At 47.9% G+C, this 56,855-nt stretch carries 64 protein-coding genes (1 of these 64 running past the window's edge); 31 read left to right on the top strand and 33 right to left on the bottom strand.

Annotated features, from left to right (window positions below):
* The 4 genes from L3N51_RS05960 to L3N51_RS05975 form a co-directional block, all read right to left on the bottom strand.
* A partial coding sequence (locus tag L3N51_RS05960) for a MerR family transcriptional regulator (protein ID WP_238026172.1) occupies positions 1 to 143 on the bottom strand: 143 nt, incomplete at its 3' end.
* A gap of 120 nt (positions 144 to 263) precedes the next feature.
* Positions 264 to 1,418 (bottom strand): UDP-sulfoquinovose synthase, encoded by a 1,155-nt coding sequence (gene agl3 / locus L3N51_RS05965; protein WP_238026079.1) that lies wholly within the window; start codon positions 1,416 to 1,418, stop codon positions 264 to 266.
* 60 nt (positions 1,419 to 1,478) lie between these two features.
* Positions 1,479 to 2,438 (bottom strand): zinc metalloprotease HtpX, encoded by a 960-nt coding sequence (gene htpX, locus L3N51_RS05970; RefSeq protein ID WP_238026173.1) that lies wholly within the window; start codon positions 2,436 to 2,438, stop codon positions 1,479 to 1,481.
* 56 nt (positions 2,439 to 2,494) lie between these two features.
* Entirely contained in the window at positions 2,495 to 3,922 is a 1,428-nt protein-coding gene (locus tag L3N51_RS05975; RefSeq protein ID WP_238026080.1) for a gamma-glutamyltransferase family protein, read from the bottom strand.
* 41 nt (positions 3,923 to 3,963) lie between these two features.
* Here L3N51_RS05975 and L3N51_RS05980 point away from each other — a divergent pair, with 41 nt between their 5' ends.
* The 3 genes from L3N51_RS05980 to L3N51_RS05990 are packed head-to-tail and all read left to right on the top strand — an operon-like array spanning position 3,964 to position 6,851.
* A complete protein-coding gene (locus L3N51_RS05980; protein ID WP_238026082.1) occupies positions 3,964 to 4,323 on the top strand; it encodes a hypothetical protein in 360 nt (119 codons plus the stop codon).
* Entirely contained in the window at positions 4,313 to 4,558 is a 246-nt protein-coding gene (locus L3N51_RS05985; RefSeq protein WP_238026083.1) for a MazG nucleotide pyrophosphohydrolase domain-containing protein, read from the top strand. The genes L3N51_RS05980 and L3N51_RS05985 overlap by 11 nt, the downstream gene beginning before the upstream one ends.
* Before the next feature lie 4 nt (positions 4,559 to 4,562).
* Complete coding sequence (locus tag L3N51_RS05990) at positions 4,563 to 6,851, top strand: tRNA(Met) cytidine acetyltransferase TmcA (protein WP_238026084.1); 2,289 nt, start codon at positions 4,563 to 4,565, stop codon at positions 6,849 to 6,851.
* A gap of 26 nt (positions 6,852 to 6,877) precedes the next feature.
* On the opposite strand, the gene L3N51_RS05995 is transcribed toward L3N51_RS05990, so the two are convergent.
* Both L3N51_RS05995 and L3N51_RS06000 read right to left on the bottom strand, forming a co-directional pair.
* On the bottom strand, positions 6,878 to 7,654 hold the full coding sequence (locus L3N51_RS05995; protein ID WP_238026085.1) for a cytochrome C oxidase assembly protein: 777 nt from the start codon (positions 7,652 to 7,654) through the stop codon (positions 6,878 to 6,880).
* Positions 7,655 to 7,796: 142 nt separating this feature from the next.
* On the bottom strand, positions 7,797 to 8,387 hold the full coding sequence (locus tag L3N51_RS06000; protein WP_238026086.1) for a ParA family protein: 591 nt from the start codon (positions 8,385 to 8,387) through the stop codon (positions 7,797 to 7,799).
* Positions 8,388 to 8,608: 221 nt separating this feature from the next.
* Here L3N51_RS06000 and L3N51_RS06005 point away from each other — a divergent pair, with 221 nt between their 5' ends.
* Positions 8,609 to 8,929 (top strand): hypothetical protein, encoded by a 321-nt coding sequence (locus L3N51_RS06005; RefSeq protein ID WP_238026087.1) that lies wholly within the window; start codon positions 8,609 to 8,611, stop codon positions 8,927 to 8,929.
* A gap of 189 nt (positions 8,930 to 9,118) precedes the next feature.
* Entirely contained in the window at positions 9,119 to 10,519 is a 1,401-nt protein-coding gene (locus L3N51_RS06010) for an APC family permease (RefSeq protein ID WP_238026088.1), read from the top strand.
* 2 nt (positions 10,520 to 10,521) lie between these two features.
* Here the strand turns inward: L3N51_RS06010 and L3N51_RS06015 are convergent, their stop codons facing one another.
* The 5 genes from L3N51_RS06015 to L3N51_RS06035 form a co-directional block, all read right to left on the bottom strand.
* Positions 10,522 to 11,289, bottom strand: a complete 768-nt coding sequence (locus L3N51_RS06015; protein WP_238026089.1) for an ABC transporter permease — start codon at positions 11,287 to 11,289, stop codon at positions 10,522 to 10,524.
* Complete coding sequence (locus tag L3N51_RS06020) at positions 11,286 to 12,239, bottom strand: ATP-binding cassette domain-containing protein (RefSeq protein WP_238026090.1); 954 nt, start codon at positions 12,237 to 12,239, stop codon at positions 11,286 to 11,288. The genes L3N51_RS06015 and L3N51_RS06020 overlap by 4 nt, the downstream gene beginning before the upstream one ends.
* A 40-nt stretch (positions 12,240 to 12,279) precedes the next feature.
* Positions 12,280 to 12,672 (bottom strand): universal stress protein, encoded by a 393-nt coding sequence (locus L3N51_RS06025; protein WP_238026092.1) that lies wholly within the window; start codon positions 12,670 to 12,672, stop codon positions 12,280 to 12,282.
* A gap of 64 nt (positions 12,673 to 12,736) precedes the next feature.
* Positions 12,737 to 14,056: an MFS transporter gene (locus L3N51_RS06030; protein WP_238026094.1), complete on the bottom strand. Its 1,320-nt coding sequence runs from the start codon at positions 14,054 to 14,056 to the stop codon at positions 12,737 to 12,739.
* A 49-nt stretch (positions 14,057 to 14,105) separates the two neighbouring features.
* The gene (locus L3N51_RS06035) at positions 14,106 to 15,281 is read right to left on the bottom strand and encodes an MFS transporter (RefSeq protein WP_238026096.1); all 1,176 of its coding nucleotides are present in this window, start codon (positions 15,279 to 15,281) and stop codon (positions 14,106 to 14,108) included.
* Positions 15,282 to 15,615: 334 nt separating this feature from the next.
* Here L3N51_RS06035 and L3N51_RS06040 point away from each other — a divergent pair, with 334 nt between their 5' ends.
* From L3N51_RS06040 to L3N51_RS06080, 9 genes are all read left to right on the top strand, one after another.
* On the top strand, positions 15,616 to 16,563 hold the full coding sequence (locus L3N51_RS06040; RefSeq protein ID WP_238026098.1) for a 2-hydroxyacid dehydrogenase: 948 nt from the start codon (positions 15,616 to 15,618) through the stop codon (positions 16,561 to 16,563).
* Entirely contained in the window at positions 16,547 to 18,727 is a 2,181-nt protein-coding gene (locus L3N51_RS06045) for a tRNA(Met) cytidine acetyltransferase TmcA (protein ID WP_238026100.1), read from the top strand. Before L3N51_RS06040 ends, L3N51_RS06045 begins: the two co-directional genes overlap by 17 nt.
* 76 nt (positions 18,728 to 18,803) lie before the next feature.
* Complete coding sequence (locus L3N51_RS06050) at positions 18,804 to 19,988, top strand: MFS transporter (protein WP_238026101.1); 1,185 nt, start codon at positions 18,804 to 18,806, stop codon at positions 19,986 to 19,988.
* 69 nt (positions 19,989 to 20,057) lie between these two features.
* Positions 20,058 to 20,426 carry a hypothetical protein gene (locus L3N51_RS06055; RefSeq protein ID WP_238026102.1) on the top strand — a complete coding sequence of 123 codons (369 nt, stop codon included), beginning with the start codon at positions 20,058 to 20,060 and terminating at the stop codon, positions 20,424 to 20,426.
* Between the two features lie 43 nt (positions 20,427 to 20,469).
* On the top strand, positions 20,470 to 20,856 hold the full coding sequence (locus L3N51_RS06060; protein WP_238026103.1) for a putative metallopeptidase: 387 nt from the start codon (positions 20,470 to 20,472) through the stop codon (positions 20,854 to 20,856).
* Between the two features lie 67 nt (positions 20,857 to 20,923).
* Positions 20,924 to 21,328: a hypothetical protein gene (locus L3N51_RS06065; protein ID WP_238026104.1), complete on the top strand. Its 405-nt coding sequence runs from the start codon at positions 20,924 to 20,926 to the stop codon at positions 21,326 to 21,328.
* Entirely contained in the window at positions 21,328 to 21,864 is a 537-nt protein-coding gene (locus L3N51_RS06070) for a hypothetical protein (protein WP_238026105.1), read from the top strand. Before L3N51_RS06065 ends, L3N51_RS06070 begins: the two co-directional genes overlap by 1 nt.
* 129 nt (positions 21,865 to 21,993) lie before the next feature.
* Positions 21,994 to 22,392 carry a DoxX family protein gene (locus L3N51_RS06075; protein ID WP_238026106.1) on the top strand — a complete coding sequence of 133 codons (399 nt, stop codon included), beginning with the start codon at positions 21,994 to 21,996 and terminating at the stop codon, positions 22,390 to 22,392.
* A 122-nt stretch (positions 22,393 to 22,514) separates the two neighbouring features.
* Positions 22,515 to 22,943, top strand: a complete 429-nt coding sequence (locus tag L3N51_RS06080) for a PaaI family thioesterase (RefSeq protein WP_238026107.1) — start codon at positions 22,515 to 22,517, stop codon at positions 22,941 to 22,943.
* On the opposite strand, the gene L3N51_RS06085 is transcribed toward L3N51_RS06080, so the two are convergent.
* Positions 22,940 to 23,227: a winged helix-turn-helix transcriptional regulator gene (locus L3N51_RS06085; protein ID WP_425597979.1), complete on the bottom strand. Its 288-nt coding sequence runs from the start codon at positions 23,225 to 23,227 to the stop codon at positions 22,940 to 22,942. The genes L3N51_RS06080 and L3N51_RS06085 overlap by 4 nt on opposite strands.
* A 113-nt stretch (positions 23,228 to 23,340) precedes the next feature.
* On the opposite strand from L3N51_RS06085, the gene L3N51_RS06090 reads away from it, so the two are divergent.
* Positions 23,341 to 23,547, top strand: a complete 207-nt coding sequence (locus L3N51_RS06090; RefSeq protein ID WP_238026110.1) for a CDGSH iron-sulfur domain-containing protein — start codon at positions 23,341 to 23,343, stop codon at positions 23,545 to 23,547.
* 4 nt (positions 23,548 to 23,551) lie between these two features.
* Here the strand turns inward: L3N51_RS06090 and L3N51_RS06095 are convergent, their stop codons facing one another.
* The 6 genes from L3N51_RS06095 to L3N51_RS06120 form a co-directional block, all read right to left on the bottom strand.
* Positions 23,552 to 25,375, bottom strand: coding sequence for an AMP-binding protein (locus L3N51_RS06095; protein ID WP_238026111.1), 1,824 nt, complete (start codon positions 25,373 to 25,375; stop codon positions 23,552 to 23,554).
* Entirely contained in the window at positions 25,372 to 25,797 is a 426-nt protein-coding gene (locus L3N51_RS06100; RefSeq protein ID WP_238026113.1) for a Zn-ribbon domain-containing OB-fold protein, read from the bottom strand. Before L3N51_RS06100 ends, L3N51_RS06095 begins: the two co-directional genes overlap by 4 nt.
* A complete protein-coding gene (locus tag L3N51_RS06105) occupies positions 25,798 to 26,295 on the bottom strand; it encodes a Zn-ribbon domain-containing OB-fold protein (protein ID WP_238026114.1) in 498 nt (165 codons plus the stop codon).
* 9 nt (positions 26,296 to 26,304) lie between these two features.
* Positions 26,305 to 27,480, bottom strand: coding sequence for a thiolase domain-containing protein (locus tag L3N51_RS06110; protein WP_238026115.1), 1,176 nt, complete (start codon positions 27,478 to 27,480; stop codon positions 26,305 to 26,307).
* A gap of 7 nt (positions 27,481 to 27,487) precedes the next feature.
* Positions 27,488 to 28,606: a thiolase domain-containing protein gene (locus L3N51_RS06115; RefSeq protein ID WP_238026116.1), complete on the bottom strand. Its 1,119-nt coding sequence runs from the start codon at positions 28,604 to 28,606 to the stop codon at positions 27,488 to 27,490.
* A 100-nt stretch (positions 28,607 to 28,706) separates the two neighbouring features.
* Positions 28,707 to 29,777, bottom strand: coding sequence for an acyl-CoA dehydrogenase family protein (locus tag L3N51_RS06120; protein ID WP_238026117.1), 1,071 nt, complete (start codon positions 29,775 to 29,777; stop codon positions 28,707 to 28,709).
* A 90-nt stretch (positions 29,778 to 29,867) separates the two neighbouring features.
* On the opposite strand from L3N51_RS06120, the gene L3N51_RS06125 reads away from it, so the two are divergent.
* From L3N51_RS06125 to L3N51_RS06140, 4 genes are read left to right on the top strand one after another with little or no spacing between them, the layout of a single operon-like run.
* A complete protein-coding gene (locus tag L3N51_RS06125) occupies positions 29,868 to 30,218 on the top strand; it encodes a PaaI family thioesterase (RefSeq protein ID WP_238026118.1) in 351 nt (116 codons plus the stop codon).
* Positions 30,219 to 30,274: 56 nt separating this feature from the next.
* Positions 30,275 to 30,847, top strand: a complete 573-nt coding sequence (locus L3N51_RS06130; protein ID WP_238026119.1) for a hypothetical protein — start codon at positions 30,275 to 30,277, stop codon at positions 30,845 to 30,847.
* A complete protein-coding gene (locus tag L3N51_RS06135; protein ID WP_238026120.1) occupies positions 30,844 to 31,500 on the top strand; it encodes a hypothetical protein in 657 nt (218 codons plus the stop codon). The genes L3N51_RS06130 and L3N51_RS06135 overlap by 4 nt, the downstream gene beginning before the upstream one ends.
* The gene (locus tag L3N51_RS06140; RefSeq protein WP_238026121.1) at positions 31,469 to 31,762 is read left to right on the top strand and encodes a winged helix-turn-helix domain-containing protein; all 294 of its coding nucleotides are present in this window, start codon (positions 31,469 to 31,471) and stop codon (positions 31,760 to 31,762) included. The genes L3N51_RS06135 and L3N51_RS06140 overlap by 32 nt, the downstream gene beginning before the upstream one ends.
* Here the strand turns inward: L3N51_RS06140 and L3N51_RS06145 are convergent.
* Positions 31,752 to 32,915, bottom strand: coding sequence for an acyl-CoA dehydrogenase family protein (locus tag L3N51_RS06145; RefSeq protein ID WP_238026122.1), 1,164 nt, complete (start codon positions 32,913 to 32,915; stop codon positions 31,752 to 31,754). The genes L3N51_RS06140 and L3N51_RS06145 overlap by 11 nt on opposite strands.
* Before the next feature lie 221 nt (positions 32,916 to 33,136).
* Here L3N51_RS06145 and L3N51_RS06150 point away from each other — a divergent pair, with 221 nt between their 5' ends.
* The 8 genes from L3N51_RS06150 (at position 33,137) to L3N51_RS06185 (ending at position 42,228) form a co-directional block, all read left to right on the top strand.
* Positions 33,137 to 34,390 (top strand): acetyl ornithine aminotransferase family protein, encoded by a 1,254-nt coding sequence (locus L3N51_RS06150; protein WP_238026123.1) that lies wholly within the window; start codon positions 33,137 to 33,139, stop codon positions 34,388 to 34,390.
* A 9-nt stretch (positions 34,391 to 34,399) separates the two neighbouring features.
* Positions 34,400 to 35,596, top strand: a complete 1,197-nt coding sequence (locus tag L3N51_RS06155; RefSeq protein WP_238026124.1) for an acyl-CoA dehydrogenase family protein — start codon at positions 34,400 to 34,402, stop codon at positions 35,594 to 35,596.
* Positions 35,593 to 37,848, top strand: a complete 2,256-nt coding sequence (locus tag L3N51_RS06160) for a xanthine dehydrogenase family protein molybdopterin-binding subunit (RefSeq protein ID WP_238026125.1) — start codon at positions 35,593 to 35,595, stop codon at positions 37,846 to 37,848. Before L3N51_RS06155 ends, L3N51_RS06160 begins: the two co-directional genes overlap by 4 nt.
* Positions 37,849 to 37,929: 81 nt before the next feature.
* A complete protein-coding gene (locus tag L3N51_RS06165; RefSeq protein WP_238026126.1) occupies positions 37,930 to 39,216 on the top strand; it encodes an MmgE/PrpD family protein in 1,287 nt (428 codons plus the stop codon).
* Entirely contained in the window at positions 39,203 to 40,027 is an 825-nt protein-coding gene (gene prpB / locus L3N51_RS06170) for a methylisocitrate lyase (protein ID WP_255776180.1), read from the top strand. The genes L3N51_RS06165 and prpB overlap by 14 nt, the downstream gene beginning before the upstream one ends.
* A 33-nt stretch (positions 40,028 to 40,060) precedes the next feature.
* The gene (locus tag L3N51_RS06175) at positions 40,061 to 40,486 is read left to right on the top strand and encodes a CBS domain-containing protein (RefSeq protein ID WP_238026127.1); all 426 of its coding nucleotides are present in this window, start codon (positions 40,061 to 40,063) and stop codon (positions 40,484 to 40,486) included.
* A 1-nt stretch (position 40,487) separates the two neighbouring features.
* On the top strand, positions 40,488 to 41,624 hold the full coding sequence (gene gltA / locus L3N51_RS06180) for a citrate synthase (protein ID WP_238026128.1): 1,137 nt from the start codon (positions 40,488 to 40,490) through the stop codon (positions 41,622 to 41,624).
* A gap of 49 nt (positions 41,625 to 41,673) precedes the next feature.
* Positions 41,674 to 42,228 carry a hypothetical protein gene (locus tag L3N51_RS06185; protein WP_238026129.1) on the top strand — a complete coding sequence of 185 codons (555 nt, stop codon included), beginning with the start codon at positions 41,674 to 41,676 and terminating at the stop codon, positions 42,226 to 42,228.
* A gap of 1 nt (position 42,229) precedes the next feature.
* Here the strand turns inward: L3N51_RS06185 and L3N51_RS06190 are convergent, their stop codons facing one another.
* From L3N51_RS06190 to L3N51_RS06215, 6 genes are all read right to left on the bottom strand, one after another.
* Positions 42,230 to 42,685 (bottom strand): hypothetical protein, encoded by a 456-nt coding sequence (locus L3N51_RS06190; RefSeq protein WP_238026130.1) that lies wholly within the window; start codon positions 42,683 to 42,685, stop codon positions 42,230 to 42,232.
* Positions 42,682 to 42,984 carry a hypothetical protein gene (locus tag L3N51_RS06195; RefSeq protein WP_238026177.1) on the bottom strand — a complete coding sequence of 101 codons (303 nt, stop codon included), beginning with the start codon at positions 42,982 to 42,984 and terminating at the stop codon, positions 42,682 to 42,684. The genes L3N51_RS06190 and L3N51_RS06195 overlap by 4 nt, the downstream gene beginning before the upstream one ends.
* 106 nt (positions 42,985 to 43,090) lie before the next feature.
* Complete coding sequence (locus L3N51_RS06200) at positions 43,091 to 43,492, bottom strand: hypothetical protein (protein WP_238026131.1); 402 nt, start codon at positions 43,490 to 43,492, stop codon at positions 43,091 to 43,093.
* A 43-nt stretch (positions 43,493 to 43,535) separates the two neighbouring features.
* Positions 43,536 to 43,949, bottom strand: coding sequence for a hypothetical protein (locus L3N51_RS06205; RefSeq protein WP_238026178.1), 414 nt, complete (start codon positions 43,947 to 43,949; stop codon positions 43,536 to 43,538).
* A gap of 77 nt (positions 43,950 to 44,026) precedes the next feature.
* Positions 44,027 to 44,212, bottom strand: a complete 186-nt coding sequence (locus L3N51_RS06210) for a hypothetical protein (protein WP_238026132.1) — start codon at positions 44,210 to 44,212, stop codon at positions 44,027 to 44,029.
* Positions 44,213 to 44,335: 123 nt separating this feature from the next.
* Entirely contained in the window at positions 44,336 to 45,310 is a 975-nt protein-coding gene (locus tag L3N51_RS06215; RefSeq protein WP_238026179.1) for a Rieske 2Fe-2S domain-containing protein, read from the bottom strand.
* A 334-nt stretch (positions 45,311 to 45,644) separates the two neighbouring features.
* Here L3N51_RS06215 and soxA point away from each other — a divergent pair, with 334 nt between their 5' ends.
* The 4 genes from soxA to L3N51_RS06235 are packed head-to-tail and all read left to right on the top strand — an operon-like array spanning position 45,645 to position 50,011.
* Positions 45,645 to 46,121 carry a proton pump complex quinol oxidase subunit SoxA gene (gene soxA, locus L3N51_RS06220; RefSeq protein WP_238026180.1) on the top strand — a complete coding sequence of 159 codons (477 nt, stop codon included), beginning with the start codon at positions 45,645 to 45,647 and terminating at the stop codon, positions 46,119 to 46,121.
* 51 nt (positions 46,122 to 46,172) lie between these two features.
* Entirely contained in the window at positions 46,173 to 47,765 is a 1,593-nt protein-coding gene (gene soxB, locus L3N51_RS06225) for a proton pump complex quinol oxidase subunit SoxB (protein ID WP_238026181.1), read from the top strand.
* Entirely contained in the window at positions 47,766 to 49,454 is a 1,689-nt protein-coding gene (soxC, locus tag L3N51_RS06230) for a proton pump complex cytochrome B SoxC (protein ID WP_238026133.1), read from the top strand.
* 50 nt (positions 49,455 to 49,504) lie between these two features.
* Positions 49,505 to 50,011, top strand: coding sequence for a DUF1404 domain-containing protein (locus L3N51_RS06235; protein ID WP_238026134.1), 507 nt, complete (start codon positions 49,505 to 49,507; stop codon positions 50,009 to 50,011).
* Here L3N51_RS06235 and L3N51_RS06240 read toward each other — a convergent pair.
* From L3N51_RS06240 to cutB, 8 genes are all read right to left on the bottom strand, one after another.
* Entirely contained in the window at positions 49,992 to 50,993 is a 1,002-nt protein-coding gene (locus L3N51_RS06240) for a hypothetical protein (protein WP_238026135.1), read from the bottom strand. The two genes, L3N51_RS06235 and L3N51_RS06240, sit on opposite strands and share 20 nt — an antisense overlap.
* A gap of 129 nt (positions 50,994 to 51,122) precedes the next feature.
* Positions 51,123 to 51,629 carry a DUF3501 family protein gene (locus L3N51_RS06245; protein ID WP_238026136.1) on the bottom strand — a complete coding sequence of 169 codons (507 nt, stop codon included), beginning with the start codon at positions 51,627 to 51,629 and terminating at the stop codon, positions 51,123 to 51,125.
* 34 nt (positions 51,630 to 51,663) lie between these two features.
* Entirely contained in the window at positions 51,664 to 52,863 is a 1,200-nt protein-coding gene (locus tag L3N51_RS06250) for a heterodisulfide reductase-related iron-sulfur binding cluster (RefSeq protein ID WP_238026137.1), read from the bottom strand.
* 1 nt (position 52,864) lies between these two features.
* Positions 52,865 to 53,296: a rubrerythrin family protein gene (locus L3N51_RS06255; RefSeq protein WP_238026138.1), complete on the bottom strand. Its 432-nt coding sequence runs from the start codon at positions 53,294 to 53,296 to the stop codon at positions 52,865 to 52,867.
* 88 nt (positions 53,297 to 53,384) lie between these two features.
* Positions 53,385 to 53,588 (bottom strand): hypothetical protein, encoded by a 204-nt coding sequence (locus tag L3N51_RS06260; protein WP_238026139.1) that lies wholly within the window; start codon positions 53,586 to 53,588, stop codon positions 53,385 to 53,387.
* Positions 53,589 to 53,830: 242 nt separating this feature from the next.
* A complete protein-coding gene (cutA, locus tag L3N51_RS06265; protein ID WP_238026140.1) occupies positions 53,831 to 56,062 on the bottom strand; it encodes a glyceraldehyde dehydrogenase subunit alpha in 2,232 nt (743 codons plus the stop codon).
* Positions 56,059 to 56,514, bottom strand: a complete 456-nt coding sequence (locus tag L3N51_RS06270) for a (2Fe-2S)-binding protein (RefSeq protein WP_238026182.1) — start codon at positions 56,512 to 56,514, stop codon at positions 56,059 to 56,061. The genes cutA and L3N51_RS06270 overlap by 4 nt, the downstream gene beginning before the upstream one ends.
* Positions 56,515 to 56,536: 22 nt before the next feature.
* Positions 56,537 to 56,855, bottom strand: the 3' portion of a protein-coding gene (gene cutB, locus L3N51_RS06275; protein ID WP_238026141.1) for a glyceraldehyde dehydrogenase subunit beta. The gene runs 524 nt beyond the window's last position; 319 of the gene's 843 nt are visible here — the last part of the coding sequence; its start codon lies beyond the right edge, outside the window — the gene reads right to left on this strand; its stop codon occupies positions 56,537 to 56,539.

Below are 56,855 nucleotides of genomic sequence, written 5' to 3' on the forward strand. Positions count from 1 at the left end.
GCCAATCTCTCAACGTCCTCCTCCCGAAATCTCATTTTCCCAGATGGCAATCTCTCTGGTTTTATGTACCCCTTTTTCACGTATTCCTGCAGCGTTCTGTATGAGATTCCCAGTCTCTGGCACACTTCCCTGGGCCTCAGCATTGTATTTGATTTGTATACAAAGTATTTAAACTGCGCGCTTTAACGGAAACAGTTTTCAACGGCGGATAGGGAATTCATTCTCCTAGCTACAGGTTCAGTATGAGTGAATCGATCTTTTCTTCATTTCCATACCGTCTTGGGCATTATGACGTGTTTAAAACCTTCAAGTCTCTCCTTGTAAGGCAAGAGGTCCTTTATCATAACCTTGGTCTCGTCCCGAATGTTTCTCTTGGGTTTAAATCCCAGAGATGGAAGGACCTTAACTTCAGGGTTATAGTAGTGTTCCTCCGCCTCCACTCTGGGATTCTTTACGTGAGTTATATCAACCTTTAACCCTAACTCTTCCGCAGCGTTCTTCACTATCTCGGCCAGTTGCCTCACGTTGTAAACTTCTGCAAACTGGTTAACAACCCTGTACTCGCCATCCTTGGGTGGATTTTCTATCAAGAGCCTCAATGCCTCCACGCTATCCTCTAGGGAGATGAAACCTCTAGTCTGTTTCCCCTTACCATAGGGTGTGAGGGGTAGACCTAGGACAGCCTCCACACAGTACCTGTTTATCACTGTTCCCCACGTCTCGTCGAAATCAAACCTGGTTCTCAGTTCCTCTTCCGTTATTTCCTCGGTCCTAGTTCCGTAAACAGGCCCCTGCATTATGTCGGTTACGGTAAGGTTGGAAAGCTTACCCTTAAAGAGAATCAGAAAGGTATCGAATATCTTGCTCCAGTGATAGTAGGAGCCACCCCACTTTGGAGTAGGGATAACATCCTCCTTCCCCTGAATGATAGCCTTCACGAATGCTGACTCGGGGATGTCAAAGTTTGGAGTACCGTACTCGCCCATAGTCCCCATCTTGAGAATGTGAATCGATGGGTCTACCTCGCTCACGGCGTAAAGGAGGCTCAGCGTCGATTTCAGGTTATTTTCAAGGGTGTACCAGGCATGCTCATAGTCCTTCATCGAGTATGGTGCCGATCTCTGCTCTGCAAAATGAACTATCACGTCCGGTTTGAAGTCCCTAATGGTCTCCTCGAGCAATACCTTGTCCTTCGCATCGCCCACTATAAACCTGATATCGGCACCTAATTTCCTCCTCACCGCTTCAACCCTTTCCTTTGGGGACGGTAAGGGGAACGCGGAATCGGACCCAACCTCAGCCGAGAATCTTCTTGTGGAGAGGTTGTCAATGCCCGCAACCTCATGCCCCTTGGCCACCAGTCTGAGAGCCAGGGCCCATCCTATGTAGCCGTCAATACCAAGGATTAAAGCCTTCATAAAAACCTATTTGAGGTTAGACTAAAAATTTTCTGACTAGAGACGAAATGAAAAAGAAACTCATTGGTACTTCAGTTTCTCCAGCATCTGTATCCTTTTGGCTGGATGGGGATGATCACTGAAGAAGTCAGCATACCAGGGCACCCTTTCAGTCTTCCAGTAGTTTATGAGTTCGTCCACGTTCCCGTACACCTCTTGAGGAGTTGTTGACGTAAAGAACAGCATCTTCATGACGTTATTCTTGTTTCTGTACCTCTCCACTGCTCTGGGATCCACAGCCAGGGTTATCTTGGCTAGAGCTCTCTCCAGGTTATCTGCACCACCTGGTACTGTCTTGGCTGAATTGAAATCGGCATAGGCCTCTCTCATCCTGTTTATGGCTAGGATGAAGAACTGGAAAATGAAGCTGACAACCAGAAGGCCTATCCCTATTGCCCAGGCGTAAAGGGATCCGTTCCTCTGTCCCCCTCCTCCACCAAGGAAACCGCTCCACATTAACGAGTATCCAATCCAGTACATTATGGCAGGGATGAGTCCTATGGCCAGGAGGAGCTCCACATCCTTGTGTTTCAGGTGACCAAGTTCATGACCTAGTACAGCCTTGATCTCATCAGGAGTGAGTACCCTCAAAAGGGGAAGAGTTATGGCAACCCTCTTCCCCGCTATGGGGCTTCCGTACGCGAAAGCGTTAGGGAACGGAACATCTGCGATATATACCTTAGGAGTACCAATCTTGTTGTAGAGTGCTACCTCATCCACGAGGTTAACCAACCAGCCATATTGTGGGTCAGCCGGGGTCACCTCCTTAGCCCTGTACATGGCGTTTATCAGGTAGGGACCCACAAGCCACTGAATCACGTTTATTATTCCCACCAGAATCAGTGCACCAACTATAATGTAAGGGGTAAACGACCCATACAGGTAACCCAATACTCCGTAGACTAGGGCAAAACCTGCCACTAAGACAGCGAGACTTAGTAGTATCATTCCAAGTTTAAGTTTGATTGAGACTAAGTTCATCTGTATCAAAGTATATGATGCAAAGATGGGATAAAAAAGATTTTCAAGATACCTCTTTACACAGGGAGAGACACTCCTTCGCTCCTTGGATCCGCAACGGCTACGTGCATGTCCTTCTTTGTCTTAAGGGCTTGAACTATTCCCACTTGCGGGGAGAAGGGTTCCAGTTTGGTGGAAGGAGTACCCAGCCTGCTTTCCGCGACAACCTTGTTTCCAGTGAACATGAACCTTGGGGCATTAACGGCCTCATCAATCTCCATCATGTAATCTACGTAATACTCCAGAACTTCCGAGTGAATCTGAGGTCTTAAATCTCCACCTGCACATCCAATGATAAGCTCGTCGTCCTTTCCCTCAGCGTAAAGTATGGAAAGGGTATGAAGCGGGCGCTTTCTTCCCTCTGGCTTATTTCTTCCCTCGGTGAAGTTATCGCCTCGGTTGTTGAACACTATGTCGTTCACCACAATCCCAGATCCGAAGGGCTGGAACAGGCTCTGTATGAAACCCACTCTGTTTTCCTCGTCTGCTACAGTGAAAAACGTCGTATCCCCATCCTGGTTAACCTTAGCCTCCATCCCAACCTCCATGAGCCTTTGAGTGAGGTAATTGTTATCCAGTAGGAAGGCCGGTAATGGATGGAACCTGGGGTCTGCAACGTACTGATCCCTATCCTCGTATGCCAGAGCTGAGATCCTGACGTGCTCGTTCACCCTCTTCACGTCATTGTAGGGCAATTTGTTTATCCCAGTCATCTCAACCATCTTAAGGATCTGCAGGGTTGTGATCCCTTGGGTGTTAGGAGGAAATTCGTAAACCGTATACCCCCTGTAGTTAGTCCTAAGCAACTCCACCTTCTCTGCCTTGAACTCACTGAAGTCCTCCAGCTCCACTGGGACACCCCTTCTTTTAAGTCCATCCACCAGTTCCTCCGCAACTTCCCCTTCGTAAAATGATCTGGGGTCCCTTGCCACTCTTCTTAGTACCTCCCCGACTCCCCTAACCTTTATTCTGTCTCCGAACCTCTTTCCACCGTAAAGTGATTGCCAGTCTTGAGTAAGTCTTTCAGAGTTGACTATGGCATGATGGAGGCCTCTTCCCACGTAAAACCCGTTCACTGCTAGTTTAATTGCCGGTTCCAGAAGTCTGTCAAGGCTCATGGTAGTATAATCCTCCATGGCATGCCAGAGTTCCACCAGACCTGGAACCACAATTGACCTGGGACTTCTGGGATCTATCTTTTCCTCCCCAATGGCCTTGGGTGCCCATCCAGTGGAGTTTATGGCAATAATACCCTCCGGGGTTTTAGCCAGGAGTAGTCCATCTCCCCCTAACCCACTCGTGTGGGGTATAACTACTGAAAGGGTTGCGCTCACTGCTATGGCTGCGTCAAACGCGTTTCCACCCTGCTCAAGTATCTTTGCTCCCACGTAACTCGCAACGTAATTCTGGGAGGCTACAATTCTCCTACCCGCAGCTGTTGGCATATTTCCTTAATAACATGGCAACAAATAAACCTTAGATATCCTTGAGGATTTCCAAGGACTTTCTAGAGCGAGTGGAGAAGGACAGCTGTCTCCCTTACAGGGACAGCGAGGTTGTCTGCGTTACGGAGGATCTACCAGGGTCAGACGACGCACCGGTACAACTGGAGGTGGACAGGGAGGGAGGGAACGTTCTGCTGAGGCATGTAATACTGGATAGGGAGGACAATCCGCTTTATGTGGAGTATTTCATTGACAGGAACTTCCTGGACAGCATCTCCTCCACCAGGAGTGTGATAGTACTTTTCGTGAATACGGAAGGAGATATAAGGAAAAGGTTTTCCATACCTCTAACCGACGAAGATATACGCCTGATAAGGAGTGAGATGAGAGTTGGAAGTTAGGGAATTACAAAACAGGTTGAGGGAGATGTATTTCGAGAAGGATAAGGAGAGGGGAATTTTCGGTACCTTCACTTGGTTCACCGAAGAGGTGGGCGAACTGGCTGAGGCTCTTCTGCAGGGTGAGAGGGGATCCGTTGAGGAGGAGCTTGCGGACGTGATAGCTTGGGCCATATCAATAGCTAACCTGACGGGTGTTGACGTGGAGGAAGCTTTAAAGAAAAAGTACGGATTGTGACAGCATGAACAGAGAGGAGTTCTTTTCTGCACTGAGGGAAGCGCTCATAGATTCAAGGAAGAGATTCTACAGGAACTTGGTTTTCATAGAAAGACCTGACTACCTGGAGGATTTGAGGCATGTGCTGACTCTTTTCAACGAAACTCAGGGAGGTACGAGGAGGGCTTATGCCTTTCACCCTTGGGCTACCGGGTCCAAGGATAGGTTCGTCGCGGTGAAAGATCTACTGAAGCAGGTGGACGACATAGATTACTCGAGCTCAGAGTATTATCTGGGAAGGACATATGACTTGGTAGTCCTGGATCTTGTGGACAACTTTCAGCCCAACTACGTGGGCAGGCTAACTGATCTAACCAGCGGAGGAGGACTAGTGGTGATGTACACTGACAACCTGACACAGAACAAGATATTTCGAAATTCCATTGCCAGAAAGGGGGTAGTTCACGATTACTATGAACAGAGATTCAGAAGGAAGTTGGCTGAGCACGAGGGTGTGTTCAGGATAGAGTTGAGTTACGAGGCTAAACCCTTCACAGGTGAGGTTAGACTCACCACTGAGAAGAGACCGTTGAGAAGCATGTACTTCCCAAAGGAACTTCATGATCTTTGCCTCACCGACGAGCAGGACAGGGTTCTGGAAGAGTTCAGGATCATGTACAGGGGAGGCAAGAGGATTCTCGTGATAACAGCCCCTAGGGGGAGGGGAAAGAGCGCTGTTACTGGGCTGGGTATTGCGGCTCTGATAGCGGACTCCAATCGCGAAAGAACTAGGGTTGTAATAACTGCCCCTTCTCTCGCCTCAGCATCGCAGATTATGGAGTTCGCAAAGAGGGGTCTTGACGCGCTTCAGGTCCCCAACGAAGCTGAGATGTCTGATGTGGGGATTGTGAGAGCAATCAGGGGTGATAACTTCTCAGTTGTTTACGTTTCCCCAGAGACCGCCGTGGGAGAGGATGGGACTTTTCTAGTTGTGGACGAAGCTGCGGCGATCGGGATAAATCTGCTGGCTCAATATGTCAACAGATGGAGAAAGGTAGTCTTCGTTTCCACAGTTTACGGTTATGAGGGATCAGGAAAGGCCTTTTTACGATACCTCAAGAACATTCTAGAAGAGAGAAAGGCCTGGGCACGTTGGCTAACCATGAGCAAACCCTTGCGCTATGCCGAAGGTGATCCAGTGGAGAAATGGCTCTATGACGCCCTGCTTCTCAACCCTGAACCGGCTAGGCCAAGAAGCCTGGAATCCGTGGAGTTCGTCACGCTAGACAAGGAGAAGCTATTCTCCGACGATGTACAGTTGTCTCAGGCGTATGGTATTCTAGTGTCTGCCCACTATCGTAACAATCCAGACGATCTGATGATCATGGGAGACGGACCCCATCACATCCTGAAGGCCATAAGGGCAGAGGACGGTTTCATCTCAGTCTCCCAGATCTCGGAGGAGGGAAACCTCTCCGACTCCATGATAGATCTGGCCCTTAAGGGAGGGACCTTCGACGGAGATCTAATTCCCGATAGGTTACTGAAACATGTGAGGATAAGAGAGGTGGGAAAGCTTAGTGGTTGGAGAATAGTGAGGATAGCCACGGTCCCAGAACTTCAGGACAAGGGATTTGGAAGTCAGCTCCTCCAAATGATACTTGACGACGCCAGGGCTAAGGGGATTGACTGGGTTGGATCCTCATTCATGGGTGATCCAAAGGTCCTGAGATTCTGGATCAGGAACGGTTTTACCCCCGTTCATGTCTCTCCAAAGAGAAACGAAAAGTTTGGAGATTTTCCAGTAGTGGTTATTTATCCCATATCCGATCTTTCCAAGAGGGTTGTGGGAATAGCCTCCTACGTGTTCAAGGAGAAGCTGTTGAATACCATACATGACGTCTACTTCAACATGACCCCGGACATGGCCATGTTACTTCTACAGGGTAGTAAGGCGCATCAGGACGTAAAGTTGAACAGGGTCCATCTGGCAAAACTGGTGGCATTTCTTCAGGGAACGAGCCCATATGAATCCTCAGCAGATGCGATTCACGTTCTGGTCATGAAGTATTTCTGGGACGGTAAAAGAGATTGGAAACTGGATGACGACTTGGAGAAGGTGCTCTTGGCCAAGGTTCTTCAGGGAATGCCATGGTCGTATCTGAACGTTGTAGTGGGAAAGGGTAGGACCAACTCCACGGAGGCCATACATGAGGCGGTGCAGATTCTCGCAAAAAGATATTATAACTTGGATGAGGAAGGAGAAATTGCGATTTCGTTACCCGATCTGGATGATGAGTTCACAACACGATGAATTGTGATATAATGCATCTCAACTGATCAGGCAACAATGGCTAGGGAGTTGAGAATTATTGCTACCACCGTTAATAGAGAGAAAAGTTGATGGAAACCAATGGACATTCCTGGCTTTTCAGGGTTCTTATTGATTGACCTGTATACCCAGAGGCCAGCACCAATTTCAAGTACTGTGAATAGCAGGGTTAACCAGTAGTGAAGATATATCACAGCGAATACGAATATCACAGCAAGAATCCCATGAATAGCCCACGCCCACTGTATTTTCCCCTGTGGCTTTCTAACTTGGCCTATGGGCCTAGACATTCTTCTCAGTCCCGTCACCACTCCTCCCATGAAGATTACGAAATACAGGAAGTGCGGAGGTATTATAGCCTCTTCAAGGAATTGGATAACGTTTACGTGATAACCTAGCCCTTCCAGAAAGATAAGAAGGTACGTAACGAATGTGGTGTAGGCAGCTATGTCGTGAAGGCCCTGAAATATCGAGGGTAACTTTCCCGCAAGAACGTATAGAGTTGCCATTCCAAGAAGTGCTGTAAATACCACTGCCACAAATCCCACGAGGGTAATGAATGAGGGTGACATTACTAGAAATGCAAGGGATATCAGTCCTACAATGGTTGCGCTGATCCTGTGTAACGCCTCCGGATCTCCCTTCATGGCCACTTGGTGAATATCTCTGGTATAGGGCCACTTGGTACCTAAGGATAGACCATACCCATAACCCTCTACAATACCGCCCAGTACAACAGTCATACCGGCCAAGATTGACGCAACAATTCCTAAAGTGTATAGCATGAGATAGAGTAGAAGCGAGCCGGTAAAATAGTTTAATGAACCAGGAGTTAACAAACTGGCTTAATTAGGGAACTGGGAAGGGTATATCTATTGCTTAACTTGGTGATGTATATATCTTACTCACCTTGCTTACGCGTCTCGCCTACATGAATTGAGTCGTCCTTTCCATTATGCTTTCTACAATAGATTGAAGATATCCACCAAAACGAGACTCCTCAATGAAGGGTATACTCACCACAATCTGGAAAAGTTTTTCCAGTTTCCTAGAAATATTGTATCCCTCGGGAACCTGGTTAATCACCAGACCGAACTTGCTGTAAAACTTATCACTATATTCCAGTGTCACCTTAAGATTCAGCGGATCTGTGACGAAAATTGGTAGGGAATCTATGTCCAATTTTATGATCGGATTATCTGGAATAGCGCACGAAAAGTTATCTATCACCACGTAATCCCATCCCTTGGAGTAAACTTCTTTTAACTTTTCCGATGCCCTCTCCAGGTCCTTAGAGTCAATTCTAAATGGCTTTCTGAAAAGTTTGAGCATACAGAGATTACCATCGCACAGCATGTCATCGGTTATCCACATTTTTCTTCCAAGGCCACAGGTAGGAGTCTTATCCACAATTAGAGTCTTACCGAATCTGGCAAGCTCCCTGGACAGAGATAGAGCCACACTTGTTTTACCGACTCCCTCCTTTACTCCAAGTACGTTTATCTTTATCAACAACACATAAGATTTAATAGAAGTATTAAAACCTTCAAGAGTTAGAGGAGATAATCCCTGTTCAGGTAAATCCAAAGTTTCATCAGGCGATCCTAGCTTAAATCTCTACAGGGATACGACGAAGAAACGTCAAACTGAGCGAAGCTAAATTATACCCCAAGGCCAAGAAGTTCTTCTTTAAACGAGTCTATTTATTACCTTAAACGAGTTGATGTAGATCGATCAGCATGGACCTGTTTATATCCAAGGTCTGGAAACTTATTGACCTACAGCTCCCGCTCGTTGTGACGGATGCAGAAACCTATCTGGTCAGGGAGGGCAATATAACCCAGGAGGACTACGAGAAAATCAAGAATGTTGCTAGATCCATAAAGTCCTCCTATTATTCGGGAGATTCGAATAAACTTAAAACTTCTCTAAAAGAAGCATTAAATCAGTTAAAAAGTATTCAACCCAAAAAACCCTTTCCACCAGAGATGAAGGCAAGGTTTGATGGCGTCATCAAGACCCTGACAGAATTAAACGAGCCACAGCAGGTAACCTCTTAATATAGTCATCTGTTCCTTAACTCTAAACATGATAAAAATGTCCTCCAGGAGGAATGAATATCTTTCTTTTTCCCTTTAAGCCAAATATACTCTTTTTAAGGGATTCACCCTTTAAGCTTTGATGAAAACGGAGGATTTTTCCAGGGAAATTTTTTAAACTTTTAGGATCGAAAAGCTTAAAGGGAGATCATGAAGTTAAGCCGAGGTGTTCTTTCTCTTAAAGAAGCATACGGGCAAGCTATGGCAGTCACTGCACCTTTAGGTAGCGTTGTTTCCACATCAACGGCGGCTATACTATATGCAGGTCACTCAGTTGTGTTTACCACATTGCTTGCTTTACTTGGCAGTGCCCTCTGGATCTACACTCTCACAAGTTATACTAGAAGGGTGGCATCCCCTGGAGGCTATTACACCTTCGGTTATAGCGCCTGGAGAAATAAGACTGTGTCGTTCTTTGAGGCCCTAACTGAGGTTTTCGCATACTCCCTACTTAACGCAGTCAATGCCATCACTCTGTACCTGCTGGTGAGTATAGGCCTCCAGGTTATTGGCTTTTCCACCCCATGGTGGGTTGAACCACTGGTTATAGGCCTCGGTTTAGCTTACCCAACTTTAATCTCCCTAACTGATATCAAGAAACTTTTGGGATACGTTGTTACCATAAGTGCCTCCGCCGAGGTTGTTCTCCTGCTGGGACTATTCGTTCTTTCATTATCTAAGCCATTTCATCCTGAGTACTTCACACCAGACGGCGTCAGCGGAAGTGATATTGCTCAGGCATTTGTGCTCTCCATGGTGAGCATTTCAGGGGCCGGAGCAGCTTCTTACCTGGGGGAAGAGGCCAAGAAACCATACAAGACCATAACTCAGGGAATGTGGTTATCTCTGCTCATAGGAGGAATAGCCATGTTTTTGGGGACTTATGCGTTAGTAGCGTTATGGAACGGTTCCCTCTCAGCACTGGCCAATTCCCCACAACCCCTCATATATGAAATGTTCCAGTATGGCAAGATACCCATGATAATTGCTCTGGTGTTAGCTGCGAACAGCTTACTCGCCTCAAACATTGGAACTACCCTGGGATCGGCCAGAATTCTGTTTAACCTAGCGAGGGAAAAGTCAGCACCAATGTTTCTGGCAAGGACTGCAAGGAATGGTGAACCCCTCGTTGCGACCATGATGATAGGTGGCCTTTCAACTCTAGTAGTAGTATTCTCAGTTCTTGGCCTAGGCGTCTCCAATGCGTTCGCTGTGGTAAGCGTTATTACTGGAATATTCTGGCTCACGGGTAGAATTGTGGATGGGTTTGGGGTTCCGGTATTTTACTACAGAATAGGTCAACTATCCTGGAACACATTATTGATCCCCCTGGTGGCTACTGCCCTAAACGTATGGGGAGTTGGGGAGTCTCTTTCCTCACCTGATATGTTCTCGATCTACACACTTGTAGCCATTGTCTTGATAATTGCAGTCTGGTATGCAATGATAGGGAGGAAGGGGAGGCCGGGATCCCTTGTAGTCGACGAAAACAATCAAGTGATCACAATTGAGGAATACATGGAAAGACTCAAGAAGAAAATTCCTAACTAGTTTTATTCTGCATTTAGATATTTATTTGTTAATATACTTCCCAACAGCACCATAACTAAGGCAAACATTGCTAGATATCCCAAGTAGTTCCATGATGGATCATTGTAAAGTAGCATTCCCCTGTTCAGTTCGGCGGCATAAGTAAGGGGATTAACGTCACTTATTGCCCTTAGCCATCCGGGGAAGAAAGCCTTGGGAAACAGAGCCGTGCTTGAGAACATAAGGGGAAGGTTTATCAGGTTGGAGATCACTCCAGGAGCCTGCCAGTCGGCCGTTTTTAAGGTAAACATGGAGTACAGAGAGGAGAAACCTATACCCACGAAGGCCAGTGATAGGAAGAGCACGCCTAGGGAGAGAGGAGTGAGATCCAGCCTGACCCCCAAGAAGTAACTGGCCACCAGCAGAATGGGAACCTGGAGTAGACCCCTGGTCATTCCCCCCAATGTCTTAGCTAGGAACACGTCATACTTGGGCGTAGGCGTGATGAGTACCCTCTTGAGATAGCCAAACCTCTTGTCCTGGATTAGACTCATGGAACTGAACATCCCCACGAAAAGCATGGATATTGACAGTTCGCCCGGCAGGATGAAGGCGATATAGTTTGTAGTATGGAAGAAACTTGTTAGAACCTGGGACGGCACTCCAGAAAAACTACTTCCGAAGAACACTAGCCACATTATGGGCTGGGAGATAAGCATTATCCACATGTAAACGCTTCTGAAAATCCTCTTTGCCTCCCTCATGTAGAGGGCGTAAAGTCTGTCCATCATCTTCTCGCCCTCCTTATCATTGCGTAGAACCTTCTCGCATCAAAGTCCTGTTCCTCAATAGTTCCTCCAGTGAGATTGATGAAAACCGTGTCCAAGCTGGACTTGTTTATCTTTATGCCCTTAATGTTGTCGTTGCCTATGGCCCTTATCACGTCCATTAGCATGGTTTCAGCATTGCTTACCTTTATCCTAACCTTACCATTGGTCACGACTGCGTTCTCAAACCCAACGTTCACATTGGTGCCGTTCTTGAGCTCAATCTCGATGATATCTCCACCATACCTGGACTTCAACTCCTCAGGGGTGCCCAGGGCTATTATCTTCCCCTTGTTAATGATTCCTATCCTCGAACATAACGAGTCCGCCTCCTCCATGTAGTGGGTTGTGAGGAGTATGGTTACCTGGTAGTCCCTATTTATCTCCCTTATCAGGTTCCACATGGTTGCCCTAGTGTTAACGTCAAGCCCTATGGTGGGCTCATCCATAAAGATTACCTCAGGCGAGTTGAGTAAGGCCATGGACACCTCAAGTTTCTTCCTCATTCCAGTGGAGAACTTCCCTGTCTTCCTGTTGGCGAAGTCTAGAATACCGAAGTACTTCAGTAGGGAGGTAGCCCTCTCCTTCCAGTTCCTCACGCCCGTGAGTCTTGCCTGAATTTCCAGGTTCTCCCATGCAGTGAGATCATCATCCAGTATCACCTCTGATGAGATCCATCCGATCCTTGACTTTACCTCAATGGGGTTTTTCCTTATGCTATACCCCGCAATTACTGCATCTCCCTCAGTGGGAGGTGTTAGCCCCGTGAGCATTTTGATGGTTGTTGTTTTCCCAGCGCCGTTGGGACCCAAGAGGCCAAATATTTCTCCCTTCTCCACCTTGAAGGATATGTGATCGACCGCAACAAAATCTCCATATTTCTTTGTGAGATTTTCTGTCTCTATGGAATACATAGGTGAATATCGGATTATAGAGTAAAAAAGATATATCTTATCACTTTACCACGAGAACTGGGATGTCAGATCTGCTGACCAGCTCGTTGGATACGCTGCCCAGCACAATCTTCTTAATCCCAGTTAATCCCCTGCTCCCCGTTACAATGAGATCGCATTCAATCTTGTTACAGTAATCTATGATAGCGGAAGGTACATCCGCTGATTCCAGAACCTTAGTGGCCACCTTATAGCCCTCAATTTCCCTCTTCACGGCGTTTAAGGCCTCTTCAGCCTTCTTATCGCTCTCGATGGTCACCTGTTCCGGGCTCCTTGGTATTTCCTTTACAACTGTAACCATGTGAAGCTCATCACTGTCCCTCATGAGTTTCAAGGTAAATAGTAACGCCTTTCTGGCGTAATCGGATCCATCATAGGCTAAAACAATTTTCATGACTATAATATATTAACATCGTAGTATATGAGCTTTTTATCATGATAATTAAAAAATTATCACTTTAACCCTCTTTCACGGTACTTTGGGATGAAACTTCTATGGGAGTCATGTTAACATCATAGCCCTTGAAATACCAGGTTATTGTGGCAACTGCACCAAGGGCCCATAGTGCAGTATTGTATAGCACGTAAAGGAATGGTGAGTTAAGGAAGCTCGTGAAGTAAACTGAGAGCGAGCTTAACGTGATGGGAAATACCCTGACGAGCCCTATCATGAAAGCCCTATTGGTGCTGGGGAGTATAAGGGGTTCGTAGATAGTTCTCACTGCCCATCCGAATTCACTGAAGGCCATATTGAGGAGAAGGAGGCCATAGAATAGTCCCATGTTACTGGAAACCGTGTTAATCGTGAAGAGGATACCCAGGATCGTGATTGTTCCTCCCAAGAAGGAGAAGAGGGAAAATTTCCTACTCTTTACCCTGTTCACAGCGAACCCTGCAATAATTCCAGCAGCGCTGGCCCCTACATTGGCTATGAACACTATGAAGTTCTCCAGGTTTGGGAAGTAGAAGTCACCAATGTAGAAGGCCATAAGGCCGTAGGTAAGGTACTGGGATATGGCAATGGCGACCAGGAACCAGTATCTGGACAGAAGGCTTAACTTGTTCACGTTTCTATTTTCCTGGGTATCCTGGGTCCTATTTCCCAGCTTGGACAGCTCGGTCTCAGCTTTCTCTCTTAACCCCTTCATGTAAAGCCATCTGACGGATTCGGGTAGCCTAAGTCTCACCCCTATCAGGAAAGCTAAACCCACCAGGGCTGTTAGGGAAAGCGACAGTAGCTCCAGTGTTGGGCTACTGGATGACGCGGAGAGCAGGACAATTACCGAGGCAACCATTGCTCCCACGTTATCGAAGTTGGGAGCTAGAACCAGTATCTGATCCCTCCTTCTTAAGGGCATCATCTCTGCAGCATAGGATAGCATAACAGGGACTTCTCCCTCAACTCCAAGCACTCCCAGCACTATTCCAAAGGTTAGGGTGAAAAGCAAAGGAGTACTGGTCAAGGGAGTCTTGGTGAATTGAGAGATTAGGGACACTATGGCTATGATCAGCGCTCCAATCCCATACATGGACATTGTAACAATGAAGGTCCTCTTTCTCCCATACATTCTGTCAGAGATAAGGGGAAATATCAAGTTTCCCGCCAGCGTAGCAACGATGGGGGCAATGATGAAGAATACGTTGTTTATGGAGGGGTACAGGAGTGGGGCTATGGTACTTATGGTTCCCCACATGAAGAATCCTAAGGCCAGGGAAGCGAAAAGCAGAGTATGCGTAGATGTCCACACAACCTTATCTACTTTATCTAAAGGTTCCATAAATTTTTGTTATATAACTAGGTTATAAATCTACTTTATACACTGGAGTTCAGGAGCTGTGAATAGCTGCCCTGGGCCAAGTTATCACGGAGATGAACACCGTGATGAGGGCAACAAGGTTAATTATGTCTATGATCTTGGCCATCCCCACGATTCCCATGTATTGCATTGCCATCCCGGTAACTACCTCGGCTATGCCACCAACCAGTCCGCCTATGTTGTACGACATCCCCGACAGGAGTCCCCTTACTTCCATGGGGACAGAGTGGGCAAGAAGTAGAGGGATTAGTGGCCAAAATCCACAGGACGAGGCGTAAATCACCGTGGCAATAATTGAGGCAAGCGGACCTAGGTTTACGAATCCAGGAACGGTGAAGAACAGGGAAGCGGTGAGGGTTACCAGTGCTGAAATAATTAGTTTCCTCACGTTTATTCTATCTGCCAGTCTTCCAAACACTATAAATGATATGGCTAAGCCCAAGTTGGAGACGAGGAGAGTGAGCCCCAAGGTGGAGGCCGAAATTCCAATTAATTTCTCCGCAAAAGTTGGGTAATTACCGAAAACAGAGAAGTATGCCACAAACATCCCTGCCATGGCCATCGTTGACTTCAGAATGAGGTTTAGATAATCCTTGTATTCCACCTTTACCTTTGAGACTCTCACAGTCTTGGACTCGGGTACCTTCAGCTTCATATAGGGCACCAGAAGTAGAGGAAACGTTCCAGTGGCCAGAAATATTCTCCAATCCTGTGCTATGAAGGGAGAAAAATAGATATACATGGCACCCGTGAGCGCGTAGCCTATCCCGTACCCTGACTGGACTATCCCAGTGAGTACTCCCCTGATGGAGACCGGAGCGCTTTCATACGCAACGACAGTACCCGCGGTCCACTCCCCTCCCATGAATATCCCTTCAAATAATCTGGCAATGAACAAAACTATCACGTTGGGCGAGAAGGCCATGAGTCCATGAAAAGCAGAGTAGCCCAGGGTAGTGAACATCAGAACTGGTTTCCTTCCGTACCTGTCTGAAAACCTCCCGAATAGTGTTCCTCCAATAACCCGCCCCAGCAGGCCAAAGGAGAAGAGCAAGGATACCAGTACGTAATCAACGTGGAATGTGTCCTCAATGTACTGATAGACATAGGTGAGAATTAATAAATCGTAAATGTTTCCTGCCCATGCAATTGTGGACGCTAAGGTTGCGTGAAGGTATGGTTTCATTTCGAAAAAATGGTTCAAACTAAACTTAATAATATTTCCTGTGTTGTCAACGCAAGCGTTGAGGCCTTGATAGGAGAAGATGCTATTACTACGTACTCCAGCATCATATCTGCCTGCTAACACTCAGATTAGTGCTGACAGAAGAGCGTATGAGGGATCGCCTTGACGAGCCAGTGAAAGCCATGCAATTAGTTAGCTGTACTAAGTGGGGTTCTGTTAAGCAGTGTAGCGAGTTTTCTTTCAATTTAAGAGTAGATAATATAAGGACTAATTGCAATAAACTCCGCAAACTAAAATCAGCTGTAGTTAAATTGTCTCAGTTTCATCTTTCCATGTGTACAGGGTACTGGTTACAAGGAAGTTGCCTGGACCATGGATAGACCATCTTAAGAAGGAGGCTGAGGTGGAGATCTGGGAGGAGAGAGACCCTCCACCTCGGTCATGGATACTTTCCAGAGTTAAGGACAAGGACGGGTTGCTGGTAACCTTGACTGAAAAGGTGGACAGGGAGGTCATAGATGCCGGAAAGAACCTCAAGGTGATAAGTACATACAGCGTGGGTTTTGACCACATTGATGTGAAATATGCCATCAGTAAGGGAATAAGGGTGACGAACACTCCCGACGTCCTGACAGACGCCACGGCGGATCTGATATTCGGCCTCTTACTGGCCGTAGCTAGGAGGATTGTAGAGGGAGACAGGTTAATCAGGTCAGGTCAATGGAATCTCCCCTGGTATCCGGAGTTCATGTTAGGAAAAGAAGTTAGCCATAGTACCTTGGGAATCCTGGGAATGGGAAGAATAGGAAGGGCGGTTCTGAACAGAGCCAAGGGGTTCAATATGAGAGTGATATATCACAGCAGGAGACCCCACGACGTAGATGCCGAGTTTGTGGACCTGGATACCCTTTTGGCGGAATCGGACTTTCTGGTGGTTACAGTTGACCTTAATCCTGAAACCTATCACATGCTGGATTACTCCAGGTTAACCAAGATGAAGAGTACTGCTTACCTCATCAACGCCTCTAGGGGACCTGTGGTCAAAGAAGATGACCTTGTGAAAGTGCTGTCTGAGAGTAAAATTGCCGGTGCAGCTCTGGACGTCTTTGAAAGGGAACCCATTGGTTCTGATAACCCCCTGATTAAGTTTCCCAATGTGGTTCTGACTCCCCATCTGGGAAGTGCCACAAGGGAGACCAGGGAAAGGATGGCAGAAGTAGCCGTGAAAAATCTGATCAACTGCCTTAAGGGAGAGAGCCCACTTTATGAAGTCAGATTATGACCTTCAGGGGATATTTAGGGACGCCATCACTGGCAATTACAGGAACTTAGTCTTCATAGAGGGGGATTATAGAGAACCTCTCCTTCACTTCATCAACGAATATCTCAAGGTAGAGAAGAACCCATCCGTGGGATATTACTTCCATCCGTGGATTCAGGGAAGCAAGGAAAGACTGGGCTGGGTTAAGTCGCTCCTTACCTCCGTGACGGATATTGATTATTCCTCCTCCGAGAGATTTCTGGGAAGTACATTCGATCTTTCCATAATTGACGCGGTGGACGACTTCAGACCGTCATATGTGGCGAGGGCTATTGAAACCGTGAGGGGAGGCGGACTTATCATAATTTACACCAATAACCTGGAAGAGGGAAAGCTGTACAAGTCCACACTAGCTAGGGATGGGAAGGTTAACAATCTGTTCGAGGAAAGGCTAAGGCGTAAGTTGCTCTCCCATAGGGGCATCCTGTACTGGAGGGAGGGCAAACTCGTGGTGAGGCCCTATTCAAGCTCCGAGGTAAGTAAGCCCAAAAGGACCAGAGGAGGTAAGTATCCCCGGCTTGCCAAACTCTGCAGAACTGATGATCAGGTCAAGGTGTTAGACGAGATCGATTTCCTCCTGGAGGACGGTAAGAAACTCTTGGTAGTGACGGCACCAAGAGGCAGGGGTAAGAGCGCTTCAGTGGGTTTAGCTTTGCCTCTCCTAATCTCCCAGAGCAGATATCCTCTCTCCATCACTGTCACATCCCCAACCTACTGGTCAGGTGCAGAAGTGATGAGATTTTCCGAACTCTCCTTGAAAGCCCTTGGAAAGAAGTTCAGGAGGGTGATTTCCAGGGACGGCAAAGTTCTGTCCCTTGAGACTGGGGAGAGCAGAATAAGATGGCTCCCTCCAGATCTAGCAAAGGATCAACACGGGGACATTCTGGTTGTGGATGAGGCGGCCGCGCTGGGTAGGGAGTTCACTGATTATATTTTGAGGAGATGGGATAAGGTAGCCCTTGTTACCACAGTTCACGGGTATGAGGGTTCAGGGAAAATATTCCTTAAGATGTTTGAGAGTTACACTGGAGAACATGACATTCAGAGGCTTAAACTGGACTTTCCCATCAGGTACAGCAAGGGAGACCCAGTGGAGAGATTTCTGAACGACACGTTTCTGCTTAATGCCGAGGCCAATGAGGGCCACTACATGAACAGGATAGTTGAGATGGATGTGAAATACCTTTTCGAGGACGAGAAAAAGCTGGCCTCAGTATACGGGATCTTAGTTACAGCTCACTACAGGAACACTCCTGACGATCTCATGATGCTCGGGGATATGGCGTTTCAGAGATTATTTGTGGCAGAAAGTGACGTTGGTGTGGCCCAGATCGTTGAGGAAGGAGGACTCTCCCCTGATGCCATTCAATCCATAGCCCAGGGAGAGGAGAACTTAGGTCATCTAATCCCCCAGAGGCTGATTAAGTACTCGAGGATGTTTGAGTTAGGGGAGTTACGCGGTTGGAGGGTGATGCGCATAGCGGTCGCTCCCTCGCTTCAGGGCAGGGGAATAGGTTCTCAGCTCCTCAGAGAGATTGAAGAAAGGGCTGTGAGAGAGGGAGTTGATTGGATGGGTTCCTCCTTTCTCGCAAACTACAACGTTATCAAGTTCTGGGCAAAGAACGGTTACATTCCGCTTCACGTTTCCACGAAGAAAAACGAAAGCCTTGGTGGATATTCGGTTATAGTTATGAAACCCTTCTCCTCTAGAGCCAGGGAAATCGCTCATCAAGTTGCCAGACTACTCAAGGACAAGTTACTCCGGACAACACATCAAGTCTACTTTAATATGGATCCAAGAATCCTTGTCCTATTGCTTAAGCTAGCACCTCCAATCTCTGCCGTGAAGATCCCCGATCCCTACCTAAAGAAGCTAAGGGCATACCTGGAGGGTATCCTTCCCTACAACTCGGTCGCTGAAGCTGTTCATCTGCTGGGGGAGAAGTACTTTAAGGAACTAGCATTTGACTTAGACGACGTTTCCCTGGCCACATTAGTTTCGAGGACATATCAGGGAAGGAGCTGGTATCACGCTGGAATATCCTTGGGCATGACAAGCTCTCAGGTGGAACGTAAACTCAAGGAGACAGTTAGATTAATTCTAGAAAAATATCAGTTGTTATAGCAACTATTGTTACATTATTCATATATCTCTATTAAAAAGTTTAATCTTATGTCAAGTTTTTTAAGCCAAGCCAATAATGATGCAGATCAAGTTGAGGAGAGAATCATCCTTTGCATATACTGCACTTACCCTTTCCTTAATGACCATAGCTGCGAGGTCTACAAATAACATGGTCACCACTACCGTTGGCCCCCTATCTAAGTATCTTCTAGGTTTCTCAAACACGTTAGTTGGAGTTATTACAGCTGTGATGTTCGCGACTACGTTCATTGCTACGTCCTATGTAAATCCCAGCCTGAACTCGTCGCTCAGGCGTAAGGTGTTCATTCTATCTAACTTGGCGATTTTGCTCCTTTTACCCACATATTTCTTTGCGACAAGTCTCACCATATGGGTAATTTCCGCTCTAATAGGTCTTGCCTTTGGACTGGTGATGCCTAACCTCATCACTGCAGCGTCCCTAGTTAACGATAGAAGGACGGCTGAGAGGTTACTGGCCCTCTACTCCACCAGCCTCAGCGTTAGCCTGATTCTTGGACCAGCTTACGAGAGCTTCATCCTGAGCAGGTTTTCCTATAACTACGTTTTCCTGGCGTTCCTTCCAATTTCTGCTGTAGCCTTTGCCCTAGCATGGACCGTCAAGTTCCCAGACACCAAGAAGGAAGTGAGGGGATCAAGGGCCCTGAAGAACAAGGGATTTATCTCCTCCGTGCTGGCAATAACAACCTATAACGTTCCTTTTGCCGCCATAACGGCGTTCTTAACCATACTTGCAGTGGACAGGTTTCACGTTCCGGGAGACCTGGCCTACTCCACCTATATCCCCTTCTTCACAATGTCATTCCTGACTAGGTTATACATGACCATAAGACCATTCAACTCATTAAGAATCCCAATGTTAATATCTATCCTGATTACCGTCTTTACCCTTGCTGGGACCCTCCTGTCGCCCACGTACGGTGTGTTTCTCCTTGTTATGGCCTTGCTCGGCATTCCCCACGGGTCAGTCTTCCCCATGTCTACCATCATGATTCAGAGGGCCACCTCCAAGGAGGAAAGAAATGCCGTTAATTCCTACTTCCTGGCCTACAATAACTTCCTGTTCATAGCGGTTCCCAGCGTGGTCGGATACCTGTCTCAGTTCATTGGACTGTCTCTCACCTTTGGGCTACTCTCGGTACCTGTGGTCATAACCAGTGTCTTCTTCTTCCTCAGGTTCTGGAATGATGATATTCTTACAGGGCAGATACGATCAAGTTAACACTGTTTAAGAGTAAATGTCATGCTGAACTTGGAAAAGTTATATAAATAACAAGGCTTGTAGAAGCCCATGTTAAGGCCGTTAATAGCCATTGACCTAAACAGCAACGTGAGGAGCAGGTCCATTGCCAGGTTTGTATCCAGAATCCTGAGGGTATTTGGAATAGCGGACGTCATTTTCATAATGGACGATGACAGCATCGTGGAATTTAACAATACCCACGTGTTTTCCATTTCCGATCCAGAGTCCGTCACCTCTCTTACCGAGAACCTGAAGAAACTATCAGAGAAAAAGGACGTCCTTGATCTACAGAGCGTCATTACCCTGAAGAAGGAGCTGGGCAGGAGCCTCCTCATAGTGGTTTCTGATAGGAAAATAAAGAGAGAGCATGAGCTAATATTCAAGTATAACGGTAAAAGGGTTCAGAAGGTCGTTTAATGGATCGTTAAAGGTAAAAGCATCCGAACAAGTTTATGACGAGTTGAGATTTTCAGTAGCTGGCGACGTAAGGTTTATGGCATCATTTCTTAATGACAGCTTAGGTATTGGACTAGACTTGCAGAAAATTGAATTCATAAGGAGCTACGGGTCCAGATCCAGGGCTTACGCAAGAACGTTTTCTCTACCAAGTCAATGGAGGTACGTTCTGGATACGGATAAACTTTACGTAATAGAGGTGATATCTGAGAGGTTCGACAGATTGTCCTGTGAGGATAAGGCCTATGTGGTGATCCACGAGCTCATGCATATTCCCTCAAAAATGACAGGAGGCCTGAGGAACCACAGTTACTCGGGTTTCAGGAGGATAAGAGCACTCCTTAGGAGGGTAAACCTACCCACCGACGTCTGTAGAGCTAGCAACCCCTAATTATTCAATAGAAATTCCATTTAATTTATATATCTCTTGTACTTTAAAATTATAAGGTAATCGATTCATGGACGCGGTGAAACTCTCCGCCACGCTCATAGCCATAGCATTCCTTGTTGCCTTTGTTGTTCTGCTCAACGTAAAGTCCATGGTAATCAGCGGTATAAATCAAGTTTTTCAGTTGAAAGATTCATTAAGCCAAGTTAAGATCAGGAGCGTCTCCAGTACTCAACATAACATAACTCTCTCACTGAGTAACCCGTTCAACGTTTCCATGTACGTTTATAACGTAAGTGGGGAGTACATCTATCTGAAAAATCCCATACGTGTACCGCCTATGGGTCAAGGCAATTTCACGCTGATAATAACTAACCCCAAAGCCTTCTATGCACTGGCACAGGCGAGGCAGGAGAATATCACTCTTTACTTGGGAATTGGTACCTTCAACTTCACGCAGGGAGTGAACATATAATGCAGTTCAAAATTACTACCATTTACTACCTTCTCGTGGCAGTAGTTTCCATTATACCCTTCCCCTGGTGGTATTATAGCGTAGGAGGAATAGTTACCATCGAGGATTCTCCCTTTCAGGCACTGATTTACTTCATGGGCACTAGGTTAATTCTCTCGGACGTTATAACTTTCCTCCTTACCGCCTTCAGGCTTTACGTATTCATATTGGCAATAGGATACGCGTTTCAGTCAATGAGGGGTAATCCAAAGATATACTCCACAATGTTCTGGTTTCCCGTACTCTATGTTCTGGATCCCATCCTGATTTACGTTCTCTTCAAGTTCATCCCTCAACTCTTGGGAGTCCCCATACAGTATCCATTCTTTATCTGGGGAACCGAGACCTTTACCTCAACTTATAAGGGAGATCAGATTGTTGCTGAGGTGGTTAGCTATCCCACACCTGTTTACTGGTTTGCCCTGGGAACCGCTGTCCTCTATCCGTTTTCCAGATGGGAGATCAGGTCATCAAGAGGAAGGGCAAGACAGCCCTAGTTTTATTTACTTTATTGTATCCTTTTGATTTGAAAGTAACTTACTATCGTCCGGGTAATCTCATTTCTTTCACTTTACGTGCTAATTTATATACTGTAAAAAGTAAAGTTAGATTAAAAGGTGAAGCAAATGAGTGACCTGATAGGTTCCATAGGCATCCTTGTATTCAGGCTACTCTATGGGGTAGCATTGATACCCCACTCTTTCCCAAAAATTTCCATGAATAAGCAGGTCAAGGAAATGATGAAGCAAATAGGAATTCCCGGTGCGTTTGTGGACCTTTCACTGATAATTGAGCTAGCGGGAGGTTTGCTAGTAATCCTGGGCACCATATACGTGTTGGTGGACTTTGTATTGGCGCTGTTCTTTCTGGGAACTACCATAGTGAGCGTAGCAAAAATGAAGAAACCGCTACCATCCATAACTAATCCTGGATACGACCTGGACATCCTGTTCCTGGCTGGTGCTCTCCTACTTCTCCTCCTAGGTCCCGGCCCCATATCTTTACTGCCTGGCCCACAGCTGTAGGAATTTAAAAGATAGTTATTTTTCAGATGGTCTGGAGATCATATCTTCAAACTTTTCTGATCCTTTTTAAAAAGACGTAGAGAATGTAAAGAATTTATAGCAAGATAATAACATTTCATGGCATGAGGTTCCAGTCACTTAATGAACTACAACTCTACCTTGAGGAAGGAGATCCTGTGTTCAGAATGCTAGAGGCTAAGATCATACATCTGGGGCAGGGAGAAGCGGTGGTGGAGGTTCCTTACAAGTACGAAATAACTAGAAGGGGAGGCGTGCTGAACGGGGGTATGATCATGACCATCATGGATTTCACTGGAGGAATAGTGGTGGCAAGTGTAAATGACGGTGACGATCAGGTGACACAGGAGCTTAAGGTGAACTTCCTTGAACCCATGCATAAGGGTCCCTTTCAATGCCATGCAAGAATCCTGAGAAAGGGTTACACAGCGGTGGTCGTTGATATAGAGTTCATGGACAACGAGGGAAAACTAGGCGCTAAGGCCTTAGGAACGTGGTATATTATTAGGGGAAGGAAGGTCACAAAAAGTTAATTTTTATTCAATACCCACTTCTCTCCCCATTGTCCCATCAACTTGAAAATACTTTCTAGTTCCTTACCCTTGCTGGTCAGAGCATACTCCACCTTGAAGGGTCTAGTATCCACTATTCTCCTCTCCACTATACCAGCCTCCTCCATGAACTTGAGGGTGGAGGATAGGGTCTTTGAGCTCAGCCCAGTTTCCCTCAGGAGTTGATTGAACCCCTTCGGTCCATCAAAGAGATACCTCAGTACCAGTAGCCTAGCCTCTGTCCCTATGATCTTGATTGTCTCCACGATGGGACACGTAGCTTTGTTTTGTTCATCACGTGAAATTGATGCCATCTGATTTACATGAAGTAACCTCACTCTTATATAATTTATGATCTAAATCTGCTTTAGGAAATAAAATGGCTAGACTTGTAAGGCACGACAGGAATTCCCCATACCAAGTTAAGACGAACAGTGGGGAGACCTTGTGGATATGCGCGTGCGGTCTCTCCAATAACAAACCCTTCTGCGACGGGTCCCATAAGAAAACGCAGGACGAGAACCCCGGCGACATATATGTGTACGATGGGAACAGCAGGGTGAAGGTAAACCCGCTATACATGTAAAAGGCTAAGAAAGAATCTTTTTTATTAGCTCTAGCGAGTGGGGGTTTTCCAGGGAGGACGTATCTCCCAGGTCCCTGTTCAGTATTGTGTTCCTTATGAGCCTTCTCATTATCTTGGCGTTTCTGGTCTTTGGCAATTCAGGCACCAGTTTCACTGCTGAGGGTGCTATGGCCTTTCCCAGTTTGTCCTCGAGGTATCTTAACAGTTCTTCCTCTAGACTTTCTTTCATCTCCTTGGGCACAGCTAGACATACTATCTTTTCTCCCTTAACTGGGTCTGGTAACCCAACGCACGCGCTCTCCACTACCGCCTGATGGGCATTGAGGACCGCCTCTATCTCTCCAGGGCCTATTCTCTTCCCAGAGACCTTTATGGTATCGTCGCTCCTTCCCACTATGTAGAAGTATCCATCCTCATCCCTAAGAGCCAGATCCCCATGAACCCAGACGCCCTTCCATCTGGACCAGTAGGTGGAGATGTACCTATCTGGATCCCTCCAGAATCCTCTGGTCATCCCTGGCCAAACACTTAACACCACTAGTTCCCCTTCCTCGTTTGGTCCCGTAGGTTTACCGCTCTCGTCGAAGATCTCAGCCCTTATTCCAGGCGATTGTCCATTGAAGGAGGACGGCTTCATTTCCTTGATCACGTAATTGCCCAGTATGCCACCTGAGATCTCCGTACCACCGGAGTAATTGATCACCGGAGATTGTGTGGCTTGGGCTATCCATTTCCAGCTCTCTGGATCTATGGGCTCGCCAGTGTTTCCCACAACCCTCACGTTAAGTTTCATGGAGGGCTTAGAGGACTTGAGGCTCCTGATCAAACTGGCCGATAGACCTAGGACCTTTACCTTCAAGGTATCCACGAAACTCTCCATGATCTCAGGAGTTGCGTAACCGTCCAGAAGGGCAATCCTCCCCCCAAGCATCAGGGACCCAAACACAAGCCATGGCCCCATCATCCATCCCATATCTGAAATCCAGGAAACTCTCTCACTCCTTCTTACGTCAAAATGGAAATACATATCTGCCGAGGCCTTGACCGGAAAGCCACCGTGTACATGAACGCAGCCCTTTGGTCGCCCGGTGGTACCTGAGGTGTAGATGATCATCAGGGGACTCTCAGCCTCTGTTTCCTCATAACCGTCTCCCCCTTCCTTCACTACTTCCCTGAGGTCATGATAATCCTTGAGCTCAGCTGAGGTCTTTAGTGCAACCTTAATCACATCAAGTCTCTCCAGGTTCCTGGTGGGTTCTATAAACTTCCCCTTTCTCGCATATCTATCCACAGTGAAGATTGCCTTGGCTCCGCTATCTTCCATTCTGACTCGGATTGGTTCCTCGCCGTAGCCTGAGAAGAGGGGAACTATCACCATCCCGGCCCTTGCTATCCCCAGCATTACGGGAACTATCTCGGCTGTCATGGGCATGTAAACCGCTACCCTGTCACCAGGTGACAATCCCTCCTTTCTTAGCCAGCTGGATATGGATTTTGCCCAGCTAAGGGTCTGAGAGTGGGTGAACTCCTTAACTTCCCCTTCCTCGTTCATGGACGAGACAATGGGATCCGGAGAATCCCTTAACTGGTCAGTAACGTTCAGCTTTCCCCCAACAAACCACCTGGGCCATTCCTTTCCTCGAGATAGGTCCAGTACCTTCTCTGGGCTTTTCCTGAACTCCACTCCTATTCTTTTCAGAAATGCGGACCAAAACTCAGGTTCCTTCCAGGTGGACTCCTGAAATTGCTCTAGGGATTGGCTCCTCTCGGTCATCCATTTTCCTATATTACTTTCATCTTTCCATTCAGCGTTAGGCTTCCATGTCAAGCTCTTACCCTGAGGGGAATGCTGTACTCTAGGATTTCAACCTTTTTCCCTATCTCCGGAATGCCCTGAACAATCGCCAGAAGACCCCCGGTCGCTTCCTTGAACCTAACCAGGCCCACTGTGATGGGTTCATCCAGCCTCTTTTCCCTGTTATCGAAGTATATTGTCGTGAAGCTGTCCAGATACGGCTCCTTAACTTCCACATACTCTCCGTTCTCCAGGAAGCAATACTCGCAGTACAGCCTGGGCGGTACGTATACCCTTCCGCACCTGGGGCACTTCCTTCCAAGTATCTTCCCCTCCCTCAAACCCCTGAGGAAAGCCTCGCCGTCTGGTCCCACCGTGTAGACATACCTCTCAACTTCCATAACGTCCTTCCACGTGAGGAGCTCATCCTCTTTCCCATGCTTATCCCACGACATTCATACCACCTCAAAGCACTCTATGTCCTCTATGCTTCCCTCCCTCTTCTCCACAGGTTTCCATCTGGCCCTCACTGTTTTTCCCATGATCCTCATGCTCTTTACGTCATCATAGGAACAGCAGATTCTGTGAAACAGCCCGGGGTACACGTAATCCCTTGGGGATGAAGGGAAAAGCCTGATGGTTCCCACTATCTCGGGCTCCTCAAGCCTGTCCCTGGTCCACGATATGAAGCTGGCTACGGCGGTCATAACAATTCCCTCATCCTTCACCTCCACCCACTGGGAAGTGGGATAGAAGCAATCCTCGCAGTACAGCCTGGGCGGTACGTATACCCTTCCGCACCTGGGGCACTTCCTTCCAAGTATCTTCCCCTCCCTCAAACCCCTGAGGAAAGTACTGAGGGCCTGCCCTGCTGTGTAGGAGTACTTGGCCTGTGGCCTGTACGTGACGGTGAAGTGTTCCTTCAATTCCTCCTCCTTCAAAGGATGCACCATGATCTCACCTCAATTCCTCATAACTATGACCGTGGAGGCCTGCATCAGATCACCCCACGCTTGAGCCACACCCGTGTGAACGGGTCTCTTCACCTGCATCTTTCCCGCAGTTCCCTTGAGTTGCCAGTATATGCTTATGACTTTCATCAACCCTGCGGCCGCTATGGGATTTCCAACTCCCAGAAGCCCACCGGAGGGACTGCTGGGTATGTCTCCATCCCTATCGAAGAACCCTTCCTTCAGGAGCAGTGGTGCTTCGCCCTTTCTTGCCAACATGAGCCCCTCAAGGTGATGAAGTTCCTTATAATCAAAGGGGTCGTAAGGTTCCACAACGTCTATCTCTCTCTGCGGTCTCTCTATCCCCGCCATTCTGTAGGCCATCCTAGCGGCGTTCTCAAGATACCTTGGGTAGGCCAGTTCCCTATTGGGCCATGAGGTGTTGTCAAGAGTCCATCCCACTCCCTCAACCCATATGGGCGTATCTGTGTATCTCCTCGCAATGTCACCGTCCACGAAAACCATCGCAGCTGCCCCATCACTTACTGGACTCACGTCGAGAAGTTGTACCGGCCACACCAGAACCTCGCTTCTCAGCACATCATCCACAGTGATTTCCCCACCTAGCTGAGCATAGGGATTATTCGCAGCGTTTCTCTTGTTCTTCACCGAGACCAGAGCGATCTCCTCCTTGCTTATCTTATTCACGAACATGTACCTGTGCATTTCCATGGCGAAGATCCAGATGAGGTTTGGGTTCAGCGGTTTCTCCGTGATGGGGTCCCAGATATACCTGAAAACTGCCTGGGGATGAGGTCTACCCGGGCTCATCTTCTCCTCTGCCACAGCAAGGACCTTCTTGCACATCCCGCTGGCCACGTGATACCACCCAGATATTGCCGTCATGACCCCGGTTGCTCCTCCAACGTAGACCCTACTCGCCGGTTTCATCACTCCTCCAGCGCCGTGAGCTAGGTATTCACCCTTCATGTGGACCCCATCGAAGGCATCTGGTGCGCTCCCTATTACCACGCAGTCTATATCCCTTAACTCTAGACCTGCCTCGTCAAGGGCCTTCCTTGAGGCCTCCCACGCTAGTTCCTGGGGTGTTTCCAACATTCTTCTTCTGAAGGGAGTCATTCCGGCACCTATGGCCGCGACCCTTCTGAACTTCAGGTTAGTTTTCATTCTTGCGTCACCTCTGCAATACCGCCACTCCTCCCGTGAAGGTAGGTATCCCTCTCCAGCTCGCTACCACCGCTGAACTGACCCCCTCTCTCATGTACTCTACAGCGTCAAGGACAAGGGAAAGTCCTGACGCCTCCAGGGGATAACCCTTGGCCAGATGGCCTCCCTTAGGGTTAACCGGTAGATAACTCCCCTCATGGAAATATCCTTCCCTCAGCTTCTCCGCCACGTTGTTAACTCCAAGGGCCTCTACGTGTTGCAGTTCCTTGTAGCTGTACCTGTCGTCAACGAACATTCCGTTGACCTTTAGGGGAGACTCCAGCTTGGTCATACCAAAGGCCAGTTCAGACGCCTTCCTGAGATAGAAGGCATCGCCCAGCTTGGCCAGTTCCAAGTTGGAATTGTCAGTAGAGAATCCTATTCCCGTGATCCAGATTGGCGTATCATTGAACTTCCTCGCAAAGGTCTCCGAGGCAAGAACAACCACTATGGCCCCATCCACGGGACGGGCGACGTCCACGCGGGTCAGGGGGTAAACAATCATCTCCTGAGAGAGGACATCTTCCTTTGACAGCATTGACGCGTGTGGGGCTCTCCCTGTTTTTAGGCCGCTGGCCCTGTTCTTTATTACCACCTCCGCTAGGTCCTCCCTAGTCACACCGGTTCTGTGCATGAACTTCGTGGCATCCAACTCCGCTATGAAGTGATAGTTAGGAATCTTAGCCTCCCTAACGTAGACGGGATCCATGGCTAACTCCACGATCTCAGGGAAGGTCAGGATATCGCTTGGTTTGGCATGGGATTCAACCACTACAACGTCCGCAACCCCTGAGTTAATCAACATGAACCCGTGTGCTAGCCCTTGGAGTCCATCCCCGGCCACCGTCATTGTTGGCCTCATGGATCCTCCCACTGGGTCTGGGGCGAACTCGTCTGAAATGGATATTCCTTCCCAGAAATCCTCCTGGCATGATATGAAAGCGTCAACCTGTTCCCTTGGGTTCATCCCTCCAGCATCATAAAATGCCCTCTGAGCAGCCTCAAACATCATCTCCCTAAACGAGAGGTCGTGGACATTAGTGGAGAACCCGTACCAACCAATTCCCACAATACCCACGTTCTCCACTATCTCACATGATAATTATGTTAAAATCCTATATAAAATCTACTTATTTTCACAAGTCTATAAAAGTACACTTAATAAGATTTAAAAAATTATAACTAGATTAAAGCTCATGTATAAGCTCCTCCACGTGCCTTGAGAGAATCATCCTCTGAACCTCATCTGTACCCTCTCCTATTCTGGTCAGCCTCACGTCCCTGTAGGCTCGCTCAACTCTCGTTAGCTTTGCGTATCCCATTCCTCCCATCACCTGAACCATCCTGTCCACAACCCTGTTGGCGATCCCTGAGGAAACAAGCTTCAGTGACGAGATAAGGGGTTCTGCCTTTCTCCAGTCCCTAGTGAAGGCATTACATGTAACCTCGAGGAGTGCCCTCGCGGACTCAAGCTCCGCAATGGAGTCTGAGAACATCCAGGCTATTCCCTCATGTTCAGTGAGCCTCTTTCCGAAGGCCTGCCTTTCCTTAGCCCAGTTGTAGGCCTCCTCAACAGCTCCCAAAGCAAGTCCCAGGGATATCGCAGAGATAGCTATTCTGCCCACGGAAAGAGCGTATTTCACAACCTCCCATCCTCCCACGAGCTCACCCTCGCAATCGTTCATCCTTATTTTAGCCGTCCCTGTTCCCCTGTTACCCTGGACCTCGATCTTCTCCCTTTCCACGCACTGGGTGTCCCTCACGAGGTAGGCGGATATCTTCCCCTCGTCATTTCTGGCTGCAACTAGAAACACGTTTGCGTAAAGTCCCTGCGTGATCCACATTTTCTCACCGTCTATCCTCCACGTTCCGTTCACCTTCCTAGCTACTGATCTCATGGAGGAGGTATCTGACCCACAGCATGGTTCACTTAGGGCGAATGAGCCTAGGGTCTTACCCCTGGCCAGTTCCTCCGTTAGATCTTGGTCCCTACCATACTTTCTCAGGGGCGCGTTCACCAGCTCTCCCTGAACGTCCTGTAGGAGCGCGACCGAACCGCTCACCTTGGCTATCTCCTCCAGACAGATCATAGAGTCTAGTAACTCCGCGCCGTAATGAAGGGGATCCAGAATCCCCAGTTCTCCCATCTTCAGGATCAGTTCCCGGGGGTAAAGGTCATCCCTGTCAATCCTGTCCGCTACCCTCAGGATCTCCCTTCTGGCAAAGTCTGAAACTGTGGAAACGAGAAGCTCGTCCATTGATAATTATAGATCTGAAGATATTTAAACATGTATTTTGCGAGTTGATGGGGTAAGTAACGTTTTATAATGGATTGAACTGTGTCTCCCATGTTTCCAGAGCTACTGGGTATAAGGAAGGAAGAGGAAAGGGAGGGGTACGTGAGAATGTCCATGATCACGGAGGAGAATCAGGTAAACGTACACGGCACCGTGCACGGGGCAGTAATATTTGCGTTGATTGACTCTGCCTTCGAAGCGATAAGTAACCAGGGGAGGAGGGCTGTTGCACTTAACGTGGAGGTGAATTACAGGAGACCAGTGAGTCCAGGGGAGAAACTGGTTGCCGAGGCGTGGCCTGAGTCGCTTGGAAAAACCACTTCAGTGTACAGGATTAGGGTTACGAACTCCCAGGGGAAGGTCGTAGCCATCGCCACTGCACTGTCGTACAGTGTGTTGTAAATTTTCATTCACTGGGAATGAGTTCTGTATTTTAAAGGGTATGAGAAGGTTATCTCATGAACAGACTCGTAGTCATTCTGGTGATCCTAGTTCTGGTTTTCTTCGTACTGGCCTCCTTCGCAGGCACGGTGCATAGGTTCAGCTGGGCTTACTTTCCCACCGAACAGGAGAGTAGCGAAGCCATCATTGTGATGAAGGTATCACAGTACATTGCGTTTCTGAACGTCAGCGTGAATCTAATACCCATATTCAACGGGTCGTCTACCAGCTACGTCAACAGTTCAGTGCAGGTATATTTGCCCAACGGTTCCATCGTGGTGCTCAACTCCATGAGACCAGCTATCTCGTTCAGGGTGGAATTACCCTATGGTGAGGGAGTTCCCCTTGGTGACACTGAGGGCTTCGGATATGGAGGCCATGGTCTCCCCACAATCACCATCAGTTATCGCTCGAACTACAGTGACCCGGTCGCATTTTATGTAATTCCCAACTACTTTAGCTACCAGGAGGGCTTAACATCTCACCTACCCTCCCAAGGGCTTGTCACTGCAATGCCCAGCGGAGTGGTATTCTACCTTCTGGTAAACGGAACGGCACTGGTTCAGGTAGAAGGGGTGGGTTACGCATGAGCGACAGAAGTAAGGAACTTCTAGATAAGGTATCCAGGCTGGCAAACTTACTTGAGGATATCAATCTAATTCTGGAGGACGCCAAAAGTACCATATTGATTCCTATTGGGGTGATAATTTCCCTGATAGGTTTCACAATTCTTTACATTGTGGAGTCGCTAGAGTCATCATCTTTCGTGTTGATAACTCCCTACTCCAGTTTCCTCATTATAGGCGTTTTACCCGGCCTCGCACTTGGAATGGCCCTCTTCTATTTCAAACATAGGTCCAACGTCAAGCGGAAGAAGGTACACAGTTTCACTTCTGTATCAGAAGCATTGCAATTCCTGGAGGGAACCGACTGGTCAGAGTTGAGGAAGAGGATTTTCCTAGGCAGGTTGTTACTAGCAATTGGAGTTGTGCTTTTCGTGATACTGGCGTGGCTCGTCATAACGGGGGTGCTTAGCGTCATTATCCTTCTATTGGGAATAGGGTTTCCCTTCCTCACAACCTTTACCATTCCAGTTGCTGGAGCGCTCTCAGCTATCCTAACGGGTTACATTGCGTGGTATACCTGGAAGAATATTATCCTAGGTTCGCTAATTCTTGGCGACCTGCTATGGGACCTTAGGTGGTTAGAGATTGAGTTCCAAGAACGGGGACCTCAGGCCTGACCTCTACGTCATCGCAAGGATAATAGAGGTGCTGAAGAAGAATGGTCCCACCAAGAGGACTCCCCTTGCCAGGGACACCGGTCTAGCTTACGACAGGTTGCTCGTTTACCTCGAATGGATGGAGAGGAGGAACCTCATCAGGGTAAACGAGGAGGGGGAGGTTATCCTGACAGAGGAGGGCCTAAAGAGTTACGACGCAATAGTGGACTGGATCCTCAAGTATGTGGGGAAAATAAGGTTTAGACGTTACACTAATCCTTGAACAGCCTCCTTGATATGATCAGCTTCATCACATTCATGGCTCCCTCCGCCCCTACTAGGTAAGAGACTATGCCCCTGAATCCCATCTCCACCATCGCATCCTTGGAGTAGCCATAAGCGCCCATCCACATCATCACGGCCTTCGTTATGTCGAAGGCCACCTGCGGGGCCGTGAGTTTGCTCATGGCTGCTAGCATTGCAGTCTCGTCAGAGTTGGGTTCCCTGTCCATCATCCAGGCTGCCTTGTAGTTGAGAAGCTTCGCCATCTCTAGCCTAGTTTTAAGTTCAGCGGCCTCGAAGGCTATGGCCTCGAAATCCTTGAGCTTGGTCGAGAAAACCTCTCTCTGCTTAACGTACTCTAGTCCCATCTCGAGGATTGCCTCAGCTGCACCTATGCAGGCCCCGGCAACCAGCACTCTTGCGTGGTTAAACCCATCCATGGCGTAGTAGAAGCCCCTGTTCAACTCGCCCACAAGGTTTCCCTCAGGGATCTCCGCGTTGACATACCTCATTATCCCAGTGGAAATTCCCATCCTTCCCATATTCTCTATCTTTGACACCTCTATGCCCTGCGTAGAAGTGGGGACAAAAAACATGGATATTCCCCTGTGACCTGCCTCAGGACTAGTCTTGGCCAGGGTAAGATGTCCTCCACCCCAGTTATAGGCCTCTAGGACACCGCTTATGTAGATCTTCTGTCCGTTCAACACGAACCTTCCATCCTTTCTAGTTGCAAGGGTCTTTATCCCAGCAACGTCGCTTCCTCCGGAGGGTTCCGTTGAGGCTACCCCGAGGAACCAATCCCCTGAGGTCACCCTGGGAAGAACGGCTTCCCTCAAACTCTTGGAACCGTATCTGTCCAGCACGTATCCCCAACCGCTCTCCAGAAGGAAATAAACCGCAGTGGCCATGCTGAAGTCAGCCCTGGCTATCTCCTCTGCAGCTATAGTGGACAGAAGGAATCCTGCCCCCTGACCTCCCACGTCCTGAGACGCCGTCATGGCCCATATTCCTAGAGACGACGCCTTCTTGACGAACTCTCTCGGGATCCCCTCCCGGTCGATCTTTCCGACAAGTGGCCTAAGTTCCCTCTGGAGGAAATTCCTCAAGTTTTCTCGAAACAGTGATTCTTCCTCTGAGAAAGAGAAGTCCATATAATTATATTATTCAGAAAGTTATAAAAGTATCGTGATGATTCAGATGTTTCAAAAATGTTTTAAATCGAGGTTGTAGTCTTATTATTCGACATGGTCAGACTATACGAAGAGCGTTCTCCGAAAGGATTTTCTAATTACTTTTCTGATTAATATGTTAAACTGAATCAGATGCAATTTTAAACGAGCAGATTTATATCGATAATGACAAATATATATTCATGAGCACGGCTTCAAGAATAATAGAGGAAGATTCAAGGTATTTAATGCAATCATTCAGTAGATGGTATCCCCTAGTGATTGAACGAGCCAAGGGATCCCTGGTCTATGATGTTGACGGAAAGGAGTACATAGACATGAATGCCGGGATAGGGGTTATGGCGCTCGGGCATGGGAACGAGAAGATTGTGCATGCGGTTCAGGAGCAAATGAACAAGTTCTTCCATTACAGCCTGACGGACTTCTATTACGATCTGGCAGTCAGGGTAGCTCGAAAGCTGGTATCCCTGGTGGGGTTTCAGGGTAAGGTGTTTTACACCAACAGCGGGACAGAGAGCGTTGAGGCGAGCCTGAAGATAGCCAGGGGTCACACGAGGAGGCAGTACGTAATTGGATTCACCAATTCTTTTCATGGGAGAACCTTCGGCTCCATGTCCTTTACCTCCAGCAAAGCCGTTCAAAGGTCCTCGTTCTCTCCCCTATTACCCTCAACCCTCCTAGTTCCTTATCCCGATAGACACAACCCGCTCTGTCGGGAGGACTGCGCCAGCGCCATCTTGGATTACATTGAGGATTGGGTCCTCAAAAAGATCGTTGATCCCAACGACGTGGCAGGTTTCCTTCTGGAGCCCATCCAGGGAGAGGGAGGAGTTGTAGTCCCCCCTAGGGAGTTCCTCCAGGGTCTTCAGAGAATAGCTAGGAAACATGGGATTCTCCTCATCTTGGATGAGGTGCAGACGGGAATAGGCAGAACCGGCAAGATGTTTGCCTTTGAGCATTTCGGCGTGGAGCCCGACCTGGTATGTCTGGCGAAGGCATTGGGAGGAGGGTTACCCCTAGGGGCAGTTGTGGGTAAGAGCGAGATCATGGACCTTCCGAGGGGATCACATGCCAACACCTTTGGAGGAAACGCGCTTGCCCTGGCCGCAGCGGAGGTCGTGCTTGAGGAAGTCCCCAGACTTCTGGAGAGGGTAAATGCGCAGGGGAAGATAATCACGGATATTCTGAGCTCATCTAGGTCCAGGTACGTGGAGGAGATCAGGGGCATGGGTCTCATGATAGGGGTGGATCTGAGAAAGGATGGGGAACCATATGAGGAGGGACTGGAAAATGTGTTAAGGAGGTCCTTTGAGAGGGGCGTTCTGGCCATAGGTGCAGGTGAATCGGTGGTGAGATTACTTCCTCCTCTCGTTATAGAGGAAGAGCTGGCTAAAAGAGGTAGCTCTATAATAAGGGAGGAGCTAGACAGATTGTAGGTGATGTAGTTGGTGTTCCCGTTCAAGGGCCTCGAGGACTTCAAGATAGACTTGGATCAAGATCATGAACTTTTGCGCACCACAATAAGGGATTTCCTGGAGAGGGAGGTAAGGAATAAGGTTGAAGAGGGGGAAAGGAAGGGAGACCTTGGAGAGGTTAGGGAGAGGATAAAGGAGCTGGGACTTAACGGATTGGATGTGCCCCAGGAGTACGGAGGAGCAGGTGGTGATTATCTCTCTCTTCTAGTTACCACGGAAGAGATCAGCAGGGTCTGGCCCTCACTCTCCACATTCTTCCTGATAAATTGGATGTTCACCAGCGCTCTACTCAGGTTTGGTAGCAAGGAAATCAAGGAAAGATATGTGCCTCCTGTGGCAAGTGGAGAGAAAATAGCAGCCTTTGCCAACACAGAACCCGGAGCGGGCACAGATGTAGCCGGAATGACGTCCGTTGCAAAGAAGATTGATGGAGGTTACATTCTAACAGGGAAGAAGATATTCATCACCAGCGGAGACCTTGCAGATTATATCATTGTTACCGCTAGGACTTCCCCTCCATCCGAGCAGAGATGGAAGGGAATCACCATGTTCGTTGTGGAGAAGGACTTTCCGGGCTTCAAGGTTGAGGGAAGGATAGACACGACTGGGCTAAAGGCATCTCACACCACGGAGATATCCTTTAACGAGGTGAAGGTTCCGGAGGAGAACGTGGTTGGGGAGGTTGGGCAGGGATTCAAGTATGCTGTCTCGTCCTTCGATTACGCCAGAACCATAGTTGCCGCTCAGGCGCTAGGGATAGGCCAAGCTGCCCTGGAAAGGATGGTTAGATACTCCGTGGATAGAAAGAGCTTTGGGCAGAGCATAGCATCGTTTCAGATGGTCCAACAAAAGGTTTCGGAGTCCATGGCGGACCTCACCACATCGAGGCTCCTGGTTTACTGGGCCGGATCCTTGTTCAAGAGGGGAATGGAGAACGAGTACATCATGGCCGCCTCTCTGGCCAAGTTCTTCGCCACAGAGGCTGCTGAGAGGATAGTATTGAGGACCATGACTGTCCACGGTGGATATGGGGTCACCACCTCCACCGGCCTTGAGAGGATGTTAAGGGATATACAGATCCTTAAGACCTATGAGGGGACTAACGACATTCAAAGGGTCTCCGCGGCTAGACACTTCTACAGGAAGTTCATGGGGCTAAACGTATGATAGGTAAGCCCGTGAGGAGGTTAGAGGATCCAAGGCTGATCTCCGGAAGAGGAAGGTTCATAGACGACATTCACCTACCAGGTGAACTCTTCCTAGGAGTGATAAGATCTCCATATCCAAGGGCAAGATTTCGGGTTCACGGTAATGGAGTAGGGGTCATAACTCAGGCGGATCTGAAAACTAACCCGATGCCCAATTTCTTTTACGAATCAGCGCCCAGGGAATTTCCCCTTGCTGTGGACGAGGCCAGATACGTTGGCGAGCCCATTGCACTGGTGACGGGAAGGGACAGGTATGAGGTTGAGGATTTGAAGGAGAGAGTTGAGGTAGAGTACGACCCCCTCCCACCAGTGGAGAGCGCACGTGAAGCTCTCAACGGCTCTAACTTAGTCCACCAGGAGCTGGGTTCAAACCTGGTGTATCAGGATTCCTTTGAGTACGGAAGGCAACCCTCTTCCTTCAAGACCTTGGAGAAGACCTTTCGCGTTAACAGGATTTCCCCAATGCCACTCGAGACCAACGGGGTTATAGCCGATTACTCACCCGTGGAAGGAAGCCTCACGGTTTACGCTAACACTCAGGTTCCACAGGTATTTAGAACTGCTCTAAGTATAGTTTTTCAGATACCTCGGAGTAGGATAAGGATAATTGTTCCGGATTCAGGTGGAGGATTCGGGGGCAAGATTTTCCTGAAGCCTCTCGTCCTGGCTACCATGGCCTCCATGATCACAGGAAGACCCGTGAAATACATTGAGACCAGAACGGAGCACGTCATGTCCGCAGTTCAGGGCCCAGACAGGGAGTATCATGCTAAGATCATGTACAGAGAAGGGGAAATCCTTGGAATGGAAGTAGATCTCTTGGAAAATTTCGGTGCCTACATGCACACCTATCAGCCTCTTCCAATCCTGAGGCAGATATATCACCTCACAGGGGCTTACAACATTCAATATCTCAAGTTCAACGTTAAGGGAGTGCTGACCAACATGCCTCCTACGGGGCCTTACAGGGGTCTCGGTATTCCACCCGCAGTGTTAGTCTTGGAAAACATGGTCAGCTCCGTGTCCAGAAAGGAGAAGACTACCCAGTGGGAGATCAGGAGGCAGAACTTCATCAAGACTTTACCTCATACCACAATCACGGGGGCAATTTATGACAGTGGAGATTACGTGAAATCCCTGGAGGTCTTGAGGGAAGCCCTTGGAGAGAAGGGGCCAGGTCTCACTGGTATGGGCGTGGCCTTCGCCCTGGAACCGGGTTCCTCCCTGGCCTTTCAGACCCTGGTGGTGAAGAAGGCGAGAACGCCCTATTATGAGGGAGTTTACATCAAGATGGACAGCGGGGGAGACGTCACGGTTTCATTGAGCACGAACTCCATGGGAACAGGTCATGAAACCTCAGTGGCCCAGGTTGTTTCCCACGTTCTGGGAATATCAATGGATAAGATAAGGGTAGTCCTGGGAGATACCTCAGGGCCCCCAGGAACCGGATTCTATGGTAGCAGGTTCTCGGTGGTTGCCATAAGTGCAGTGTATAAGGCCTCAATCAAGCTCAGGGAAAGAATCAGGGAGCTTGTGGCCCAGGTGCTCAATGTTGAGGTGGATAGGGTGGAGATCAAGGATGGGATGGTAAGGGTGGGCAACAAAAGTTTTCCAGTGGAGGAAGTAGCTAACCTGGTCTATAACAGGTATCATTCGCCCCTTGATGATATGGGAATAGAGGCTACAGAGGTGTTCAACTCGCCAAACGTCAACGTTGCGGACGAGAGCAGGAGGGTTAACTTCTCCTCAACCTATGGGGTTAACGCCCATGGTGCAATCATAGAAGTTGATCCAGAGACCGGTTTCATCAAGATCAAGAAATACGTTGTGGTAAGCGATAGCGGTAACATAATCAACCCCCTTATAGTGGACGGCCAGCTCATGGGTGGCACCGCAATGGGAATAGGGGCTTCTCTCCTTGAGGTCATAAGATACGTCTCAGGAATTCCACAGCAGACCAACCTGGCAGATTACTGGATGCCCACAGCCCTTGAAATACCTAGGATGGATATCAAGCATCTGATCTCACCATCCCCATTTACGCCCCTGGGAACCAAGGGTGTGGCTGAGGGCGGAGCCACCGTCCCCTATGCCGTCCTCGTTAACGCTCTAGAGGATGCCTTGGGTATCACTTTAAGCCGGGTGGAGGTCCCCATAACGCCAGAGTTCGTCCTTGAACAGCTAGAGAAAAGTGTGGTTAAAGCAATTTAGTTTTCTCCCAGGTTTAAGCAGTTTAGGAGATTTCTAGATTTTTTCAGTAATGCTTTAAATCTTAGGCAGGAAAGTTAAAGTATGGAGCTAGCTGAACTTTTCTCGGAGTTTGCCACCTCAACCTCCTTCTCTGACCTTTCTGATAGGGCAGTACATGAGGCCAAGAGAAGGATGTTGGACTCCCTTGCGGTGGCTCACGCTTCAATATCCTCTCCGCCTGCAGAAGTGACGAGAAAGGTAATCCCATACTTTCAGGGTCAGGGCTTGCTTCTGGGAGGAGGTACGTCTTCCCCCGACATGGCTGCATTTTACAACACCCTATTGATCAGATATCTTGACTTTAACGACACTTACCTTTCCCTGGAACCTCTACATCCATCGGACATGATAGGTGGTCTCCTCGCGGTCAATCCCAGACTGAGCGGGAAGGAACTGATCAGGGCCATAGTTCTGGGCTACGAGATTTCAACTAGGTTATGTGATTCCACCTCACTGAGAAAGAAGGGATACGATCACGTGAATTTCCTTCAGGTTGGATCAGCGGTGGCCCTTGGAGTGGCTCTAGGTCTCAACAAGGAACAGCTTCAGAACGCCATTTCCATAACTTTGGTTCCGCATGTGGCACTGAGGGAAACCCGTTCTGGAAGCCTAAGCATGTGGAAGGCTGGAGCAACGGCAGAGGCTGTGAGGAACTCGGTTTTTGCTGTCCTGCTTGCAAAGTCTGGGTTCACCGGTCCCTCAACACCATTCTCGGGAAAGATGGGGTTCAAGAACGTGATTGCCCCCGATATGTCCGATGAGCCCTTCAAGAACCTGGGAACCGGCAAGATCCTGGAGACATACATAAAGAAGTATCCTGTGGAGTATCATGCTCAGGCAGCTGTGGAGGCCGGCCTCAGATTGAGGAGCCAGTTGAGGGGAGAGATATCCAAGATCACCGTGGAAACGTACGAGGCGGGAAGGACAATTCTTGCTGACGAAGGTAAATGGGATCCAAAGAACAAGGAAACGGCAGATCATAGCTTACCCTTCATAGTAGCAGTTACCCTGCTCACGGGCGAGTTCTGGCTTGACGCCTATGACCTGATAGGGGATCCAAAGGTCACGGAACTCATGAGAAAGATCGAGGTTGTAGAGAACGAGAAATACACCAAGGTCTATCCCTCAGAGTTACCCACCGCGATTGTTGTCAAGACCACGCAGGGCATCTTCTCCGAAGAGGTCAGAATCCCCAGGGGGCATTACAAGAACCCCATGAGCGATGAGGAGGTGGAGGAGAAGGCCAAGAAACTGGGTTTAAGTAAGGATGTCGCGAACAAGATCTGGAACCTGGAGAAGATGGAGGTGAAGGATATTGTCTCTTGGTAAGGAGTTCACCATAGTACCAGGGGTGTTCAACCCGTTTACCGCCCTTCTCGCCGAGAGGGTAGGGTTTAAGGCTGTATATCTTTCTGGAGGGGCCCTTACCTCATCCCTGGGGTTGCCCGATATTGGGATCATAGACCTCTACGAGCTGGTGGACATGGTAAGGAGAATAAGGGAAGTAACATCAATTCCCATGATTGTGGATGCTGACACGGGATTTGGAGAGGCACTCAACGTGTACAGGACTGTCTCCCTTCTGGAAAGGGCAGGGGCGGACGCGATTCAGATAGAGGACCAGAGAATGCCCAAGAAATGCGGTCACCTGGACGGAAAGGAGGTTGTACCCCATACGGAGATGGTCTCCAAGATAAAGGCTGCGGTGAGGGCAAGAAAAAACAGCAAGATCATCGCCAGGGTGGACTCAAGGGCAGTTTTCGGCCTGCAGGACGCCATAGAGAGGGCAAAGGCCTACCTGGAGGCCGGGGCAGATATAATCTTTCCAGAGGCGCTTCAGTCCAAGGAGGAGTTCAGGGAATTTGCCAAGGCGGTTAATGCTCCTCTCCTAGCTAACATGACAGAGTTCGGTAAAACTCCTCTAATAACTGCAAAGGAATTCCAGGAAATGGGCTACACATACGTGATCTTCCCTGTAACAATCTTTAGGGTAGCTGCCAAGGCCATGGAGGAGGCACTGAAGACCCTGATGAATGAGGGGACTCAGAAGAACCTCATGGACAAGATGATGACGAGAAAGGAACAGTACGAGGTCATCCATTATGACTTTTATGAGAAGTTAGATAAAGAACTAGCATAACTTTTATTAAAATCGAAATGTAATATATCTATTATGGCGAGTATTGTAAAGCACCTGATAAGTAAAAATCCCGTTGCGGTGGAGAGAGGGACTCCTGTCATCAAGGCTGTTGAGCTCATGGCTTCTCACAACATGGGTTCTGTCATTATAACCAAGGATGGTAAGCTCGCCGGGATCATCACAGAGAGGGATGTGATTAGGGGAATTGCGCGGGGCATTAGCCTTAACCAGCCGGTGGAGGAGTTTGGAACCATGAAGGACCTTGTGACTGTGAGGGAGGATGATACCGTGTACACCGCTGTCAAGAAGATGGCGGAGAGGAATTTGAGGCATCTGATCGTGGTGGACAGGGACGGGAACCTCAAGGGAGTGATCTCCGTCAGGGATATCATAAGGGAATCTCACGTGTTAAAGGCAATTTCCCAGGTGGAGGGAGAGGAATTTCCTGGAAGTGATTGAAATGAGTCAGATAAGTAGAGGATTGGAAAACGTATTCATCAAGACAACCTCGTTAACCTATATAGACGGGGAAAACGGAATACTGAGGTACGGTGGGTACGACATTGAGGATCTGGTGGAACACACCAGCTTCGAGGAAGTTGTTCATCTAATGCTGTACGGGGATTTACCCACGAAACTTCAACTGCAGAGGTTGAAGAGCGCATTGGACGAGGCATACGAGGTACCCCAACAGGTCATAGACATGATATATTCCTTGCCAAGGGATTCTGACGCTGTTGGCATGATGGAGACTGCCTTTTCTGCCCTTTCCTCCATTTACGGAATGCCCTGGAATAAGGCCACGAACAGGGACAACGCGATTAAGCTTGTGGCAAGGGCCTCCACGGTCGTGGCAAACGTTCTCAGGGCGAAGGAAGGGAAGAAGCCAGCCATTCCTGAACCTTCCGAAAGTTTTGCGAAGAGCTTCCTTAAGGCCTCATTTTCCAGAACGCCCACGGATGAGGAGGTTAAGGCCATGGACGCTGCTCTTATCCTTTACGCCGATCATGAGGTACCCGCATCTACCACAGCTGCACTGGTCACTTCATCGACTCTCTCCGATATTTACTCCTGCGTAGTGGCAGCCCTTGCGGCACTTAAGGGTCCACTTCACGGTGGAGCTGCCGAGGAGGCATTCAAACAGTTTGTGGAAATTGGGGAGCCCGACATGACAGAAACTTGGTTTAAGAGGAAGATAGTGGAGGGTAAGTCCAGGCTAATGGGCTTCGGACACAGGGTGTACAAGACCTACGATCCCAGGGCAAAGATATTCAAGAAATATGCCAAGCTCCTCTCAGAGAGGAATCAGGAGGCAAGGAGATACTTCGAAATAGCGCAGAAGCTGGAGGAGCTAGGAGTGGAGACCTTCGGAGCCAAGCACATCTTCCCCAACACTGACTTCTACTCCGGGGTAGTGTTCTACGCTCTAGGATTCCCGGTTTACATGTTTACTTCCCTGTTTGCCCTTTCCAGAACGTTGGGATGGACGGCTCATGTCATAGAATACGTGGAGGATCAGCATAGGCTCATAAGGCCCAGGGCTTTGTACGTCGGTCCTCTCAAGAGGGAGATAGTGCCCATAGAGCTAAGGGGGTAACTCTTTTCCCAGCTTAAACTCTAATATCTTCTTTTCTTACTTAATTGTAATGCCTAAGAGACCAAAGTTAAACATTGCGCTTTATGACGGAATAAGAAGAGGTTCCCTTGCTCTCATACTGTTTGCCACCTTTCTAGGAATGTCCGTTGAGACCGTTGACACATCTCTCTACTTTTTACCCCTCGTGATATCGTACATAATGTTATTTCTCTTCGGATGGTTGAACAGGAAATCCTTCTCCTCTCTCGGTGAAAAGTTCAGCCTTTCTGTAAGACTTTATCCGGTATTAATGACAGGTCTGGTTCTTGGTTTTGTCTCCTCCGTAATGGTGGAGATCAGGGTTAACCCATCAGTTTTTTCGATTTTAGAATTCATTGGTATTCTTCTGGTCCTCAGTTACCTCTTCGAATACTCTCTAGAGATGGTAAGGCTCAGCGATGACTTTGGTTCTAGGGGATTGAAGATAGCTTCCGGCATACTGGCTATATCCATTCCAGTTTATCTCATAGTTGGTGCAATTCCCTTTGCCATACTCGTTACCGCTGGAGGAATGTACGCGTATGTAGAAATGACAAAAATAGTAAATATCTATAAAAATGAATGAGTTAAAGCCTATATGTATACCTGGTTTTCGAGGATGGAATCATAATAAGGGAGATCAAGAGTAGAATTGTGGGAAGATACAACCTAGGCAAAGGAGCGAAGTAATCTAAATAGGGAGTTGCAAAACCCATGTAGTAAAGAACCACTGAGAGCACCAGAAGGGCTATTCCTAGGGCAAGCCACCCCTTCATGTAAACGTAATGGACGAACAACTCCTGCCAGTCCGCCTTGCTAGTCTCAACCATGATGGCCTCTCCCTTCATGAAAGCTAGGCTCTTCTTGCTCCCCATCATCGCGAACCCGTTCATCCTCTTGAACCCGAGCTCTCTAGCTTCCTCGTTCCCCTTCTCCACGTTAAACTTGAGAATGCCAGCCAACTCCTCGCTAACATTCACCTTCTCTACCACATTCCACTTCTCATCAACCTTAACGTGACCGAGATATCCCTTGATCTTCATTGTGCCATCACCCCCTGAAAAGCTTCAAGGACCTTGTTCCAGTTGGTCTTCACTGCGTCAACAAAGACCACGTAGTTTCCCATGACCGCTATACCTAGGTTGTCAAGGATCATAGCAAACCCCAACAGCTCTCCCATATCCAGTTTCTTGGCTTCATCTTCCCCTATCCTGTAGTTCTCCTTGAGGAATGCGCTTAACTTGTTTAAGTCCACATTAATATCCTCTCCCATAACCTTTCTCATCCCCCCTTCCTCAATCCTGTAAACCGCCCTAAGTCCAGGTATGATCTCAAATCCCATTTCTATCAACTATATCATTCGCTTTTTAACTTTTAAACCTTTCTTAGTTAACATAATGTTAGTTTTTAACTGTATTTTTAAAAAATAATATCGTAATAGGATTAACTTAATAGAATATACACGCAGTGGAGCATATGTAGGCGCCTACGAAGGCTAGTGCCATCACGTACGAGAACGAGTAGTCTATTGTGCTGTAGAACAGAAGCCCTCCAGCGGCAGCGATTGCAATGAACACCGCGTTGAGCAATCCCAGAATTCTCAGTCCTCTCCTGCTCTCCCTCGCCGTTGCAGTGTAGAGGGCCAGCCCAAAGAACGCTGTGAGCATGGCGAAGCTAATGTGGGCTGAAAGAATGAAGGATTGCCAGCTCGCCTCAATAGGAAACTTATCATAAAGTAATGCAGCCACTCCAGCTATGAAAGCTCCAGTCATGAAAAGGGTCTCAACTATGGCCAGATTAGTCGTTAGCCTTGATTTGGGTCCAACTCCAGTCAGAGCCATGACTATCATGATATATTGGAAAATAAGGTTTTAAAAATTTTTATGTTATCTTTCAGTGAGATAAACAGTAGAAGAGAAGTCCCGAAGTAGTGAAGAGGGTGCCAACGAATCCCACAGCCATTCCCAGCGCATAAGAGGGATCCACGAAACCTCCGAAATAGAAGAGTCCTTCGAAAGCGGCAACCAGAACGAACAGAACGTTGAACAGCGCTATAGCCTTTAACTTGATCTCGTTAGTCCTCATTGCAGCGGCCAAGATGACTATACTGAGAATCGCCACGGTGATGGCTCCGTAAATATGTGCCGTAATTGCTGCCCCTGCCAATCCAAGGTTGAAGATAGGTATCCCCATTCCTGCAGAATACAGACCGATCAGGGTCAGTATCTCCAGCATTGAAAGCCCGGTAACGTAGTTATGACGAGCCACTAAGTCCATTATTTTGTATACCCTAGTCTCGAGGCTCATTTCACTCACATTATTTAGGTAAATCTTTAATCTAATAAAGTTTACATAGCAAAAGTGCAAGGATCGAGAACAAAAAATTAACTAAATCTTTTGAAAACAAGAATAAAGATACCTGACATGAGCAGGATGTAGATTGAGACGGCGATCTCGATCGTGATACCGTTTCCCAGTGAGAACCCTGAGAAAATATTAAATGGGATTGAAAGGATAAGGAAGAAAATTACACCAATTGAGGTTATCAGAGCTATTGTCCTGTCATTCAATTACCTCACCTGATGGGCGAAGTGTTCCATATCATGTTGTATGCTATAAAGAATGCTATACCCGCAGTTCCTCCAAATATCATGGCCAATATCATCAATCCCAGCTTAGTCATCTCATCCCACCTAAGAAGAGAAAGTGTCTCCCTCGTTATTAAGCTTTGAATAGCATTGAGTTGGAGTCTGTCCCTTGCTTAGGAGCATCTTTGGACAGCCTGTCTGCTCGTTATACGAGGAAAGATAAGCAAAGCTGGCCAGATCGGAGGGTTGCCCCATGATGACCGGGGCCTTCAAGTTCATTCCAACAGCGTATAGATAGTCCGTGTTCTGATCCCAGTAAAGTTCCACGTAAGGCAATGGCCTTTGTGTCGGGCCCGTTAGCACAGCCGCTCCTTTCCATGGATCGTATGTGGAGCCGTGGCAATCGCAGTGAATCACCGATGATGCACCGGCATTCTGCGCAGCCTGATAGGCCACAGTCGGCAAGAAGTTGGGAGTAACTCCGCCAGGGGCGAAATATTTAGGAGGATAGAAATGAATTTCAGGGGGCTGGCATCCCAGGTGCTGGCATATGGCGCTATACGCCACGATGGAGTTGTGAGGTCCTACCCCTCCGGGGAAAGTATAGGTACTTCCGTCCTCAGGGATGACCACCGTTGTGGAGGGGATTGCAACCGGATTGTCGTTAGAGTCGCCCATATTGATAAGGAAAGTTATGTCTCCTTCCATGGGATACTGGAACAGCAGGATTGAGGGATCATTAACAGGTAAACTAGATGCCTCAATGGGGTTACCATCAGAATCCACGATAATTATCCACGGAAAATTCTTAATGTAAACAGGAGGCTGATTAAGGTAAGAGATCACAGGAACAGCGCTAGCCACAGCCAGCGCGCCTATTCCTATTAATATTCCCTTTAGAAACATCCTCCTCCCGGGGTTCAGCGGGCCCACCTTCTCCTCAGCGTAATTATAGAGGTAATCTCTTCCCTTCTCAGCGAACTTTTTCTCGTCGAACCTTGTCTTGGGATCCCTCATTTTTCTTATCAACCTAGTCGCGAAAATGAAGTCGTCTCTCTTCAGCGCGAAATGCCTACCCATAACTATCACATTAAATGTTTGTTGAGTGAAAGGTTTAAATATTTTGTTATAATAGATCTTATCAAATTTATCTCTCTTGATCTTTCTCATGAAAACAAAATAAAAATACTTAACTAACCATGATAACGCTGGGGTAAGTTTTAGTTAATTTACGTTATTGTTAAAACTATTTTTAAAAGATAAAAAGGAAAGCAAGTTAAACTTAAATTAAGTTAAAATAGAAAAGTTAAAAAGGGGGTTTCTCCATCATTTTAGAATGATAAAAGGGTGTTAAAGATTGGCTGATTTTAAGGAAAAGATAGCTCATCACGCTGAGCTTGCCTGGTTTATCGTAATGTTAGTCATGGTTGCTGTTTTCTTCTCATGGTCAGTGATAGAGGTAACTAACGGGTCCAGCACGAGTATAAGGTATGGTTTACCGCTGTTCTCGGGCTTACCAGCACAGGCCCAACAGGCAGTTTTGACCTTTGAGAAATCACCTCCAGCTAACCGAACCTCTGAAGTGGTGGACGGAATACTGGTAGTAAATATGACCGCAATGCAGAACGGAACCTTCTCAGACGTGTTTCATCCTAACGTGATTGTTGCACAGCCAGGGGAACCAATCACGATCATTCTGAACTCACCTCAGGTCATCACGGGCTTCTTCATTAGACTTCCCGACGGGGTAGTCAACGTTAACGCTGTGCCTAACGAACCAAGTTACGTTTACTTCGTGGCACCCAACCAGCCAGGAAATTACACGTGGAGGGAGCCGGAGCTGGCTGGTTATGATTTTTCATATATGACTGGAACCCTTGAGGTGGTATGATTGAGTTTCCAGGTCAAAGATGTCTTGAAAATAATTTCCAATTATTTCAGTATTTTTTCTACATCTAATATAAAGAAGGTTCTGTTCCCATCAACTACCTCCGGGGTTATATGGCAGTATTTCGCTGGTTCCTTGGCGTGGCTAGCCGTTGTGGGAATGGCTGCCATGAATCTGAGGACCTACCTGACCTATCCCTCAAACAGTCCAGAGGTTGGCGTAACGTATTACGCTTTCCTAACTCTACACGGATGGTCAGCGATGCTGGGATTGGTTCCCTTTGCTGCCATCTCAGTGATAGCTTACTCCATGTACAAGGATGGGATGAGCATAAGGAGGACCAAGTTAATGAGCGGAATGTTCTGGCTTGCCAATGCTGGTCTGATTTTCGCCCTACTGGGAGGACCAGACATGGGATGGTATATGTATCCGCCACTTGCAGTGGAGGACAACTCCAATTTCCACGCCTTCCTCAATTATCATGGGGCACTGATGGGAATAGCCTACCTGGCGTTGGCCATAAGCTCCCTGGCGCAAACCATAGCAACTGTGAACCTGGTTAGTGATGCCTATGCGACCAAGCCCAAGGGGCAGAAGCTAGGAATATTCTCAGCCTATGGCGTTGCCTTCGCTGTGATTATTGCGCTGACTTTACCGGCGTTGACTGCTGCCGAGCTGTGGTACACTCTCAACATACTTGCGGGAGTTCCCATTAACACGTTATTGTGGCTGGTGCTCTTCTGGTTCTACGGCCATCCCGTAGTATATTACGTTCCCTTCCCGCTGTTCGGCGCACTCTACTACTTCGTGCCGAAGTTTTCAGGAAGGCCACTGTTCAGCGAGAAATGGGCTAGGTGGAACATATATCTCCTTGCCATAGGCTCAATGTTGATCTGGGTTCATCACCTTCAGACCTTCCCAATTCCTGTCCCCGTGAGGCTATGGATAAACCTCTCCACGTTGGTGCTGGCCTCGGGTTCAGGTTTAACCGTGCTCAATCTAGGTTTAACCGTGCTTACTAGCAAAGGATACAACTACAAGGATCCGGTTGGGATGGCAACACTAATGGCCCTCATAGGCTTCATCCTAGGAGGAGTGCAAGCTGTCCCACTTCCCATGTTCCCCATAAATCCCATAGTCCACAACACGTACTATGTTGTTGGTCACTTCCACCTGGTTATCTGGACCTTAATATTGATGGGATTCACGGCGGTCTTCCTAGACGTTTTGAGAACTGTGAGACCCGGGTTTGATTACAGTAAGTCCGCTACTCGACTCATTAACGCTGGCATACTTGTGTGGACAATTCCCTTCGTAATAGTGGGTTACCTAATGAGCATGGAGGGCTATATGGGAATGCTGAGAAGGGTGATAGCCTACCCCACCACCTTCTATCCATACAATCTTTCCATTTCACTTCTGGCGGAAATCGGTATAGCTGGAATAGTCATGGCCATTGGTTCAGCGCTGGTGGAGTTTCTCACCTACTCCCCCTCCACTACGGTGAGCGTTTCATCGGGAACTTCAACTCCCTCGGTCTCCTTGGCCACTCAGCAAAATATGAAGGGAGAATTTTTTGATAATCTTAAACTTAAGCTTAATAACAATGTTTATGGGAAAACATCTGATCTGAGGAGGTTGAAATAGATGACTGAGACATCACAAGAGAAAAAGAAAGGTCTAATTGATCAAATACTGGATAGGGTAGGAGTCACAGAAGCTCCGTTCTTTAAGACCCCTGACTACATGTATAACATCTCCTACTGGCTTGGAGCAATGGTTTCTGCTGCCTTCATCTATACCGTGATAACAGGGCTTTTCCTTCTCCTTTACTACATGCCTGCTAATCCCTACGCTCAGACTCAGGCTATAATTAATACTGTGCCTTACGGTTCGGTTCTCCTTTTCAGTCACCTTTACGGAGCCTACATCATGATTATCTTGGCATACATTCACATGTTCAGGAACTTTTACAAGGGAGCCTACAAGAAGCCTAGGGAACTACAGTGGGTCACCGGAGTTCTGCTACTTGCCTTAACCATGGGTGCATCGTTCTTCGGTTACAGTCTCGTAAGTGATGTGCTAGGTGTAAATGCTATCAACATTGGCGAAAGCCTTCTGGTAGGAACTGGTTTCCCTGGGGCTTCCACAATAGCTAACTGGCTATTTGGGCCAGGGGGTGACGCAGCTACTGCCAGCAATCCCCTTGTGAAGTCCCAGCTATTTGATAGATTGTTGGGCTGGCATATCATAATGGTGTTCCTAATTGGCGTTCTGTTCGGAGTTCACTTCCTGATGTCGGAAAGGTATGGTATGACCCCTTCTGCTAAGGAGAAGCCCAAGGTTCCCGCGTATTACACAAAGGAGGAGTGGTCCAAGTTTAACGAGTGGTGGCCCAGGAACGTGGTATACATGCTGTCCATAGTATTGATGACTTGGGGTATAATTCTCTTCATACCTGATCTATTGGCTAACATTAATGGATTGCCCATTGTAATCAATCCCTATCCTGCGCCTGAGCCAGGTACCGCTGCAGCCTTATCCACTCAACCATATCCACCTTGGTTCTTCCTGTTCCTGTATAAGTTTGTGGACTTTGAGTTACCCAACGGGCAGGCCATGAGTCCAGCCCAGGCACTGTCGATTCTAGTTGTAATATTATTGGTTCTAATCCTCATGCCGTTCTTCGAGAACAGCGAGTACATGTTCCTTAGAAATAGAAAATTCTGGACCTGGATCATGACCGTAGCGTGGGTCTCGCTCATTGAGTTGAGCGTGTGGGGTTACCTTGCCCCCGGTGTTCCCGCCCCAACCAGCCAGCAGATAGAGATACTGGGAATCCCTGCGGTGATCATAGGGCTTGTTATTCTTGCTACAGGAAGACAAAAAAGCTCAAAGTCGGCACCTTCTCTTAATGCACCAGAAACTGTTCCAAAAATTGGACCAACCTCGATTCTGGGTACTGCCGTTGCGTCACTGCTATTCGCTGGAAGTTTCGGAGTGTGGTTAATGCACCCTGCAATGATAAACATGTTGCTCATGATACCCTTCGGAGCTCTCGCCGTCTACATGATATATAGAATGGCCTCTGGGATGAGAGTGAGGGTTGCTAAACCAGCAGGTACAATGACCTGGGAAGAGGTGAAGTTCAGGAAGACCATTGCCATTTTCGCGCTTCCAGCGATACTCGTGGTAACCGCTATTCAGACGGCAATAATGTGGAGACTCCCCAGTGTGGGTCCGCAGGCAACTTACGCTGGAATGGACCTGGGCATACTCCTCTTCCTTTGGGGAGTGGCAATTCAACTTTACCACTACATCGTGTACGTAAGGTGAGCCATTTGTTAAACTCAAAGTCAAAGCTTTTTTATGTTGTAAGTTCACTCGTGATCATTGTTATAACCGTGAATCCCTTTACTCTTCAGGCACTACCTAGAAATCCTCTAGTTCTCATGCTATCCCATTACTCGCTCTACTTTGCAGGTATTCTAGCAGGATTGGGACTTTTCAGGTTTAACAAGTTACTCGCAATTCCTGCAGTTATACCTCCCATCGTGTTCCATCTCCCATACTTCTTTGTGGAGTCTGGGATAAACCTGTACTGGACCTTTCTTGATTACTCCACTATGGTGGCCGGAGGGTTACTACTTGGAGGTACAATTCGCCAAATGGGCAAGGTGATGAAGGGTTCATTATTCGTACTCTATATGATCGGAGATACAACCTTGGCTGTTCTATTGATACTGGGATTTCCAGTCTATTCTCCTCCAGCAGTACCTTTCTCTCCCTATTCTGCAGGACAGTTAGTGAATGTCTCCTATTTGATGTTCGGAATAATGAACGTGATATTATTTGGTGTTATAGGTTATACTCTCAAGAAGTTACTTGAGTAGCTTTCCTTTTTGTATCGATTACCAGAGAGGAGATCGCAAACGTACTGGCGCCCACTATGATGGAGAAGTCGGAATAGTCTATCATTGACGGAATGACCGGGTAGACAACTCCTCCTAGAGCCGCAGAGTTTATGGCAATTCCGGAGTTTATGGAATTGATTCCGTATCTTCTCGCGATAACGGGAGTAACCGAGTTCAGGCCAAGTCCCGCCATGGTGAACGGTATAAGGAGATATATGTAGCCGTCGAAGAACAAAACGCCAGATATTGAGGCTATGCTGGCCACTATCACGGTTAGGATTCCAGGATTCACTCTACGACTCAGGGCGGGTAGGATAAAGTACATGGGTATGGCAAGCACGTATGATATCAATACAATGTCCCACGAGTACCCATTGATCTCAAGGAAGTATGGAGCTAGGGATAATGAGAAGGATGGAACGAAGGAAAGCAGATAGGTCACTACACCCAGAGGTGACGGCATTCTAGACTGAGCCTTCTTGATTTTCATGTCATGTCTGGATATCACAGGTAAAAGTAGAACGGATAGGGCTCCAGTAGTTAAGGCTAAGCTCCAGGACCTCAGCATCATGGACGTTATTCCGGCGAGAGTCCATCCTATGGCCCATCCCCCTAAGGTTCCGCCAATCACTTTCCTATCGTTAAGCTCCATCGCCTCATACATCGCCATGGATGACATCAGACCGAATACTACTCCCACAATCAGTCTTATTGTAATTTCAGCGGGGAAACTCACCAGGAGTGCGGAAAGCAGTGAAAGGGATGCAGCAGCGCCAAATAGGAGCTTGTAAAATTCCACTAGGCTTAGGGTGTGCCCAAACCTAGAGAATATAACCGAACCCAACAACCTTCCGCCATAGGGGATAGAAATGATCAAAAAAGATTGCAGAGGAGAGAGTCCCAAAAGGTTGACAAGAAAGGAGGGTAGAACAAAAACGTAAGTGGCGACTGCGTAATTCATTATGGGCCTTATCTTCACTCTAGATCTGATGTTTAAACTTGACCAGAAGAATATAAGCTAAAAATGGTGCGATTTTAATTTCTCAAGAAAAGTTATGGATTGTTAATTGTAGATATAGAGAGTTTAAAATCAGCATTCGGAGTAGGCTTCCTCTATGAGCTTCCTTGCCAGTGCCTCATCTACCTTGGCATTAACCCTGTAATTCTCATGGATTACGTATACCTCCATGTTGGTGTCCCTGGAGTTCTCTAGGTCAAAGGTAAGGAATTGCACCGTACTGAATTCCTCTCCCTGTTCCCGTCCTGCCTCCGGTTCTCCCTTAATGAGCTTGTTGCCCACCTTCAGGAAGATACTGTCGTAGATCTTTGGAAGGGTCTTGAATACCTTCCTCAGGTCCTCCTCGTTCTCAGCGTATATGTACAGGCTTGCCTTGATCTTCCCGTTGCAAGGGAGCAGAGAACTGTAGATTTCAATTTCCCTCTTGATATCCTCAGGTTTGCTCAGCTTGTCCAGGTATACCATTTCCTGTACCTGCTGAAGTACAGTGTCCTTGTTCTCGAAGAGGATTGACATTCTGTCTCCTAGCTCTATCCTTCTACCCTTCTTCAGCTGGGCAGATCTCCTTACCCTCTCCATCCTTATCTTTTCGTACTCATACCAGGGAAGAATTTCATTTACTTGAATTATTTTTGATCACCTCCTTGAGAAGGGAAATGGGATGAACAGCCCTCCTTCCCGAAGCCTTCTCTATCTGAAGTCCCGCCAGAGGGCACTCTGTAGCGAAAATGTCCGCCTTGCTGTTGGCGAAAGCGTCCATCATCTTCGCCCCCACAACCTTGGCCTTACTGTAGTTCCTTAATCCCCATCCACCGTCTATCCCAGAGCAACCCATGTTGGACATCTCCACGTTAAGTTTTAGCGTTCTCATGGCCTGAACCCCCGGAATTCCTACCTTGAGGTATTTGAGGTGACAGGGAGTGTGGTAGAACACGCTTTTGGGAATCTCTCCGTTCCAGTTAACCTTACCTTCCTTCTTCAGCTTCATAAGGTATTCCATGACGTCGTAAACCTTGATTGGTTCCCTATCCAGTATGTACTTGTATTCCTTGGTAAGCATAAGGGTACAGGTAGGTATAGGGGAAACCACATCGTAACCCTTATCCACGTACTCCTTCAGCATCTTGAAGTTTCTCTCAGCGTTCTTCTTCAGTTGGGTTGCATCTCCCACGTCAAGCATGGGGGCACCACAGCAGGCAAAGTTATCCGTGACTACCTCAATGTTTAGCGCGTTGAGGACCTCTACCACGTCCTCACCTATCTCGGGGTAGAAATTCTCTACCAGACAGGTGTGGAAAAGGACAACCTTGGCCACAGGTTTCTCAACCTTCTTGGGTTTAACAGATTTGAGGAAGCTCCTATCTGCCAGCCTCAGAGATGGAGCGTCAGGGCTTATCCCCATTAACTCCTTCCCGCCTTCAAGGAATTTCTTGGCAATGGGTCTCACCAGGGTGGCAGTGTCGAGCATCTCAAATAACCTGTCCCGCATACTCAATCCGGTCTTACTTTTGTGATAGAGCCAGGCCCACGCCATGAGGTGTGGAAAGTCCATGTTAAACTCGTGTGGGGGTGTGTAGGGACAGTTGACGTAACACATGTTGCAGTGGAAACAATCCGACGCCACATCAAACAAGTCCTCTAACGTGAGCTTGGATGGCCCCTTCTTATCCGTGTACTGAAACATCTTCGGGAAGGCGGGACAGTAATTGAAGCATAATCTACAACCGTGACACACAGTTGCCTGTCTCACGAACTCGGACTGTAACTTAGCGGAATCAAAAAAAGCTGGATTATCTTTATTTAGAGTATACAATTCAGCTCCCTTTCAGCATTTTGAGGGCATTTGTGAACTTTTCAGCGTGGCTCTTCTCAGCCCTTGCTAGGGTCTCGAACCACTCCGCAGCTTCATCAAATCCCTCTTCCCTTGCTGTCTTGGCGAAACCTGGATACATCTGGGTCCATTCGTAGGTCTCTCCAGCTATGGCCGACTCCAGCATCTGCTCTATTGTGCCTATGGGCTTGTCCGTGGCGGGGTCCACAGAGCCACCCTGTCTTATGAAGTCAAGGTGACCAAAGGCGTGGGCTGTCTCTCCTTCAGCTATACTCCTTAGCAATCCCGCGAGCTCCGGATATCCTTCCTCGTCTGCCCTCTTCGCGAAATAGAGATATCTTCTGTTTGCCATGGCCTCGCCCATGAAGCCATGCTTGAAATTTTCCTCCGTTTTGGTTCCCTTTAAGCTCTTCATAGTCTCTAAAATATAGTGATAATGGCATTATAAAAAAGTTTCGACTCCATTGTTCATTGCATTTAAGAATAACTCTAATTTACCCCGTTTAAGGCCAAGGTTCTTCCCTATTATCGGGCGACTTCATGGAGAGTCCTACGAAGGAAGCAATGGTTAACAGGAGAATGCCTATGTACAGGGGTGCGTCTGGAGACTCGTTAAAGTAGGCGATTTTCCCCAACAGGCCGAATACCATGACCAGAACTCCAACTACCGCCAGTGCGGAGCAGGAACAGATTTCCTTGAGCTTCATCTTATCACAAGTTATTATAGAATGTTTGATCTTATAAGTTTTGCTATATTTGAGATAAACATAACAAAACGAAATACAATCATGAGAAAAAGACTACTAAAGTATCTATTTATGTGCATCTACATTTGATACTCCAAGATTGTGCCAGAATGAGGTCTGGGCTAGTAGAACGAGAAGGGGGCCAAGGATTATAGCACAAGAATATGGTTGAGCTTCGTGAAGGAGAAAAAAGGAAAAAGTCATCACTTCAAGATATCTTCTGGGGTCACGGGCGTTTTATTGAACCTCTTCCCAGTGGCGTCCTCAATTGCCCTAACTATGGCCGCAGGTCCCACGATTAGTGACGCCTCCCCAACTCCCTTGCTCTTGGTCAGATAAGCCGAGGGGTGGTACTTTTCTGCGAAGTAGCTCTTGAACCTCGGTGCCTCCACCGCGGTGGGAACGAAGTAATCCGCGTAAGTTACCGCAAGCTGACCATTCTCGTTAATTATTGCGAGTTCATAGAGCGCCTGTCCCACAGCCTGAGTGCCACCTCCATGTACCTGACCTTCAGCCAGTGCGGGGTTTATAACCCTACCAATATCGTCATAGGCCCTATACTCCTTCACTCTGGTGATACCGTAGTCGTCAACCTCAACTACTGCCACGTGTACTCCATACGGGAAGGTAACGTCGCCCTCAAGCGTAACGCTCGCTGAAACCCCGGGTTCCTTTCCTGAGTATGCCTCTCTAGCTACAGCGTCCCAGCTCATCTTCTTCCCCTCCTTCTTGTGTACGAACTCTCCATTTCTATACTCTATTTCCTCCACGTCGGCCTTCATGGACCTGGCCGCAACACGCTTCATCTTCTCTAGGGCCTGCCTGCTTGAGGCCATGGCAGCGCTTCCAGCTATTGCCAGGGTTCTGGAACCGTAAGTGCCTGTCCCTGCAGGAATTGCCTCACTATCTCCCCAGGTAACCTTAATCCTCTCTATGGGTATCTGAAGCTCGTCAGCCACCAGTTGGGCTATTGCGGTCTCAGTCCCTTGTCCGTGGGGCGTACCTCCTATGGCCACAATGACGCTACCGTCCTCATTCACCCTTGTCTCGGAGTACTCATAGGGTCCGAAACCGCATATCTCCAGGTAATAGGCGAGTCCAACTCCAACCTTTTTACCCTTCTTCCTCTCGCTTTCCGCCCACTCCTTCAGCTTGTTATACTCCAGGACTTTCACACCCTCCTTGAGAAGGGTGGGGTAATCTCCAGTATCGTACTTGAGACCGAAGGGATTGGTATAGGGCATTTGATCCTCCCTGACAAGGTTCCTCATTCTAACCTCAACGTCGTCCATTTTCAGTTCGTCCGCCACCGTGCTCATTATCCTCTCGATGATGAACGTTGCCTCGGGTCTGCTGGCACCCCTGTACATGGTAATGGGGATGGTGTTAGTGTATATTGCCCTGCTCCTTATGGCCAAGTCCCTAACCCTGTAGGGACCAGGGATCATTGGTGGAATGATAGTGGGCTGTAATCCCTCCGTGTAGGTGAGATAGGCACCGAGCTCCACATCCAGAGTTCCCTTAATTGCAACCAGCGTACCATCATTCTTGAATCCTATTTCTCCCCTGAACACGTTGTGCCTGGAATTGGTCGCAATCATCTCCTCCGTCCTGGTAGCTGTCCATCTCACAGTCTTCCCTAACCTTATGGAGGCAGCTATTACTGCAAGCTCTTCCGGTAGGATATGGGCCTTACTTCCAAAACCTCCACCCACATCCGGCATTATCACTCTTATTCTGCTTTCGGGTATGTTGAAGATCCTGCTGAACTCTGCCCTGGCGAAGTGCGGAATCTGTGTGGAGTACCATATGGTGAGATTGGCTCCATCGTACTGTGACACTATACCCCTGGGCTCCATGGGAGATGGGATGAGACGGTTGTTGGCTATCTCCACCTCAACCCTTCTATCGGCATTGGAGAGCGCCTTCTCAGCGTCCCCCGCATTGAAGTCTCCCACATATCCCAGGTTGGTTCCCAGTTCCTTGTGGACCAGAACTTTGTCCTTCTTTGCCTCCTCCATGTCTATTACTGCCTCAAGAGGTTCTATGTCCACATTAACTGTTTCAGCGGCGTCCCTGGCGGTGTACTTGTCCTGTGCAACAACCATGGCAACTGGTTCTCCGTTATACTTGGTCTCGCCTTGGGCAAACCTCCACAGCGGGATCTTCCAGGGTCTTGGATCAATGTAGGTGGTCCATGGACCTATTCCTCCCTTAATGAGCTGATTGAGTTCCTCTCCCGTGAATACCGCAACTACTCCTCTCATTTTCAGGGCGTCGTCCTTGTGCACTCTCTTTATTACACCGTGGGCTACATTGCTTCTCACAAACGTCGCATACAGTGAATTGACCTTGATGTCATCTACGTATGTGCTCCTCCCGGTGACGAACTTATCGTCGTATAACCTCTTCACGGACTTACCTGCGTAACTCATGCTCTCATCCTCCTAGAGGCGTCAAGTATTGCGTTCACTATGTTCTGATACCCTGTACATCTGCAGATGTTCCCGTGTATCATATCCCTCACCTCCTCCTCAGTCATCTCCCTCTTTTCTGAAAGGATGTAATGGGCCTGAACTACCATTCCAGCGGTACAGAATCCGCACTGCAGGGCAAAGTTGTCCTTGAATGCCTGTTGAACTGGGCTCAGTTTGGAGTAGCTGGATAGTCCCTCAATGGTGGTGATCTCCTTGCCATCTGCCTGAACTGCCAGTATAGTGCAGGACTTCACGGATTTACCGTTGAGGAGAACCGTGCAGGCACCACAGGTTGAGGTATCGCAACCTATCTTGGTGCCTGTAAGGTTAAGATTCTCCCTGAGAAAGTCCACTAGCAATTTCCTTGGTTCAACTTCATCCTCGTAATATACCCCATTCACCTTAACCATTATCCGGACCCTCTGTCCAGGTTCAACTTGCACCTCTCATCTCCTCCAAAGTGTTTTTCAATAACCTCTTCATAACCTCCCTTCTATAGGAGGAGGACCCCCTGGAGTCTGAAGGTGGATTGACTCCCTTAACTGCCAGTTCCATGGCCCTGGAGACATCACCGTCCGTAAGCTTCGTGTCTTTAAGGGCGTTCTCTGCCTCAAGGGGTCTGTGGGGCCTTTCCCCAACCCCTGTGAATGAGATCCTCACGTCCTTTACCTCCCCAGCTTCCATTTTCAGGAGGAGGGCCAATCCAACTAGCGCGAAGTCACCCGCTCTCCTAACGACCTTTCTGTAGGCC

Source organism: Metallosphaera javensis (ex Hofmann et al. 2022) (assembly GCF_022064045.1).
In the GTDB taxonomy this organism is placed as follows: Archaea; Thermoproteota; Thermoprotei_A; order Sulfolobales; family Sulfolobaceae; genus Metallosphaera; species Metallosphaera javensis.

Coding starts and splice junctions, on each gene's coding strand:
- agl3 (WP_238026079.1), bottom strand. CDS start 1,418: ATGAAGGCTTTAATCCTTGGTATTGACGGCTACATAGGATGGGCCCTG.
- htpX (WP_238026173.1), bottom strand. CDS start 2,438: ATGAACTTAGTCTCAATCAAACTTAAACTTGGAATGATACTACTAAGT.
- L3N51_RS05975 (WP_238026080.1), bottom strand. CDS start 3,922: ATGCCAACAGCTGCGGGTAGGAGAATTGTAGCCTCCCAGAATTACGTT.
- L3N51_RS05990 (WP_238026084.1), top strand. CDS start 4,563: ATGAACAGAGAGGAGTTCTTTTCTGCACTGAGGGAAGCGCTCATAGAT.
- L3N51_RS05995 (WP_238026085.1), bottom strand. CDS start 7,654: ATGCTATACACTTTAGGAATTGTTGCGTCAATCTTGGCCGGTATGACT.
- L3N51_RS06005 (WP_238026087.1), top strand. CDS start 8,609: ATGGACCTGTTTATATCCAAGGTCTGGAAACTTATTGACCTACAGCTC.
- L3N51_RS06010 (WP_238026088.1), top strand. CDS start 9,119: ATGAAGTTAAGCCGAGGTGTTCTTTCTCTTAAAGAAGCATACGGGCAA.
- L3N51_RS06015 (WP_238026089.1), bottom strand. CDS start 11,289: ATGATGGACAGACTTTACGCCCTCTACATGAGGGAGGCAAAGAGGATT.
- L3N51_RS06020 (WP_238026090.1), bottom strand. CDS start 12,239: ATGTATTCCATAGAGACAGAAAATCTCACAAAGAAATATGGAGATTTT.
- L3N51_RS06025 (WP_238026092.1), bottom strand. CDS start 12,672: ATGAAAATTGTTTTAGCCTATGATGGATCCGATTACGCCAGAAAGGCG.
- L3N51_RS06030 (WP_238026094.1), bottom strand. CDS start 14,056: ATGGAACCTTTAGATAAAGTAGATAAGGTTGTGTGGACATCTACGCAT.
- L3N51_RS06035 (WP_238026096.1), bottom strand. CDS start 15,281: ATGAAACCATACCTTCACGCAACCTTAGCGTCCACAATTGCATGGGCA.
- L3N51_RS06045 (WP_238026100.1), top strand. CDS start 16,547: ATGAAGTCAGATTATGACCTTCAGGGGATATTTAGGGACGCCATCACT.
- L3N51_RS06050 (WP_238026101.1), top strand. CDS start 18,804: ATGATGCAGATCAAGTTGAGGAGAGAATCATCCTTTGCATATACTGCA.
- L3N51_RS06055 (WP_238026102.1), top strand. CDS start 20,058: ATGTTAAGGCCGTTAATAGCCATTGACCTAAACAGCAACGTGAGGAGC.
- L3N51_RS06065 (WP_238026104.1), top strand. CDS start 20,924: ATGGACGCGGTGAAACTCTCCGCCACGCTCATAGCCATAGCATTCCTT.
- L3N51_RS06070 (WP_238026105.1), top strand. CDS start 21,328: ATGCAGTTCAAAATTACTACCATTTACTACCTTCTCGTGGCAGTAGTT.
- L3N51_RS06075 (WP_238026106.1), top strand. CDS start 21,994: ATGAGTGACCTGATAGGTTCCATAGGCATCCTTGTATTCAGGCTACTC.
- L3N51_RS06080 (WP_238026107.1), top strand. CDS start 22,515: ATGAGGTTCCAGTCACTTAATGAACTACAACTCTACCTTGAGGAAGGA.
- L3N51_RS06090 (WP_238026110.1), top strand. CDS start 23,341: ATGGCTAGACTTGTAAGGCACGACAGGAATTCCCCATACCAAGTTAAG.
- L3N51_RS06100 (WP_238026113.1), bottom strand. CDS start 25,797: ATGTCGTGGGATAAGCATGGGAAAGAGGATGAGCTCCTCACGTGGAAG.
- L3N51_RS06105 (WP_238026114.1), bottom strand. CDS start 26,295: ATGGTGCATCCTTTGAAGGAGGAGGAATTGAAGGAACACTTCACCGTC.
- L3N51_RS06110 (WP_238026115.1), bottom strand. CDS start 27,480: ATGAAAACTAACCTGAAGTTCAGAAGGGTCGCGGCCATAGGTGCCGGA.
- L3N51_RS06120 (WP_238026117.1), bottom strand. CDS start 29,777: ATGGACGAGCTTCTCGTTTCCACAGTTTCAGACTTTGCCAGAAGGGAG.
- L3N51_RS06125 (WP_238026118.1), top strand. CDS start 29,868: ATGTTTCCAGAGCTACTGGGTATAAGGAAGGAAGAGGAAAGGGAGGGG.
- L3N51_RS06130 (WP_238026119.1), top strand. CDS start 30,275: ATGAACAGACTCGTAGTCATTCTGGTGATCCTAGTTCTGGTTTTCTTC.
- L3N51_RS06135 (WP_238026120.1), top strand. CDS start 30,844: ATGAGCGACAGAAGTAAGGAACTTCTAGATAAGGTATCCAGGCTGGCA.
- L3N51_RS06145 (WP_238026122.1), bottom strand. CDS start 32,915: ATGGACTTCTCTTTCTCAGAGGAAGAATCACTGTTTCGAGAAAACTTG.
- L3N51_RS06150 (WP_238026123.1), top strand. CDS start 33,137: ATGAGCACGGCTTCAAGAATAATAGAGGAAGATTCAAGGTATTTAATG.
- L3N51_RS06160 (WP_238026125.1), top strand. CDS start 35,593: ATGATAGGTAAGCCCGTGAGGAGGTTAGAGGATCCAAGGCTGATCTCC.
- L3N51_RS06165 (WP_238026126.1), top strand. CDS start 37,930: ATGGAGCTAGCTGAACTTTTCTCGGAGTTTGCCACCTCAACCTCCTTC.
- L3N51_RS06175 (WP_238026127.1), top strand. CDS start 40,061: ATGGCGAGTATTGTAAAGCACCTGATAAGTAAAAATCCCGTTGCGGTG.
- gltA (WP_238026128.1), top strand. CDS start 40,488: ATGAGTCAGATAAGTAGAGGATTGGAAAACGTATTCATCAAGACAACC.
- L3N51_RS06185 (WP_238026129.1), top strand. CDS start 41,674: ATGCCTAAGAGACCAAAGTTAAACATTGCGCTTTATGACGGAATAAGA.
- L3N51_RS06190 (WP_238026130.1), bottom strand. CDS start 42,685: ATGAAGATCAAGGGATATCTCGGTCACGTTAAGGTTGATGAGAAGTGG.
- L3N51_RS06195 (WP_238026177.1), bottom strand. CDS start 42,984: ATGGGATTTGAGATCATACCTGGACTTAGGGCGGTTTACAGGATTGAG.
- L3N51_RS06200 (WP_238026131.1), bottom strand. CDS start 43,492: ATGATAGTCATGGCTCTGACTGGAGTTGGACCCAAATCAAGGCTAACG.
- L3N51_RS06205 (WP_238026178.1), bottom strand. CDS start 43,949: ATGAGCCTCGAGACTAGGGTATACAAAATAATGGACTTAGTGGCTCGT.
- L3N51_RS06215 (WP_238026179.1), bottom strand. CDS start 45,310: ATGGGTAGGCATTTCGCGCTGAAGAGAGACGACTTCATTTTCGCGACT.
- soxA (WP_238026180.1), top strand. CDS start 45,645: ATGTTAGTCATGGTTGCTGTTTTCTTCTCATGGTCAGTGATAGAGGTA.
- soxC (WP_238026133.1), top strand. CDS start 47,766: ATGACTGAGACATCACAAGAGAAAAAGAAAGGTCTAATTGATCAAATA.
- L3N51_RS06240 (WP_238026135.1), bottom strand. CDS start 50,993: ATGAATTACGCAGTCGCCACTTACGTTTTTGTTCTACCCTCCTTTCTT.
- L3N51_RS06245 (WP_238026136.1), bottom strand. CDS start 51,629: ATGGAGAGGGTAAGGAGATCTGCCCAGCTGAAGAAGGGTAGAAGGATA.
- L3N51_RS06255 (WP_238026138.1), bottom strand. CDS start 53,296: ATGAAGAGCTTAAAGGGAACCAAAACGGAGGAAAATTTCAAGCATGGC.
- L3N51_RS06260 (WP_238026139.1), bottom strand. CDS start 53,588: ATGAAGCTCAAGGAAATCTGTTCCTGCTCCGCACTGGCGGTAGTTGGA.
- cutA (WP_238026140.1), bottom strand. CDS start 56,062: ATGAGTTACGCAGGTAAGTCCGTGAAGAGGTTATACGACGATAAGTTC.
- L3N51_RS06270 (WP_238026182.1), bottom strand. CDS start 56,514: ATGGTTAAGGTGAATGGGGTATATTACGAGGATGAAGTTGAACCAAGG.